The sequence below is a fragment of the Mesorhizobium sp. genome, assembly GCF_017306585.1.
In the GTDB taxonomy this organism is placed as follows: Bacteria; Pseudomonadota; Alphaproteobacteria; order Rhizobiales; family Rhizobiaceae; genus Mesorhizobium.
This window is the reverse complement of record NZ_JAFKIC010000141.1, coordinates 1-41,898: the sequence shown is the minus strand read 5'-3', so window position 1 is coordinate 41,898 and position 41,898 is coordinate 1. Positions and strand designations below refer to the sequence as shown.

General features: G+C 62.3%; 38 protein-coding genes and 3 pseudogenes. 16 read left to right on the top strand and 25 right to left on the bottom strand.

Annotated features, from left to right (window positions below):
• The coding region (locus J0I79_RS15065; RefSeq protein ID WP_292859915.1) for a DUF1330 domain-containing protein at positions 1-179 on the top strand (179 nt) is incomplete at its 5' end.
• 21 nt (positions 180-200) lie between these two features.
• On the opposite strand, the gene J0I79_RS15060 is transcribed toward J0I79_RS15065, so the two are convergent.
• The 8 genes from J0I79_RS15060 to J0I79_RS15025 all read right to left on the bottom strand — a co-directional run bounded on the left by J0I79_RS15060 (position 201) and on the right by J0I79_RS15025 (position 9,535).
• Positions 201-1,463 (bottom strand): low temperature requirement protein A, encoded by a 1,263-nt coding sequence (locus J0I79_RS15060; RefSeq protein ID WP_292859912.1) that lies wholly within the window; start codon positions 1,461-1,463, stop codon positions 201-203.
• A 150-nt stretch (positions 1,464-1,613) separates the two neighbouring features.
• The gene (locus J0I79_RS15055; protein WP_292859909.1) at positions 1,614-2,666 is read right to left on the bottom strand and encodes a D-alanine:D-lactate ligase-like protein; all 1,053 of its coding nucleotides are present in this window, start codon (positions 2,664-2,666) and stop codon (positions 1,614-1,616) included.
• Positions 2,667-2,790: 124 nt separating this feature from the next.
• Complete coding sequence (locus J0I79_RS15050; RefSeq protein WP_292859906.1) at positions 2,791-3,672, bottom strand: SMP-30/gluconolactonase/LRE family protein; 882 nt, start codon at positions 3,670-3,672, stop codon at positions 2,791-2,793.
• A complete protein-coding gene (locus J0I79_RS15045; RefSeq protein ID WP_292859903.1) occupies positions 3,672-4,310 on the bottom strand; it encodes a 2-dehydro-3-deoxy-6-phosphogalactonate aldolase in 639 nt (212 codons plus the stop codon). The genes J0I79_RS15050 and J0I79_RS15045 overlap by 1 nt, the downstream gene beginning before the upstream one ends.
• Positions 4,307-5,266 (bottom strand): 2-dehydro-3-deoxygalactonokinase, encoded by a 960-nt coding sequence (locus J0I79_RS15040; protein WP_292859900.1) that lies wholly within the window; start codon positions 5,264-5,266, stop codon positions 4,307-4,309. Before J0I79_RS15040 ends, J0I79_RS15045 begins: the two co-directional genes overlap by 4 nt.
• Positions 5,263-6,030, bottom strand: a complete 768-nt coding sequence (locus J0I79_RS15035; RefSeq protein WP_292859897.1) for an SDR family oxidoreductase — start codon at positions 6,028-6,030, stop codon at positions 5,263-5,265. The genes J0I79_RS15040 and J0I79_RS15035 overlap by 4 nt, the downstream gene beginning before the upstream one ends.
• Before the next feature lie 155 nt (positions 6,031-6,185).
• The gene (locus J0I79_RS15030; RefSeq protein ID WP_292859894.1) at positions 6,186-7,535 is read right to left on the bottom strand and encodes an EAL domain-containing protein; all 1,350 of its coding nucleotides are present in this window, start codon (positions 7,533-7,535) and stop codon (positions 6,186-6,188) included.
• 206 nt (positions 7,536-7,741) lie between these two features.
• Positions 7,742-9,535 carry a GtrA family protein gene (locus tag J0I79_RS15025; RefSeq protein WP_292859891.1) on the bottom strand — a complete coding sequence of 598 codons (1,794 nt, stop codon included), beginning with the start codon at positions 9,533-9,535 and terminating at the stop codon, positions 7,742-7,744.
• A 170-nt stretch (positions 9,536-9,705) separates the two neighbouring features.
• Between J0I79_RS15025 and J0I79_RS15020 the strand changes: the two genes are divergently transcribed.
• The 3 genes from J0I79_RS15020 (at position 9,706) to gshB (ending at position 12,236) form a co-directional block, all read left to right on the top strand.
• On the top strand, positions 9,706-10,707 hold the full coding sequence (locus tag J0I79_RS15020; RefSeq protein WP_292859888.1) for a glycosyltransferase: 1,002 nt from the start codon (positions 9,706-9,708) through the stop codon (positions 10,705-10,707).
• Positions 10,708-10,710: 3 nt separating this feature from the next.
• Entirely contained in the window at positions 10,711-11,085 is a 375-nt protein-coding gene (locus J0I79_RS15015) for a GtrA family protein (RefSeq protein ID WP_292859885.1), read from the top strand.
• Positions 11,086-11,294: 209 nt separating this feature from the next.
• Positions 11,295-12,236 (top strand): glutathione synthase, encoded by a 942-nt coding sequence (gene gshB / locus J0I79_RS15010; protein WP_292859882.1) that lies wholly within the window; start codon positions 11,295-11,297, stop codon positions 12,234-12,236.
• Between the two features lie 45 nt (positions 12,237-12,281).
• Here gshB and J0I79_RS15005 read toward each other — a convergent pair whose 3' ends face one another.
• Together J0I79_RS15005 and J0I79_RS35125 are read right to left on the bottom strand one after the other, a co-directional pair.
• Entirely contained in the window at positions 12,282-15,827 is a 3,546-nt protein-coding gene (locus J0I79_RS15005) for a putative Ig domain-containing protein (protein ID WP_292859879.1), read from the bottom strand.
• Between the two features lie 12 nt (positions 15,828-15,839).
• Positions 15,840-16,571, bottom strand: a pseudogene (locus J0I79_RS35125) (Ig domain-containing protein); the annotation flags it as partial.
• 245 nt (positions 16,572-16,816) lie between these two features.
• On the opposite strand from J0I79_RS35125, the gene J0I79_RS15000 reads away from it, so the two are divergent.
• The 4 genes and pseudogenes from J0I79_RS15000 to J0I79_RS14985 form a co-directional block, all read left to right on the top strand.
• The gene (locus J0I79_RS15000; RefSeq protein ID WP_292859876.1) at positions 16,817-17,890 is read left to right on the top strand and encodes a helix-turn-helix domain-containing protein; all 1,074 of its coding nucleotides are present in this window, start codon (positions 16,817-16,819) and stop codon (positions 17,888-17,890) included.
• A 456-nt stretch (positions 17,891-18,346) separates the two neighbouring features.
• A complete protein-coding gene (locus J0I79_RS14995) occupies positions 18,347-19,699 on the top strand; it encodes a glycosyltransferase family 39 protein (protein ID WP_292859873.1) in 1,353 nt (450 codons plus the stop codon).
• A 54-nt stretch (positions 19,700-19,753) separates the two neighbouring features.
• Positions 19,754-20,923 carry a glycosyltransferase family 2 protein gene (locus J0I79_RS14990; RefSeq protein WP_292859870.1) on the top strand — a complete coding sequence of 390 codons (1,170 nt, stop codon included), beginning with the start codon at positions 19,754-19,756 and terminating at the stop codon, positions 20,921-20,923.
• A gap of 183 nt (positions 20,924-21,106) precedes the next feature.
• Positions 21,107-21,340, top strand: a pseudogene (locus J0I79_RS14985) (magnesium chelatase domain-containing protein); the annotation flags it as partial.
• A 1,304-nt stretch (positions 21,341-22,644) separates the two neighbouring features.
• On the opposite strand, the gene J0I79_RS14975 reads toward J0I79_RS14985, so the two are convergent.
• The 4 genes from J0I79_RS14975 to J0I79_RS14960 form a co-directional block, all read right to left on the bottom strand.
• Positions 22,645-22,965: a YMGG-like glycine zipper-containing protein gene (locus J0I79_RS14975; protein ID WP_292859867.1), complete on the bottom strand. Its 321-nt coding sequence runs from the start codon at positions 22,963-22,965 to the stop codon at positions 22,645-22,647.
• Positions 22,966-23,121: 156 nt separating this feature from the next.
• A complete protein-coding gene (locus J0I79_RS14970) occupies positions 23,122-24,012 on the bottom strand; it encodes a plasmid partitioning protein RepB C-terminal domain-containing protein (protein WP_292859864.1) in 891 nt (296 codons plus the stop codon).
• Positions 24,009-24,902, bottom strand: coding sequence for a plasmid partitioning protein RepB C-terminal domain-containing protein (locus J0I79_RS14965; protein ID WP_292859861.1), 894 nt, complete (start codon positions 24,900-24,902; stop codon positions 24,009-24,011). Before J0I79_RS14965 ends, J0I79_RS14970 begins: the two co-directional genes overlap by 4 nt.
• Entirely contained in the window at positions 24,902-26,479 is a 1,578-nt protein-coding gene (locus J0I79_RS14960; RefSeq protein WP_292859858.1) for a recombinase family protein, read from the bottom strand. Before J0I79_RS14960 ends, J0I79_RS14965 begins: the two co-directional genes overlap by 1 nt.
• Before the next feature lie 63 nt (positions 26,480-26,542).
• Here J0I79_RS14960 and J0I79_RS14955 point away from each other — a divergent pair, with 63 nt between their 5' ends.
• The 3 genes from J0I79_RS14955 to J0I79_RS14945 all read left to right on the top strand — a co-directional run bounded on the left by J0I79_RS14955 (position 26,543) and on the right by J0I79_RS14945 (position 27,774).
• Positions 26,543-26,911, top strand: a complete 369-nt coding sequence (locus J0I79_RS14955; protein ID WP_292859855.1) for a hypothetical protein — start codon at positions 26,543-26,545, stop codon at positions 26,909-26,911.
• 131 nt (positions 26,912-27,042) lie between these two features.
• On the top strand, positions 27,043-27,339 hold the full coding sequence (locus J0I79_RS14950; RefSeq protein WP_292859852.1) for a hypothetical protein: 297 nt from the start codon (positions 27,043-27,045) through the stop codon (positions 27,337-27,339).
• A 285-nt stretch (positions 27,340-27,624) separates the two neighbouring features.
• Positions 27,625-27,774, top strand: coding sequence for a hypothetical protein (locus tag J0I79_RS14945; RefSeq protein ID WP_292859849.1), 150 nt, complete (start codon positions 27,625-27,627; stop codon positions 27,772-27,774).
• A gap of 136 nt (positions 27,775-27,910) precedes the next feature.
• On the opposite strand, the gene J0I79_RS14940 is transcribed toward J0I79_RS14945, so the two are convergent.
• On the bottom strand, positions 27,911-28,132 hold the full coding sequence (locus J0I79_RS14940; RefSeq protein WP_292859846.1) for a hypothetical protein: 222 nt from the start codon (positions 28,130-28,132) through the stop codon (positions 27,911-27,913).
• Between the two features lie 159 nt (positions 28,133-28,291).
• On the opposite strand from J0I79_RS14940, the gene J0I79_RS14935 reads away from it, so the two are divergent.
• Entirely contained in the window at positions 28,292-29,140 is an 849-nt protein-coding gene (locus tag J0I79_RS14935; protein WP_292859843.1) for a hypothetical protein, read from the top strand.
• A 215-nt stretch (positions 29,141-29,355) separates the two neighbouring features.
• Here J0I79_RS14935 and J0I79_RS14930 read toward each other — a convergent pair whose 3' ends face one another.
• From J0I79_RS14930 to J0I79_RS14905, 7 genes are all read right to left on the bottom strand, one after another.
• Positions 29,356-30,756, bottom strand: coding sequence for a helicase HerA-like domain-containing protein (locus J0I79_RS14930; protein WP_292859840.1), 1,401 nt, complete (start codon positions 30,754-30,756; stop codon positions 29,356-29,358).
• A 74-nt stretch (positions 30,757-30,830) separates the two neighbouring features.
• The gene (locus J0I79_RS14925) at positions 30,831-31,346 is read right to left on the bottom strand and encodes a hypothetical protein (RefSeq protein ID WP_292859837.1); all 516 of its coding nucleotides are present in this window, start codon (positions 31,344-31,346) and stop codon (positions 30,831-30,833) included.
• Positions 31,347-31,669: 323 nt separating this feature from the next.
• Entirely contained in the window at positions 31,670-32,032 is a 363-nt protein-coding gene (locus J0I79_RS35120; protein WP_366014476.1) for a DUF6074 family protein, read from the bottom strand.
• A gap of 1 nt (position 32,033) precedes the next feature.
• The gene (locus tag J0I79_RS14920; RefSeq protein ID WP_292859834.1) at positions 32,034-33,254 is read right to left on the bottom strand and encodes an AAA family ATPase; all 1,221 of its coding nucleotides are present in this window, start codon (positions 33,252-33,254) and stop codon (positions 32,034-32,036) included.
• Positions 33,251-33,529: a hypothetical protein gene (locus tag J0I79_RS14915; RefSeq protein WP_292859831.1), complete on the bottom strand. Its 279-nt coding sequence runs from the start codon at positions 33,527-33,529 to the stop codon at positions 33,251-33,253. The genes J0I79_RS14920 and J0I79_RS14915 overlap by 4 nt, the downstream gene beginning before the upstream one ends.
• On the bottom strand, positions 33,526-33,912 hold the full coding sequence (locus J0I79_RS14910) for a hypothetical protein (protein WP_292859828.1): 387 nt from the start codon (positions 33,910-33,912) through the stop codon (positions 33,526-33,528). Before J0I79_RS14910 ends, J0I79_RS14915 begins: the two co-directional genes overlap by 4 nt.
• The gene (locus J0I79_RS14905) at positions 33,909-34,094 is read right to left on the bottom strand and encodes a hypothetical protein (RefSeq protein WP_292859825.1); all 186 of its coding nucleotides are present in this window, start codon (positions 34,092-34,094) and stop codon (positions 33,909-33,911) included. The genes J0I79_RS14910 and J0I79_RS14905 overlap by 4 nt, the downstream gene beginning before the upstream one ends.
• 354 nt (positions 34,095-34,448) lie before the next feature.
• On the opposite strand from J0I79_RS14905, the gene J0I79_RS14900 reads away from it, so the two are divergent.
• Positions 34,449-34,850, top strand: coding sequence for an Arc family DNA-binding protein (locus tag J0I79_RS14900; RefSeq protein WP_292859821.1), 402 nt, complete (start codon positions 34,449-34,451; stop codon positions 34,848-34,850).
• Here the strand turns inward: J0I79_RS14900 and J0I79_RS14895 are convergent.
• The gene (locus J0I79_RS14895; protein WP_292859818.1) at positions 34,847-36,121 is read right to left on the bottom strand and encodes a site-specific integrase; all 1,275 of its coding nucleotides are present in this window, start codon (positions 36,119-36,121) and stop codon (positions 34,847-34,849) included. The genes J0I79_RS14900 and J0I79_RS14895 overlap by 4 nt on opposite strands.
• Before the next feature lie 172 nt (positions 36,122-36,293).
• Here J0I79_RS14895 and J0I79_RS14890 point away from each other — a divergent pair.
• Together J0I79_RS14890 and J0I79_RS14885 are read left to right on the top strand one after the other, a co-directional pair.
• Positions 36,294-37,607 (top strand): annotated as a pseudogene (locus J0I79_RS14890) (YifB family Mg chelatase-like AAA ATPase); the annotation flags it as partial.
• A gap of 390 nt (positions 37,608-37,997) precedes the next feature.
• Positions 37,998-39,413 (top strand): aldehyde dehydrogenase family protein, encoded by a 1,416-nt coding sequence (locus J0I79_RS14885; protein ID WP_292859815.1) that lies wholly within the window; start codon positions 37,998-38,000, stop codon positions 39,411-39,413.
• Positions 39,414-39,437: 24 nt separating this feature from the next.
• On the opposite strand, the gene J0I79_RS14880 is transcribed toward J0I79_RS14885, so the two are convergent.
• Both J0I79_RS14880 and J0I79_RS14875 read right to left on the bottom strand, forming a co-directional pair.
• A complete protein-coding gene (locus J0I79_RS14880; protein WP_292859812.1) occupies positions 39,438-40,025 on the bottom strand; it encodes a TetR/AcrR family transcriptional regulator in 588 nt (195 codons plus the stop codon).
• A gap of 131 nt (positions 40,026-40,156) precedes the next feature.
• The gene (locus tag J0I79_RS14875) at positions 40,157-40,768 is read right to left on the bottom strand and encodes a DUF308 domain-containing protein (protein ID WP_292859809.1); all 612 of its coding nucleotides are present in this window, start codon (positions 40,766-40,768) and stop codon (positions 40,157-40,159) included.
• 466 nt (positions 40,769-41,234) lie between these two features.
• Between J0I79_RS14875 and J0I79_RS14870 the strand changes: the two genes are divergently transcribed.
• Positions 41,235-41,898 (top strand): NmrA family NAD(P)-binding protein (locus J0I79_RS14870; RefSeq protein WP_292859806.1); only part of this gene is annotated, 664 nt, incomplete at its 3' end.

The following is a 41,898-nucleotide window of genomic DNA, read 5'->3' as shown; positions in this document are numbered from 1 at the left end:
TGGCCCGCGGCGGCGAGCATGAAAAGGCCGAGGGACCCGGCCGCGCCCGCAACGTCATCATCGAGTTTCCCTCGCTGGCCGCCGCGCATGACTGCTACCATTCGCCGGAATATCAGCGCGCGGTGGCGATCCGCCAGAAGGTCGCCGATGGCGAGATCGTGCTGGTGGAGGGCATTTAGGCCTGGCGGGGGAAGGCGAGGTCACGCCGGATGTTCGTCACTGGCCAGCGCTTGCGCCTGGTGGCGGTGCCCGAGCGTTTCGTAACCGACGACGGTAACGGCCGGCGCCAGCATCAGGATGACGAGGCAGACAGCCATGTCGACACCGGCAAGCGCGGCCAGTATGGCGAGCGCGACCACCGCCGCCGTCGCGACCAGCAGCCAGATGTGGAACGGGTCGAAACGCCGGACGAGATAGGTGTAGAGCGCATAGACCCCCGCCAGGAAAACGGCGGCGGGAATAGCGGTGGCCAGCAGCGTCGCGAGCGGGCCGATATGGGCCTTGTGTTCGATGAAATATGCCGCGACATGCAGGCCGGCGCCGGTCGCCACGATTGAAGCGACAATCAGCATCTGGCCGTAGCCCCAGACGAAGGCCCGGTTGCGGTGCGCGTGCAGCACCGGCGCCGAGGGCAGCATGTAATAGACCCACCACATGCCGAAGGTGAGGCCGGTGCCGGCGATGCAGACCAGCGCGGCATCGAGCGACCAACCCTGTTCCTCGACCACCGCCGACAGGCTCGCCAGCGTGCCGACGACGCCTTCGCCGAGCGCAATGATGGCGAACAGGCTGTAGCGCTCGGCCATGTGGTGGGCATGCCAGGGCGTGCCGCCATGCCTGCGCTCGGCGATCACCGGGCCTGCAAGCTCCACCAGAAGCAGGATGACGGCGAGCACGATGCTGGTGGCGACCGAAAAATCGACCAGGATCTGCACCACCCAGCCGATCTGGGCGATGGCAATGGCGATGACATAAGTGAGGCAGATGCCGCGCCGTGCGGGATCCTGCCGTGCCGCGCGCAGCCACTGGAAGATCATGGCGACGCGCATGATGACGTAGCCGAACACCATCACCGAATTGTCGAGGTGTTCGCCGTGCTCGATGGACGCGAACATGCGCGGCAGGCCGATGGCCAGCACCAGCACGCCGATCATCTGCACCATGGTGATGAGGCGGAACATCCAGTCGTCGGTGTCATAGGCGGAGGAGAACCAGGAAAAATTGATCCAGGCCCAGCAGATGGCGAAACTGGCGAAGGCAAAGCCCAGCAATGCGGCTGTGTGGTGCCCCTCGGCCAGCGCGTGGGCCAGTTGCGAGGAGGCGAAGCTGAACGCGGTGACGAAGGTCAGGTCGAACAGCAGTTCGAGCGGTGTGGCGACGCGATGCACCTCATGCGGATCACGCCCGGCCATGCGCCTGATGTGGTGGTGAAGGGTTTCGGGAATGACAGAGGTTGTGGTCATCAAGCGGCCTTCGCTGGGGTCTTTGGCCGACAGTAAAGCAATCGTAGCGAAGGTGTGAAACGGTTTTCCCGGGGAAGCGCGTGAAAACAAGCAGTTAGGGCCGCGCGCATCGCTGCGGGCAACGGGTGCGCGGCCGACAACGCGAAGGCTTCAGTTGCCGAAGCGACTCGCCGCCGTTTCGGCCATCGCTTCGGCAAGGCTCAGATTCCATTGCGACCGGCAATAGGCGCGGAAATCGAAGCAGGGCAGGCCGGGGCAGACTTCGAATTCGATCAGATGAACCGTGTCGTCGGCCTCGACGCGCAGGTCGACCGAAAAGACGTCGCGCAGGCCAAGCCCGTTCATCAGCCGCGAGGCGATGGCGCGGATCCTGGCGTCGGCTCCTGGCTGGACGTCGGCGACGGCGACGAGTTCCGGCTCGACATATTGGCCGGCCGCCTTCGCCGCCTCGCCGGTTTCGCCGTAAAGCGCCATGCTGTCCGCCATGGTCTGGAAATCGGCGCCTGAATCGACAAAGGCGACGCCGAGCGCCTCGACACCGACTTGCGGCGTCAGCCCGAGGAAGCTGGCGCGCACGTTGCGGCCGGCGACATAGGGTTGCACGACCACGTCGTCGCGGTAGGCTTCGAAAACGCGTCGGCTGAGCTCCAGTGCGTGGCCGAGATCATCGCAGCGCGAATCCGGCCAGATGCCGATCTTGGCGCCGAGCCGGTTGGGTTTCACGAACCAGCCCTTGGCCGAGGCCGGCGGCTCGACCAGCCACTTCCCGTCGCGGGCAAGACCGGCTTGCGGCACCGGCAGGCCGAGCGCGCCAAGCACGGCGCCGGAGCGGAACTTGTCCTGGCAGAGCGCGAACAGGGAATCGTCGGCGCCGATCGTCCTGAACCCGCCAAGGCGTGCCAAGGCGGGCGCGGCGCCGCCCCGGAAATAGGCGATACCGTCGGAGAGCGTCCACACCAGCGTATTCCTGGGATCCGCCCCGCCAAGCGCCCTGGCCGCATCGTCGAGTTCCACGGGAGCAAAGGAGAGGCCCCGCGCCTCACAGGCCGCGGCAAGCACGCCGAACTCGGGAGCCAGATCGGTCGACTGCGCCAGGTAGGAGGAAATCTCGGTGGCGCGCTGCGGGCCGTAACCATCTGCGATCAGACGGTCGAAGCAAGCCTTTTCCGGCTCATAGACAAGGACAAGGCTGGGCTTCTGCATGATAGATCCGGATTGCTGGCGATGCGATGGGCCACCATCGCACGGCCTGCGCAAACAGCTTGCGCGAAACCGACCCGTCGTGGACGCCTGCGTAACAGCGAGGCATGCGGGTCGACTGGCGGATTCAGGCGATCAGCACGCGCGGCTCGAGGCGGCCGTTGACGGGAATGTCGAGCAGGAACGTCATGCCGCCCTGCAGGTCGAGCAGTCGCTGTTTCTCGTTCTTGCCCGACCAGGCCGAGGTGACCGCCAGCCGGTCAGCGTTTTTGCCGACAAAGGCCGGGCAGGAGGGCTGCGTCACCGGCATGGCGACGGTGCGCACGAGTTTGCCATCGGGGCCATAGGCCTCGATGACGCTACCGCCCCAGACGGCGTTCCACAGGATGCCGTCGCGGTCGAGCACCGAGCCGTCGACATAGCCCTTGGCCGCGCGATGATCGACGAAGACTTTCGGCTCGCCAAAGGGCAGGCCGGTCGCCGGGTCGCAGGCGACGCGCATCAGGAGCCCGGTCGAGGTGTCGGTGTAGTAGGCGATCGCGCCATCTGATGAAAAGCAGATCGAGTTGGTGACGGTGATGTCGGAAAACAGGCGGCGCAGCTCGCCCTTGAAAAACCAGTAGATCGAACCGGCGCCCTTTTCCTCGCCCTTGCCCATCGTGCCGACCCAGAAGGCGCCGCAGGGATGGACGCGCGCATCATTGGAACGGGTGACCGGATTGTCGGCTTCGATCGGCGTATTCAGCGTCAGCTTGCCGGTGGCGACATCGCGCACATGCAGGCCGGTCTCCGTTGCGATCAACTGGCGCTTGTCGTCGATGATGGCGATGGCGCTGGCCATCTGGCCGAGATCGTGGACCTTGGTGGCGCCACCTGAGAGCTGCTTTTCAAGGAGCTGGCCGTTGACTATGTCGAACCAGAACAAAGCGTCGGTGGCGGGGTCGTAGCTCGGCCCTTCGCCGAGCTGGCAGACGTGGTCGGAAAAAACCGAAACGATGGCTTCGCTCATCATGCTTCTCCGAATGCCGCGTCCCAGGCGGCAACGGCTGCGTGCGCGCGTGCTGCAACGTCATCCACGCTCATGCCAGGCTTGAACAGGCTGGAGCCAAGTCCGAAGACCGTCACGCCAACCGCCTTGTAGCCGGCGAAATCCTTTTCCGAGACGCCGCCGACCGCGCCGACCAGCGTCTGCGCCGGCAGCACCGCGCGGATGGCCGATATGCCCGAGGCGCCGAGCACGTTGGCGGGGAAGAATTTCAGCGCCGAGGCGCCGAGCCGGATCGCCTGGAAGGCTTCGGTGGGCGTGAACACGCCGGGCATCGTCACCATGCCATGGTGCATGGCGCGCGCCATCACCTCGGCATCGATGTTGGGGCTGACCAGCAGCCGGCCGCCGGCTTGGTGAAGACTATCGACGTCAGCTGCGGTCAGCACCGTTCCGGCGCCAACCAGGGCCGTCTTCGGCAGCGCGTCGACGATGCTGGCGATCGACGAAAACGGTTCGGGCGAATTGAGCGGAACCTCGATCGCCTCGATGCCGGCATCGAAGACTGCCTGGCCCATGGCGATCGCCTCCGACGGCTTCAGCCCGCGCAGGATGGCGACCAGGCCGCGCTTGAGCTCGGGGAAAGGGGCCGTCTGGCTCATGGAGCTGCTCCGGTTCTGGCGATCATGCCGTTTTCGCGCGCGGCCTCGAAAAGGCCGGCCTGCACCGCTTCATCCGCGCCGACGGTGCGCAAGGAAAGCCCCGCAAGGCCGAGCGCGGCCGCATAGAGCGAGGCGAGCGCGCCCGACGCGATCAGCACGACCGGCGCATTCCCGGCGCCATAACGGCGCCTGGCCGAAGCGATCTCGCCGCCGATCAGAAGCCCGGACAGGCAGGCCGCCGCATCCTCCGATTTCAGATCGTGCAGGAGCCCGGCGGCGCGGATGGCAAACAGCTTCGAGGTGACGTCGCCGCCCTCGCCCAGCGCCCGTTCGCACCATTGCCGGAAGAACGGACTGTCCGCCGTCACCGGCGCGGGATGCTCGCCCAGCGAATGCTTGAGGATCGAGTGCGCTGCCAGCACGGAAAACAGTTCGCCGGTCGGCCATGTGCCGAAGCCCGCGACCGCGCCATCCTCGACCACGACCCATTTCGAGTGCGTGCCCGGCATGCAGGCGAGATGCCGCCCCTTTGCCGGCAACCCGGAACCCGCGAGCTGTGTTTCCTCGCCGCGCATCACGTCAGGCGCGTCGGCCAGACGCTGGGCGAGGCCCGGCACGATGCGAATGTCACGGCGCTCGCCTTCGATGCGGGCAGCGCCGCGCAGGATGGCGCCGATCGGCGACGGCACGGTCACGTAGGGCGCCTCGATCCAGCCCTGCCGCGAGCCGGCCATGCCGCAGATGATGACGGGCAGCGCGTCAGGCGCGCCCATGGCCGCCAAGTGGCCTTCCAGCACGTTCGAAAAGCCTTTTTCGCGCGCGGTGATCAGGCCGTCGTCGCCGCGACGCTCGGCCAGCACCTTGCCGGCGGCGTCGATCAGCCAGGCCCGCAGACGGGTCGTGCCCCAGTCGAGCGCCGCGACCGCGGGTACGCTGCCGGCCAATCCCGGGCTCACAGGAAGCCTCCATCGACGATAAGCATCTGCGCCGTCAGCATGCGCGAGGCGCCCGAGGCCAGGAACAGCACTGTGCCGACCATGTCGTCTGCGCGCATGACCTCCTTGATGCACTGCTTGGCGACATGGGCGGCAAGCGCACCTTCGGTCACCCAGCGTTCCTGCTGCCGTTCTGTGATGACCCAGCCCGGCGCCACGGCATTGACGCGGATGCGGTCGGCGCCAAGCTTGCCGGCCAGCCCCTTGGTGAGGCCGAGGATGCCCGCCTTGGCGGCGGTGTAGGCCGGCATGTCGGGATGGTTGATCAGGTAGGAGGTCGAGGTGAAATTGATGATCGAGCCGCCGCCGGCCCGCTTCATGCCCGGCGCCACCGCCTGCGCGGTGAAGAAATGCGGCCGCAGGTTGATGGCAAGGTTGTTTTCCCAGAAATCGACGGTGACGTCGGCGACCTCGTGGCGCTCGTCCCAGGCGGCGTTGTTGATGAGCACGGTGACGTCCCCATGCGCCTCGGCCGCCTTCGCGGCGGACGCCCGCAGCGCCTCGATGTCGCGCAGGTCGGTCTTGAGATAGAGCGGCCGGCGGCCGAGTTCCTTCTCGAGGCGGTCGGCAAGCTCGATGCTGGGCTTTTCTGCGATGTCGATGAAGGCGACCTTGGCGCCCTGGCGAAGGAAGCCCTCGGTCAGCGCCGCGCCGATGCCGGAGCCACCGCCGGTGATCAGCACCGAGGCGCCTTCGAGGTCGGCAAAACGCGCCGATGGCATCATGATTTTCGTCTCCCGGGATGACCGGCGCGCATCCTAGCCAGAGACGCTTCGCGGGCAAGGGCGAAAAGACGGATTTCCGGGCTTATGTCAGACAAAAGCCCGGATTTTCCGCCAAAGGCGGGGGCGGGCTCCGGCTGGAGCGTGGAATCGCCGGCTCAGATCGCCTTGGCGCGCAGGGCGCCACGGAAGGAATCGCGGAGATAGCCGAGCGTGGCGTCGGCGTCGGCCGGCTTGCCGAACAGGTAGCCCTGCCCGCCGGCGCAGCCGAACTGGACAAGGCGATCGGCCTGCGCTTCCTCTTCGATGCCCTCGGCGACCACGTCCATGCCGAGCCCCTCGCACATTGCGAGGATGGCGCGGATGATGTGCTCGGAAGGCCGGTCGTCGAGAATGGAGGAGACGAAGGCGCGGTCGATCTTGAGCTTGTCGAAATGAAATTCGCGCAGGCGGCCAAGCGAGGACTGGCCGGTGCCGAAATCGTCGAGCGAGACGCGGATGCCGACGCGGCGCAAATCCTCAACGATCTGCGCGGCCGAGGCCGGGTCGTTCATCAGGCCGGTCTCGGTGATCTCGATCTCCAGCCGGCGCGGATCGAAGCCGGTGCGGTCGAGGATCGCCAATATATGCAGGCCGGTGTTCTGGTCGACGAGCTGCGAGGGCGACAGGTTGAAGGACAGGAACAGATCCGCCGGCCAGCTCTTGGCCGCCTCGGTCGCCTTGCGCAACACCAGTTGCGACAGCGGGCCGATGATGCCGCGTTCCTCGGCGATCGGAATGAAGACGGTTGGCGGGACGGCGCCGAGATCGCGGTCGGTCCAGCGCGCCAGCGTCTCGAAGCCGATGGTGCGGCGCGTGTTGAGGTCGACGATCGGCTGGAAATGCGGCTCCACCTCGCCGGCGGAGACGGCGCGGCGCAGCGCCTGCTCGATGCGGGTGACGCGTTTGGCCGCTTCTTCCATCTCCCTGGTATAGACGACGACCCGGCCGCGGCCGGAGCGCTTGGCGTGGTAAAGCGCCGTCTCGGCCTTATTGATGAGGATCTCGGTGGTCTCGTCGCCGGAATAGAACAGCGAGCAGCCGACCGAGGCCGAAAGCCTGGCGGTGCGTTCGCCGACATCGTAGGGCGCCGACAGGATCTCGATCAGCATGCGCGATTTCTCGGCCGCCGCTTCCTCCGAAAACACCAGCGGGTAGAGGAAAGCGAATTCGTCGGCGCCGATGCGGCAGACGGTCGAATGGCCGTCCATCGAGGCGCGCAGCCGCATGGCGACCTGGATAAGGATATCGTCGCCGGCCTTGTGGCCGAACAGGTCGTTGATCGGCTTGAAGCCATCGAGATCGAGAATGCCGACGGTGAAGGGCGCGGGATCGTCGGCACGGTCGCTGATCAGGCGATCGACCTTGTCGAAAAAGCGGCGATGGTTGCCAAGCCCGGTCAACGGATCGGTGAAGGCCAGATCCGTGCTTTCCCTATTTGCCTGACCGGTGCCAAACGGAGTTTGCATCGGTGTCCCTGTTTCCTGACGTCGGAATTTATTTTCGAGACTGGCAGCAAACCCTTTAGGAAACGTATCTCGGAAATCGATTTTCCGAAGCCGGATACAATTGCGCAAATGCAACCCGGCTTGGCTCGGGAACTATGCTCCAGCAAAGGGCCTGATATCTGCGAGAAGCCCGCAAAACCTGCATCAAGCCTGTATTCCCGCGTCGATCAGCCGCCGGTTGAGCGGACGCGATAGAGTTCGAGTGGCGCGCCACGGGTCGCGGCGACCGGCTCCAGCCAGTCCGGCACGTGGCCCTGCATCAGGCCGGCCAGGAAACCGTCCGGCGCGCTGGCCGCGAGCAGCCGGCTTTCCGGATTGCCGGCGCAGAGCGCGACCAGCCCGACATGGTGGCTTTCGACGACGGCCTTGGCGTCGGCGGCCGAACCCAGCAAGGCATCGAACACCAGCAGGTTTCCCGCGACGTTGCGGTGATAGGGCCCGGCAAGCACGCGATGGCCGGTGAAGGCGAGGATCGGCGACCCCAGATTGGAGATGGCAAGGACCGTGGTGGGGGCCATCGCGCCAAGCGCGGAAAACGACGCCTTGCTGTTGCAGGGCGCATCGATGCCGGCATTCCCGACGGGTACGCCGGCGTCGAAGGCATTCGACGCGGCCTCGGCGGCGCCCGACCAGATGGCGTTCACCGAAATCAGCCAGGCCGCCGCCATCCTGAGCATGGTGGCGCCGGACGGGCTGCTCTCCGCCCGTTGCCGCCATTTGGCGATCCATGCCGAAAGCGGGATCACCGCGAAGACGATGGAGAAGGTCGAGCCGCGCACTTCCCAGGCGCTGACCAGAAACGCCACCACCAGCAGAGCGCCGACCAGGCTGTCCTGCCGCCGCCAGCCGCCGGCGCGCAGGCGAAGCGCCATCAGGATGATCGCCAGCAACGGCGTGGCAAACCGTGCCACCGCCCTGGCGGGGTCGTCCAGGATCAGGCGGAAGATCGATTGCGCTTCCTCGATATGACCGAGCCACATGCGCTGGAGGCGCGGGTCGAGATTGGCGTAGGGCGCCGCCAGGCATTGTGGGAACAGGACGGTCAAGACCGCGACCAGAGCGACGGCAAGCAGGCCGAGCGAGACCAGGCGGCGGACCATCGTTGCGTTGGCCGTCTTCAGCGAGGCGATACCCGCAAGCCCGATGCCGGCAAACATGGCGAGCACGAATTGCGCGATCGAGAAGGTGTCGCACTGGGCCTGCATCCATGCAGAGGCCGGAACCGTGGCGACAAAGACGGCAGCGGAGGCGCCGGCGACGCCGAGGCCGAAATCCCTGGCAACAGGCCTTTCGCTCCCGCCGCCGCCGAGAAACAAGAGGGCGACGACCGCGCCCAGCGTTGCGGCATAGGGAGCGCTTTCCATGCCGATGGCCAATGTCAGCACGGCACAGATGCCCGCGACGAAGGCGGCACGACGTCGCGCGGGCGCTTCGAGCAGCAGAGCGAGGCTCGCCAGCGTCAGCATAAGCTGGATGTTGTGATGATCGAGCGCGCCGGGCGAGAAAATGCCGATGTAATACATGGCCGCGCCGCCGACGACGGCGGCCGGCAGCACCGCGCGCTCGCCGGCAAAGGCGCGCGCGGCGCGCAGGATGAAAAACAGCGCAAGCCAGAACTGCAGGGTGGGCCAGACGATCTGGACGATTCTTTCGGCCATTGCCGTGCTGCGCGTCAGCGCGGACGCGCCGAGCATGCCCAGCGCCAGCGGCGCGTCGAGCAGGCGCGACCAATGCATGACGAAGCCGCCTTCCGGCCCCATCCTGTACTGGTGCAGGTCGAACCAGCCCTGACCGGCCAGCAGGTCGCGCGCTTCGACCAGTTGCAGCAGGCTGTCATTGTCACCCGCCGGATTGGCCAGTTGCGGGAAACCCGCATGGGCATTGAGCGCCAGCAGCAGCAAGGCGGCCAGCAGCGCGAACGCGATATCGGACCTCCAGGTGGAAGCTCCGTCCCTTGCCATGCCCATCCTGATCGCCCTGGCGGAAGCGCCGCGCCCTTTTCAGGGCCGGTCGACACTCATGAAGTCGGCCTTAAACCTAGCCTTAACGGCTTCAATAAATAGTAAAACCGCCTGAAAGGAGCCGGTTTTCGGCACGCGGCCGCGTGGCTGGCAGGCAGTCGGAGACGAAAATGCCGCAAGACATCAGCCGTGAGCCCGCCATCGCCGTGCTCCTGCCCTGCTACAATGAGGAACTGACCATTGCCGAAGTGGTGCGCCGGTTCCGCGAAACGCTGCCGGCCGCGACCATCTATGTCTACGACAACAATTCGCGCGACCTGACGGCGCTACGGGCCCGCGCGGCGGGTGCGATCGTGGTTCGCGAGCCGCGCCAGGGCAAGGGCAATGTGGTGCGGCGCATGTTCGCCGACATCGACGCCGACATCTACCTGATGGCCGACGGCGACGGCACCTATGCGCCGGAAGATGCGCCGCAGCTGATCAACACGCTCCTGACCGAGCGCTGCGACATGGTGGTCGGCACCAGGCGCGGCGTCACCGACGATGCCGGCAGGGCCGGCCATGCCTTCGGCAACCGGATCTTCAACGGCCTCTACAAGTCCCTGTTCGGCAGCGACTTCACCGACATCTTCTCGGGCTACCGCGCCTTCACCAGGCGCTTCGTGAAGAGTTTCCCCGCCGTGTCCGGTGGATTCGAGATCGAGACCGAAATGTCGGTGCATGCCTCGCAGCTCAAACTGCCGGTCAGCGAAATCGCGCTCGACTATGGCCGCCGGCCCGAAGGCTCGTCGTCGAAACTGTCGACCTTTCGCGACGGAGCCAGGATCCTGTGGATGTTCGCCATGCTGATGAAGGAGACGCAGCCGCTGCGCTTCTTCGGCGCGTTCTCGCTGTTCTTCCTGGGCGCGAGCCTGTTCCTCATGGCGCCGGTGCTGCTCGAATTCGCCGAGACGGGCCTCGTGCCGCGCATGCCGACCTGGGTGCTGTCGGTCGGGCTGCTGCTGCTCTCCATGCTGGCCGCGGTGACGGGACTGATTCTTGATTCCGTTTCACGCGGCCGCGCCGAGCAGAAGCGTATCTTCTATCTGTCCATGCCTTCCGGGCGCGCCGAGCGGCAGGCCAGCGAGCTGGTGCGCAAGGCCGAGCCGGGCAAGGCCCCGCGCGCGGCCTGAGCGATGCAGCGCCTCCTCCGGTTCGTGTTCGCCGGCGGCATCGGTTTCGTCGCCGACGCGGCAGCGCTCTGGCTGCTGCTGGCCGTCACCCCGCTCGGACCGTTCGTTGCCCGTATCCTGTCGATCGGCTTCGCGCTCTGCGTCACCTGGCAGCTCAACCGGCATTTGACATTCGCGCCGTCGGCGCGCGGCATGGCGCGGGAAGGCGCCCGCTATGGCGGCATAGGCATTGCCACCAGCATCGTCAACTATTTCGTCTATTCGGCCCTGCTGGTGGCGCTGCCGGCGATCCCGCCACTGGCCGCGCTCGCCGCCGCCTCGCTGGTCGCCATGGCGCTGTCCTTCCTCGGCTATTCCAGGCTGGTCTTCGACCGTTAATGCATGCCGCCCAAAAGTGGGCCCGGTTTTGGGACGACGGCATGCATGAAGCCAAAGACCTAAAGCGTGTCGCAGGACACGCTTTAGAACACCGGGCCGATTGGCAGAAGCCGCCGCGACCCTTATATCGCTGTTCGACTTAAAGTGTTGGAGCGTACTTTGTGCATTCAAGGGGATGCACGTCGCTCCAATCGCGCCGGGGACCCGCCATGAAGTTGAAAATCGCCGTCCAGATGGACCATGTCTCCACCGTGTCGATCGCCGGCGACACCTCGTTCGCATTGTCGCTGGAAGCGCAGCGGCGCGGCCACAAGCTCTATCACTACACACCCGACCGGCTGTCGCTGCGCGACGGCAAGGTTTTCGCCCGCATCGAGGAGATGCAGGTGCGCGACGAAAAGGGCAACCACTACTCGCTCGGAGAGAAGGTGCGCACCGACCTGTCGGAAATGGACGTCATCCTGCTGCGCCAGGATCCGCCCTTCGACATGAACTACATCACCACCACGCACATCCTGGAACGCATCCACCCCAAGACGCTGGTGGTCAACGACCCTGCCTGGGTGCGCAACAGCCCGGAAAAGATCTTCGTCACCGAGTTTCCGGACCTGATGCCGGAAACGCTGATCACCAAGGACCCATCGGAAGTGGCCGCCTTCCGCAAGGAGTTCGGCGACATCATCGTCAAGCCGCTCTACGGCAATGGCGGCGCCGGCATCTTCCACCTCAAGGAGGACGACCGCAACCTCGCCTCGCTGCTCGAAATGTTCGGCCAGCTGTCGCGCGAGCCCTATATCGTGCAGCGCTACCTGAAGGACGTGCGCAAGGGCGACAAGCGCATCATCCTCATCGACGGCGAGCCGGTGGGCGCCATCAACCGGGTGCCGGCGGACCACGATTCCCGTTCCAACATGCATGTCGGCGGCCGCGCCGAGAAAACCGAGCTGACCGACCGCGAGCGCGAGATCTGCGCCCGCATCGGACCTTCCCTGAAGGAGCGCGGCTTCATCCTGGTCGGCATCGACGTCATCGGCGACTACATGACCGAGATCAACGTGACCTCGCCGACCGGCGTGCGCGAGGTCAAGCGCTTCGGCGGCGCCGACATCGCCGCCCTGTTCTGGGACGCGGTGGAGGGGAAGCGGAAGTAGTTCGAGCTACAAATCCGCTTTTTCAACCGCGCATCGTCCGCCTCTTCAGTTCAGCGGCACGTTGATCCGCGCCTGGCCCGCTATGGCGGAATAGCCGGACGATCCGATGCCGTCATAGGAACCGGTGGCCGAGAAGGACACGCCCCGCGCGGTGCGGAAATTGAGGCCGGCCTTGATGCGACCGCGCAAGCCTGTCGGGCCGGTCGCGGTGTCGGACAGGGCATCGAAGCCATCCGCATTGGTGGAGGCGAAGTTCCAGATCAGTTCCGGCGCGAAGGACGGCTCGACCCACAGTCCGCCGTCGGTCGCAAAGCCATAGGACAGTTCGGGAGAGAATTTAAGCTGGCCCAGCTCGGTCTTCACGCCCGGAATGGTGACTTCGAAAGTGTCCTTGTAGGCGTCGGTCTTATCCTGGAAATAGGTGAAGCCCAGATTCGGGGTGAAGGTTACCCCCTGCCCCAAATTCCATTTGCCCGAGATTTCCGTGGAGGCCAGCCAGCGCGTGGACGTGAAGTCGCCGGAGTCCGAAAGGCTGTTGCTGGAGCGGCCCCACCCGGCCCGCGATGTCCAGAACAGCCGGTCGGTCAGACGCACCGTGGCATAAGGCCCGGCCATCCATCCGGTGCCGGAGACGGCCGTACCGGATGTCTGCTTCATCGTGTCGACCTGGCTGAACGCACCAACCAGCAAACCGGGATTGATCACATAATCCGCACCCGCGGTGAACAGGCCGAACCGGCCGCTGCGTTCGCCATTGTAACCGGCATAGGTACCTTCCACCCACAGGTCGAAGGGCGAGTAGGAATGTGAGCCGCCCTGCGAGCCGTTGAGGCCAAGTGCGGCTTCCTGCCACTTCGTGAACTGCGAGAGCGAGCCATGGAAGAAAGCGGCGAAGCCGTCATGGGCATTCACGGTGGCATCGAAGGCGCCGGAATAGCTCAGCCGGTCCATGGATCCGGACTGACCGGCATTCTGCACGGCGCCCAGCAGCATCGCCTGCAGGCCATAGGGATCCTGGCGGCCGGCGGTATCTTGATAAGCCAGTGCGGCGGTTGGGAGGAGTGGACTGACTGCTCCCGCACGCGATCCGAAAGCCGCTGGCGGCAGGCCGGATTTCAGCCCCGCTGCCTGTTGGTTCGTGGGATCGGAAGAACCAGCGCCGCCGCCCTGGCCCGCGGCCTCGTTCAGACGGCCCATGCCATGGCTGCTGTAGTCAGGCTGGTTGCTGACGATCTGGTTGGCACGGTCGGAGATGAAGCCACCTATGGCCTCGGTCACCGCGCCGATATCCGTGGTGGCGACCGCGATCGTCTGCTGGGCCTGCGGGGCCGCCGCGTAGTGAACATCGCCGGCCTGATTGGCGTTCACGATGCAGGTGCCGGCCTGCGAGAGGAACGATACCGTGTTGCCCGAGATGCTGCAGACGCCCGCGCCGCTCGATGCGTCGATCGAGAACAGGACGGGCTCGCCGGACCCGCCACCGGTGGCCGAGACCAGATAGTCGGGCGAATGGACATGGACGGGGCTGGGCGGTGTCGAGGTGAAGGTGATGGTCTGCCCGATGCTGTCGATCTTGAGGCTGAAGCTGCCGGTCGCCGTCGCGCCATTGGCGTCCGTCACCGTCACCACATAACTGGCCGTCGCGCTGACGGTCGTCGGCGTGCCGCTTACCTTCCCGTCGGCCGTGCCGAAGTCGAGGCCCGCCGGCAAGGCCGGCGAGACGGCATAGGACAAGGGCGCGGTTCCACCGCCGCCGGTGACGGGCGTAAACGGGGTCACCGGCGAGGTGACGATGAGCGCCTTGGAAGCCACCGCCTGTGTCGCCGTGACGGCGCTGCCGACGGCAAGCGAGAAGGTATTGGATGCCGAGGCGTTGTTGGCGTCGGTCACTGTCACCGTGTAGGTCGTGGCGCCCGATGCGACGGTTGGCGTGCCGGTGACGGCTCCGGTCGCGGTGTCGAAGCTCAATCCCGCCGGCAGCGCGGGTGACAAGGCATAGGACAGCGGGCTGGTTCCGCCAGCGCCGGTCACGGGGGTGAACGACGCGCCCGCGTGGCTCTGGGTGAGGATCGTCGTCGCTATCGCCTGCGTGGCGGTGACGGCGCCGTTGACGGCAAGCGAGAACGTATTGGATGCCGTGGCGCCATTGGCGTCGGTTACCGTCACCGTGTAGGTCGTGGCGGCCACTGCGCCGCCTGGCGTGCCGGTGACCTGCCCGTTCGCGATGTCGAAGCTCAATCCTGCCGGCAACGCCGGCGATACGGCATAGGATAGCGCGCCGGCTCCACCACTGCCGGTCACGGGGATGAACGACGCGGCCGGGTGATTCTGCGTGAGGTTCGTCGTGGCGACCGCCTGCGTGGCGGTCACCGCGCCGTTGACGGCGAGCGAGAACGTATTGGATGCCGAGGCGCCGTTGGCGTCGCTCACCGTCACCGTATAGGTCGTGGCGGCCGCTGAGCCGCTTGGCGTACCGGTGACCTGCCCGTTCGCGGTGTCGAAGCTCAATCCTGCCGGGAGCGCCGGCGATACGGAATAGGATAGCGGGCTGGTGCCACCGCCGCCGGTAACGGGAGTGAACGACGTGGCCGCGTGATTCTGGGTGAGTATCGCCGTCGCTATAGCCTGCGTGGCCGTGACCGCGCTGTTGATGGTGAGCGAGAATGTGTTGGATGCCGTGGCGCCGCCGGCGTCGGTTACCAAGACAGTATAGGTCGTGGCGGCGGATGCGACGCTTGGCGTACCAGTGATGGCGCCGGTCGATGGATCGAGAGACAGGCCGGCGGGCAGGGACGGGTTTACGCTGTAAGCCAGCGCGGCGATACCGCCGCTGCCTGTCACCGGTGTGACAGACGTGGCCGCCCGCCCGCTGGTCAGGGTCAGCGTCGGCACGGTTTGCGTGGCCACCACCGGGCTTGTGACCGTCAGATCGAATGTCCTGGAGGACGTCTGCGGCGGATTGGCCTCATCGGTTGCCGTGACGGTGTAGGTTGTTGTCGGCGACGTTGCGGAGGCGGTGCCGGTGATCGCGCCTGTCGAGGTGTTGAATTGCAGGCCTGCAGGCAAAGTCGGCGATATGCCGAGGGTGATTGCCGGTGCGCCACCGGACGCCATGACAGGTGTGACGGAACTGACCGTCACGCCTTGATAGACGTTCAAAGAGTTGACGGCCCGAGTGGTCGTCAGCAGATTATAAAACGTGAGGACCGAGTAGCCCTTGCTTCCAAAGGCGCTGCCAGATTCGGTGGCCGTGGCGGCATCGAGCGTGGTGTCGATGGAAGTATTGCCCGCGGACGATGGAAGCAGAATGTCGACTGTAAGGGTGCAGCTGCCAAGGCCAGGCAGGGTTGCGCCTGAGAGAACAAGGCCATTGGGTCCATTGCCGACATCTACACTGCCGCCGCAGCCGTTGACCAGATTTGCCGGTGAGGGATACCTGGCGCCGTTGCTGTTATGAACACGGACGGTAATGCCCGTCAGCCCCACCGGATTGGGATTTGTCAGTACCAGTTGCCCCTTCACCACCTGGCCGGCGATCGGCGTTCCCGCATAGACATATGACAGTGCGGAATTGGGCGGAGAAACGGCCAACACCTGCAATTGGAAGGTTTTTGACGACGTTTGCGCCGGACTGGACTGATCGGTGGCGGTGACAGTGTATGTCTTCGCGGTCGAGGTAACAGTCGGCGTTCCGGTGATTTCGCCGTTTGCGGCATTGAACGAAAGACCTGTCGGAAGGCTTGGCGATATCGCAAAAGAGGGCCCGTTGCCGCCGCTCGCGGTGACAGGCGTCAGGCCCGTACCGATAGACGTGGATTGGTAAGCGGTGATCGAAGGAATAGCCTGGCTGGTCGTCAGCACTGCGTAGCTGGTCAGGCCGATATAGAAGGTGCCGTCTCGGGTGCTTCCGGATTCGTTTGAGGAAACTCCCCCGTCTTGATTGCGTACAGAAAAGAATCCCGGGCTATTTGGCAATTGAACAATCAGTTTTATGCTGCAGTTCGCAAGACCGGCCAATGACCCACCGGAAATCTCAGCCCTTGAATTCAAAGCAAGAGACGTGGTGGCGCCGCAAGTATTGCTGTCCACCGAACTGAAGTAGGCGCCGTTGGTCAACCAGGCTGAGGTGCTGACATTCGTCAGGGGTGTGGCGTTGGGATTTGTAAACCCGATTGTCAGAACAACCGTTTGACCCGCTATTCCAGTAGCCGGAGTGAATTGCGCCGATGAAACAGGTGGCGATGGTGCCGTGTAAGCTGGCGCCGCCCACCCGACCGCACCGCAAACAAAGATACCCGCAACAACCAGAATGCGGGCCAGAACGGCCCAACGCATAAACTGATTTCCCATGGTCCCGGCAGCCCCCGCCCATATATGAGCGGTGGCGGAAAACCATGTCCGCATGCACCCCTCGCCCACGCCGGGGACTGTTCCGACGGGCGCGAGGCGCGTTCAAGCCTGATGTGGCCGGTTGGGACGCCGGGTTAAAAAAATGGGACGATCGGTAAAGCGCGGCTTTGCTGGCGGTACGGATCGTATGACATTGTCTCCGTCACGCGACGATTTGCCAGAGACCATTGATGAATTCGCAGAACGACACACAGCCGGCCTTCATAGATTGCTATCGCGGGGTGTTTCCCGAAGATGACCCCCAAAGTGTCCTGTCCTATTCGAGGATCGTTTCGCCGGCCTTCGATTTCGACGTGCCGTCTCTCATGGACGGTGTTCCGTTCTTCGCGACATCCGAAATCTATCCCCTGCCCCAGGTAACAGTTTCGCGGGTGAAGAGCGGCGCGGGCCGGTTCACCCGCACGATCAGGACCATGGCGCGTCACGGCATGGATCAGATCCTGGTCGTCTGCTACACGCGCGGCCATTTCGACCTGACGATCGCCGGCAAGACCAGGCGCATCGAGGCCGGGGATTTCGCGTTTCTCGACCTTTCGCAGGAAATGGCGATCGAAGCGCCGGTCGTCGAGAATGTAAGCCTGGCGGTGTCACGCCGCAGGCTCGAGCCCATGGTACCGTTCCTCGACGACGCTCACGGTTTCGTGCGCCGGCAAGGACCCCTGACAACCATTCTGCGCGGCGTGATGGAAAACGTCATCGCGGTTGGGCCGGACCTTCCGGTTTCCGAGGCCGGGGCTGTTGCCGACACCATCATCCAACTCGCGACGGCGTGTCTCGAACCCTTGTCGAGCCAGCAGAATGAGGCCAGACCCGGCCGCAGGACGATTTCCCTGGCCGCGATCAGGGCCGCCATCGAACAGCGGCTTTCCGGTTCCGAGCTGACGCTTCACACGCTGATCGACGAGTTCGGCATTACCCGCTCGACGCTCTACCGGATGTTCGAGCCGCTCGGGGGAGTCAGCGCCTATATCAACGAACGGCGGCTCAGATTTGCCTTTCGCCGCATGGCGGACACGACGGAGCCTGAAGTGCGTATTTCGCAACTCGCCTTCGATCTCGGGTTCAGCCACCCGTCGGCCTTCACGCGCGCCTTCAAGAAACTTTTCGGCCTGTCGCCGAAAGATGTCAGGAGTCTCGCCTCGCAATCAAAGATGGAAGACATGGAATTGCTGGCGTCCCGCGATCTCCTGCAATATCTCAAACCGATCGAACGGCGATCGAGCGCGATATCCGCGCCGGCATAGAGCTGTCCCCGGAGAAACGCGGCTTCCGAGGCCAAGCACAGGCAGGTCGTTTTCATTTTGTATTAACCATGTTCCGCTTTTTCAATCGAGTACAACCTCCCTGCAACCGGCACGCTTTTCTGTTCTTTCATTGTTCTTGATTTGACCAAGAGCTGCGAGCGCCTTCACGAAAAGGCCGCCCGGCCGATCGCAAGGCTTGATGCGGCGGGCCAACATGGCGCCGATCGGCCCGCCCAATGAAAGCAGCTACGACCTGCCGGAAAGAAATAGATGCATCGCCAAGTAATAGCATTGCGGAAAAGCGATTTTTGAAGTTAGAGAGATGAAAGTGGGGGTTCGATTATCCCGTGGCTCCGCTGTCCAACACAGGCGACCCTGTCTCCAAAAAAGGCGGCGGCGGGACCGCCCGCTCCATCCGCAAATCCGATCCGGACCTGGCACCAGATGAATGCAACGATGAGCCAGGTCGGCGAGACTTCCTCGACCCGCCGCGTGTCGGTCATGATCGGCTGCCTCGCCCTGCTGACCGCGCTCGCGGCCTTGTGGCCGATCTATCGGGCTTTTCTAAACATCGAGATCGATACCAACGAGGGGTGGAACGCCTACTATGCCGACGCGGCGATGGGTCGGATGCCGCTCTATCCCGCCGCCGGTCAGCTGATCGCCAATAATTATCCGCCGCTTTCCTTTTATATCGTCGGCGGTCTGGGGCGATTGATCGGTGACGCCGTTCTGGCCGGGCGGTTGCTGTCGCTCGCGGCGGTCCTGGTGATCGCCTGGGGCGTTTTCCGCGCGGTCCGCCTGCTCGGTGGCGACACCACCTCCGCCTGGATCGGCGCGCTGTTTTTTGGCGCCACCATGTGCCGTTTTTTTACCGGCTATGTCGGGATGGACGACCCGCATTTGCTGGCGCAAGCGGTCATGACGGTTGGCCTGGTTGCCTTCCTGCGGGCCAGGTCGCGGGATCGCGGCTATGCCTTGTCCATCCTGCTGATGGTGGGTGCGGGGTTCATCAAGCACAACATCGTCGTCATGCCGCTGACGGCGATGATCTGGCTGGGCATGAACCGGCCGCGGCAGATGGTAAAGTCGGCGCTTCTGGCGGCGCTCGCCATCGCGCTTGGATTTTTCGTTTGTTACCTTGCCTTCGGCCCCGACTTCTTCACCAATTTGAGGTCGCCGCGCGCCTATGCGTTAAAGCACGCCTTCGGCGCCATCGGGCATCTGCAATGGATCGCCGTCGGCCTGGTCGCGTGGGCTTACGTCGGCATCACGCGCAGTGCCGATCCCAATATCCGGTTCTGCAATCTCTTGAACATCCTTGGCCTCGTGATGTTCTTCGTCCAGAAAACCGGCGATGGCGTAGCCTACAACGCGCAATTCGAACTGGTCTTCGGGGTGTCCGTCGCCACCGGCCTTGCCTTCGCCAACGCGCCGGTTCTGCCGCTCGCCCGGCGCTGGTCGCCGCAGGCGCTGCGATTTGTCCTTCTGCTCGCCATTTGTCTGCGCCTGGTGGCGTCCGCGCGCGTTGAACCGGTGCGATTGCTGGTGGACCCGAGCTTCCACGCGGAGATCGCCGCGCGCGAAGCCGCCATGTCCGCGACGGTCGCCCGCCTCAAGAACACGCCCGGGGACGCGACCTGCTTCTGTACGCTCGCCAGCTACCGTTCGGGAAAGCCCTTCGTCATCGACCCCTTCTACGTCCAACAGCAGGTTCTGACCGGCCATCTTCCGCCTGACGCCGTCACCAAGCTGATCGACGATGGAAAATTGACGGTCGTGAAAGCGGACCCCCTTCTGCACTGGTGAGTTTTATTTCATGGTATCGTTGCGGTAGCAGACCCAGATGACCGGGGGAGCCTTTTGAATATCGACGTCAGAGACAGTCAAAATGCGACGTCGCATTTTGCCCCCCTGGTTTCCGTGATCATTCCGACGTTCAATGAAGTTGCGAATGTTTCCAGGATCGCGGCGGCAGTCGGGATCGCGCTCGAAGGCACAGACCACGAGATCGTTTTTGTCGATGACGATTCCCTTGACGGAACAAGAGCCGAAATAGCGAAATTGGCGGCAACCGTCCCGGGGATCCGGCTCATTCATCGCATCGGCCGGCGCGGGCTCTCTACCGCCGTCACGGAAGGCATGCTCAGCACGACCGCTCCCTTCATGGTCGTCATAGATGCCGATCTCCAACATGACGAGAGCATCATACCGGAAATGCTTTCCTTCCTCGAAGCCAATACCGCCGACCTGGTGGTTGGTTCAAGATACGTCGAAGGGGGCGGGCTGGGTTCCTGGGACAAACGCCGCGCACAAATCAGCGCCTTCGCGACGTGGCTGGCCAAGGTGGTGACCAAAAACGATCTCAGCGACCCGATGAGCGGCTTCTTCGCCATCACCAGGCCGGCTTTCGACAATTCGGTCAGGGATCTGTCCGGCCAAGGCTACAAGATCCTGCTGGATATCTGCGCTTCGGCGAAATCTCCGTTGAGAATCCGGGAAGTCGCCTACCAGTTCCGGACAAGGCAGGCCGGCGAGAGCAAACTGGATGCGTTGGTTACCTGGGAATACCTGATGCTGCTGGCCGACAAGCTGGTCGGTCACGTCATTCCGGCGCGCTTCATATCTTTTTCCCTGATAGGCGGTCTTGGCGTCCTCGTTCATATGGCCGTGTTGTCGGTGCTTCTCGCCACCGGCCTTGCCGATTTTTTCGCCGCTCAAGGCCTCGCGACATTCACCGCGATGGTGTTCAACTTCTTCGTAAACAACACGTTGACCTATCGCGACCGCCGCCTCCGGGGCGTCAGGGAGGTGATTTACGGCTTGTTCAGTTTCATGCTCGTGTGCTCCGTGGGCGCTTTCGCAAACGTGGGCATTGCGAACTACCTGTTCGCGAACAGCCACTATAGATGGTGGTCGGCAGGTCTGGCCGGCATTCTGCTTGGCGCCGTCTGGAACTACGCGGCCACATCGGTCTTCACCTGGCGGGTAAGAAAGCGTTCGAGCGATCCCGTGAACGCTTCCGGCGTGTAGACCGGCAATGACAGCTGCCGCCGCAACCGGACTTTCAACGCGAACGCCCGCCTTTCATCAATAACTCGGCTATCTGTTCCTGTAATGTTCTTGCTCTGATCAAGAAATTGTGATTGTCTTGCGGAAAGGGCCATCGCTGGCCTGATCGCACGGCCGGACAGGCCAATATCCCGGGGGCAAAACATGGTGGCGCGGGTCCGCACTGTCGCTTTCCAGGGCATCGAGGCCGTGCCGGTCGATGTGCAGGTGATGATCGCGCCCGGCAAGGTCAACATGCACATCGTCGGCCTGCCCGACAAGGCGGTGGCCGAAAGCCGCGAACGCGTGCAGGCCGCCCTTCATGCGTCGGGCCTGTCGATGCCGTCGAAGAAGGTGACGGTCAACCTGGCGCCGGCCGACCTGCCCAAGGAAGGCAGTTACTAACTGTCCATCCCGCTTTATTTTTCAAGGATCTCGGCTGCGCCTCAGATTTGTACTCACTGGATACTCACGTCCTCTGAGCACAGCTGACGGTCGATGTTCGAGGCTAAAAAGCGGGGGGACTTGCCTTGTCGTCGAAAATTGAATGTTATTGTGCGTAGAAATATTTTTCTACGGGGGAAAAAATGGCAGGCTTAGACACTATAGCGAGCTTAGCAGCGGTTGTAAGCGCGTTGACCGACCTGTACACTCTGGGGAAGGAGCCATTTGAGGACTATCTGAGGCGCCGAAGAGAGACGATAACACCAAATACACTTGACGGTGGAAGTATATCTTTCTTTTCTAGCTATTCTGACAAAGAGGTTAGGGCAATTGAAAAGCGTCTTTTAGAGTGCCGCAAGCGCTTTATTGCGGAGGGCAATGGTTTGCAGCGACGGAAATGCTTGTGTAGCGTTTTGGCTGACGTTCGCTCCGGGAATAATGGCTTACCACCCAGTACTTCCTGGCACCAACTTGCCGACCAACTATCTTGTTTCTAGTTGATCAATACCGACAATATGAAGCGACGCTTAAATTAACGGTGATGGCGCGACTGATATGCAATCAGTCTTATAATTCAAATGTGGCGGCTATTTGCGCCAAGTTATGTGGGATGGCAGAGTAGAGAGGTAGACTAGGCGCGATAACCAGCGCCAGGGTTGCCCGGGCGGCGCTGCTCGACTTCCAAATAGCTTGATGCTTGCTTCTTGGGAGGGGGCACTCATGTTTCGGTTCATCGCGGCGCTGGCTCTCGTCGGCATTTTCATGCCGACCAATCCGGCGTCGATCGTCGGGCGGCCGGCTCCAACTATCCCCTGGTCGACAATCCCGATCGAAGGCTGCTGCAAAACGTGCTCGGCCGGCAAGGCTTGTGGCGATAGTTGCATCTCGCGAGACAAACGATGCCACAAGGCGCCGGGGTGCGCATGTGATGGATAGGGGGAAACAAATGGTCCGACGAGTTGCAATTCTGGCTGGTGCCGCTGCCTTGGCGTGGTCGTCGGCGGCCAGCGCACAACAGACTTTCGGCGGCAACGAGTGCACGGAAGATTGCTCGGGGCACAAGGCTGGCTACGATTGGGCTCAACAGAACGAGATCACCGACGAAAGCGATTGCAGCTCGAACAGTCAGTCATTCAACGAGAGCTGCCAAACTTATATCGAGGATCCCAACCGTGGATCTGATGAGGATGACGACGGCAACGAGATCGACTGGCGAAGGGGGCCGCTGTCAACGCGGCCTCCATCAGCTAGATCTTCAATCAGTAATTGCCGTTGTAGTAGCGATCGTCGCACGGCGCGGTGTAGATCTGGCCGTAGCGGTCCTGGTAGCGGCAGAGCTGCCGGCCACGCGGTTCCTGTGGGGTGGTGGCGGAACCGACGACGGCGCCGAGCAGCGCGCCGCTCGCCGCGCCGATGACCGTGCTCTTAGTGTTGCCGCCGATCGCCTGGCCCACGAGGGCGCCCCCGGCGCCGCCGAGCAGGGCGCCCGTCGTGGCCCGCTGCTGGCCTTCGGTCTGCGACTGGCAGCCCGCAAGCGCGGCGGCCAGAACCACGGCCGCAACGGCTTTATGAATGATCATGCGAGGTCTCCCTTAAAGGTCTGAAATCCCTATCGATCGTCCCGTGCAGCCGCATTGCGGCGGAACAGGGGCGAGCCTTCTCACGATGTGAGTCAAGGTTTCCCGGCAGTTGAAGACCATGGTTGCCAAATTTGTAACGCTTAGCCAGTCGACAGCTTAAGCAGCCTTCTGAAGTTCGGCAATCTTCTGAAATTCCGAAAGAACGTCCGCGTAGTTGGCGGCAAGATACCGAACAATGCGGGCATTTCCAAGCAACCGCGTCACATAACCTATCGCCAACACCAAATCCAAATGGTCGGTACCATAGTCCTGTTCGATTGTCCGAAATTCTCGCTCGAGTTGGGCGGATTCGTTCTCCATCAATGCGATCTGCTCGTCACTCAGTCCCTTTACTGACTTCTTGCCGCGCACTAATTGGGACTCCGGCGTAGCGGCCACGAGCGAGCGCGCATAGGTGAAGGTGAACTTGTTCATTGCGATCATTAACTGGACCGCCTCGATCTGACGGACTGGCTTCAGCTGCTTAAGCAAGCCTATCGTGTTGATTGGAACATGCTTGTCTTTGATCAGCTCGGCTGATTCAGGGCATATGCCGTCCAGCAGCGCCTTCTTCTGGCGAATGTTGGAAATGTTCACGTTGAGTGCCTTTGCTAGGCGCTCTTCCGGGACACCCTTCTCAATGGCTTTCAGGATCATTTTATGCTCCTGAATGATTGCTATGCGACTGACCCGCTTGTTGTAGGTGTAAGCCTCGTCGTCGGTGGCAACCAGGCATACTACTTCTAAGTCCCCACGCTTTTGCAGGATGTCGATACGGACATGGCCATCGAGCAGATGGAACCGCTCGCTATCCTTCTTGTCGCGCACCACCACGGGTGGCTCGATGATACCAACTTCCTGTATCGAAGCGGCGATTTGGGCGTACTTAACCGATTTCAAGACTGCGGGCGTTAGGACCTTCAACGGCATGATGTCCGCAATCGGAATTCGCAGGCTGGCGTCTTCGAAAGCCCTCTCGACGCTTACGGTTCCGCGTAGTGTCCTCACGACAAAATCGCCTCCCTGCGTATCCGCAATGCAATTGGAGCAGGAAGGTCGCTCAAGCTCTCCTCGCCAAGCATACGGATAAAAGCGTCATCAGCGACGAGCCGACGCAAGGCCTCAGCAATGAAGACCAACCGGCCTTTCGCGGCCTCCGCTCGGCGTATCAGAACTTTCTTGCGATCAGCATCTTGCTGATAGGCACGGACCAACGCTTCCGAGGAGAGAGGCGCAGAGCGCTTTGCGCTTTGATGAACCTTGAGCCCCTTTCCGAGATGACGTCGTGCCTCAACAAGGCGCTTCGCCACAAGCAGCTTGCGGCCACGGAGAAGATTCGCCTCGTAAGCATTCTGAAGCGCGCCTTGAACCCCGTCACCATCGGCCTCCGCAATCTCCAATGCCACACTGAAGGGGATCTGGCCGGATTCCACAGCGCGGAGTAAGCGCTGCTCGCCTTTTTCGAGGAGCCGTATAACGGCGTAGACATATTCGCCGGTGAGTCCCGTCTTGCGGGCAATCTCAGGCACGGAATAACCGCGCTGCTTAAGCCCCCCGATATCTTGAAGAAGGTCGATTGCGCGAAGCTGACGCCTGGCGCAATTCTCTACCAAGCTCGCGACGAGGCAGTCCTCCTGATTGGCAGCTACAACAAGCGCCGGTACCTCTTTCTGCCCGAGCGCTTTGAACGCCTCTAATCGCCCCTGACCGCACACAAGATCGTATGATGGTCCCCCCGCTTCCGCCCTTCGAGTCACCGTGATGGGTCGCTTCAATCCGATTTCGGCAATATTGCCGATGATCTCCTTGAATACTTTTTTGTTGCGTATCCGCGGGTTAACCACAGTGATCCGATTGATCGGAATCATTTCAACGCGTTGGGCAGGAACAGCACTCATTACCCAGTCTCCAACATTTGCTTGCGCGCGGCCATATCATACAAATGGAACAGGCTGTCGAACCGATAGCAATCCAACGACAGACCATTGAACTCGCAGAGACGAAGTACCGCCTCGTGCATGTCCAGGCGAGGCAACAGATAGTAGTCGAGCGGCGCTTCATTGCCACGGCGCATCCTCACCGCAATGGTTAGGTCAGGATTGAGCGCAGTATCTAGCCTAATCTTCCATCGCAGCGCGCCGGCGCAGGTCTCTATGCATCGCGCGATTACAATCGAGGCCGTAAATTCACTGTTTATGCGCAGCAGGTCAGTGCCGGCATCTTGGACGGCCCGGCCACCCGCCTCATCTATGCCTCTGACAACGTCTTTTATTATATCGGGATGTAGCTGTCTTAGCTGACGATTAATCTCAAGGTAGCGATAGTCACGATCCGGCACGAACCCCACTAAAGCATACGCACGAAGCAAGCTCCCAAACCGGGAAGCGTAGGAACTGCTAGATGGCAGGTCATCGACCTCGTCAATAATGAGACCGGACAGCATGCCCTTTTGTCGCAGTACCTCTTCCAGCTTGGCTAGCATGGTCTCGTCAGACATTCGGAGTGCACGCGCTTCTATAATCTCTTGCGCTGCCGTGAAAGCTTCTACTGGCACCACAGGTTCGAACGCGCCATCACGGCGGACCCACATTCCCGGTGGGTTTCTCTTGTGAACCTGCTTCAGTTTAAATGATGTGCGGCCCCAGACATTGTTGCCAACGTATTTCTCGTTGATCAGCAGTTGGTGGACCGCCCCACGCGTCCAGGGTCTGTTAAGATCGGTAAGCACCCCTCGATCATTGAGCATACCAGCTATTTGACGCTCGCCCAGCCTATCTTCGACGAACCACCTGTAGATTTGCTGGACCAGCGTAACTTCGCCTGCGGGACCCGGCACCAACACAACCCGATCGGTCGCGATACTCTTATGCTCGCCCCGAGCGAGTTCGGCCTTTCGATTTCCGGTTTGGTCAACAAGCACACGGCGCAATCCAAATCCCGGGGCTCCTCCTTGCCGAAAGCCCAAGCGAATGAGGTTAGCCTGCCCGGCAAACACCTTAACCGACAGTTCGCGGCTGTATTCCCCAGCCATTGCGCGTTTCACGGTTTTGACGATCGACGACCCAATGCTGCCATCGTTTTCAAACTGCTCGGCGCAGTAGTGAACGACAATGCCCGCGTGCTTACAGCGAAGCTCAATCGCTGCGGCTTCATCGGGGTCTTGGAAACGGCCCCATCGGCTGACATCATACACGAGGATCGCCATGAAATCGGCGAGGCCACTCTCCACGTCCTGCAGCAAGGCTTGAAGAGCATCTCTACCCACGAGCCGTAGTCCGCTCTTCCCGGAATCTGTGTAGGTGCGGGCAATCTCATATTGGCGGCGGTCGGCGTAGCGCTGGATTACCGCCAACTGGTTGTCAGTAGAATACTTTTGGTGCTCAGTCGACATCCGGACGTAGGCTGCTGCACGAGTTCGCCCCCGTTCAACTTCCTTCGGCTTTCCTGTCCCGGTCTGGCTCCAATCGATTACCATCAGTGCGTGGACGCATTTATAATGGCCTCGGGACAGGGAGTTTAGCCGAAGGAGGGCCGAACTATGTTTCCGAAGAAAGGCACAATTGTTCCGAAATCACGTAAGGGAGAGGCTGGTCGCTATGCCTCAACAATCTCCACTGCCTTGCGCTCAGAGTTAGGTACAAGTGCGCGCGCAACGAAGACGGTGATGCATTGGACCGGAGCAAGCGATCGAGCTGCGAAATACTGGTTGTCGGGCGCCAGGGGCCCAGACGGCTGGCATTTGATACTACTGGCGAAAAACTCGAACGCCGTGCTCCATGGACTGCTGAAGATGGCGGGCCGCGACGAATACGAACTGACGATAGAACTAAGCGCTGCAAGGGCCGCCTTGGCGCGGGCAACGGCAATGATTGATGCGTTGATAGTTCCGATGAACGAACCACGTTAACTGCCGCACCTCGACGAGCCAACAAAGCGGTAATTAATCCACCTTATGATCCACATCGTCGGCCTGCCCGACAAGGCGGTGGCCGAGAGCCGTGAGCGCGTGCAAAAAAGGGGGGGGAAGGGACCCGGGAGATGGTCTCGGCCTGGCTACGGGGCAATATGCTGGCAAGTTCGGCCGACCCGAGCAAAGCCGCCAAGGCTATCGTTGACAGCTTGATGGACTACAAAGGCACGACTGAGCACGGACATCATTTTTTGATCGATAAATGCCGAGACATTGGACTGACCGTTTCCGCGATCGAGGACGACCAACCGCTTCAAGAGGACATCCTGAGCGTCCACTATTCTTTTGTTGCGACGTTTGCAAAGACGGCGACGATCAAGCTCATCCAGAATGGCGAAAATGCCACCTGGACGGTTGACGCCTGATACAGACATTGCCTCATTTGAATGTGTTCGCGGGCGAGCGAAGGAGCACGGCTAGGTTTGGCCACTCGACCGCAACCTTTTCAGATGCTTTAATCCCCTGACTTCTGAGGGAAGAACTCATGTTTCGGATCATCGCCGCGTTGGCGATTGTCGGCATTTTCATGCCGACCAATCCGGAGTCGATCGTCGGGCGCCCTGCTCCAACTATCCCCCGATCGAAGGCTGCTGCAAAACGTGTTCGGCCGGCAAGGCTTGTGGCGATAGTTGCATCTCGCGAGAGAAACGATGCCACAAGGCGCCGCAGAAGGTCGCCGAGAAATTCGTCTCCCGCACAAGGGCGATACGATGAAGGCGCTGAAGGAAATGATCGTCCTGAACGGCTACCTCCAGGACGAACTGGACGAGATCAAAGGCCGAAAGCCGCGCCGTTCATGAGTGACGAGCCGGTCACGCCGAGGGTCGAGTGCCAGCGCCGCGCGGCTGGGCCTATTCGACGTTCCGCATGCGGCGCGACAATGCGGCGAAAGCGATCGCCGCCAACCTCAACCAGATTGGTGTGCAGGTTTGGTGATCATTCGTATTTCTTCGAGCCCGTAAATTGGTTCTTCCACATGTCATATCTGCCATGTCCCGGCTGCGGGAACATAGAGAAGAAGGCGTCATGGTAGACGGATATTGCTTCCTCCATTGTCCAAGGTCGGCCAGATGCCGCAATTATCCCGCCGGCAAGAGATGCGGCGGCGGCGGCTTGAGTGGCCGCTGTCTGTTTGGCGGCGTTCTGTAAGTCATTCATCTTCAGTTCCTCGCTCCTTGAATGCGCGCTGCACGCGTTGGCTTGCACCCTATAATGAGCGCAATCCTACAAGTTGTGAATAATTGATTACCGGCTGGCAACTTCTGAACGATCAGCATATCTCTGGCGCGGGGAATATTGCCGTCGGCCAGTGGGCGCGTGTCAGAAGAAACCGACAAAAAGATAGAAACCTGGCTGTCAGATAGCCATGGCCGGGGCTATCGCATCAAGCGATACCTCAAAGGCTATTTTTACAACAAAGTTCCCCGCGACTTAAGATTCTTCGGGCTTTTCCACTGGCTGGTAAAAACGGCCATGGCGGCATCGTCCCCTGCCGTCGCCTACTTCTACGGCTCCATCCAAGCTTCGATTGCGACTATGGCATTTGCTGGGATTTTTATCGGCCATTCATTTGCTGGGGTGCTCGACAGGCTCTCCCGAGACAAGACGTCGGGCCAAAGCGAAATCCAAGCCGAGATGATGGTCCGATTGGGTGATTTGCTCTCTGGTGTAAAAGGCAACGCGGTAGCGCAGGCCGGCCGCGACGACGCGATAAGGGCATGCCTGGGAATAATTGAAAACTACGTCAGGCTCGTTACGCGGTCGAAAAAAGGCGAGGTTTCGGTATCGCTGGTTTTGTTTGACGGAAATAGCGCGACCAAGATGAAGATCAGGCACCGCAATCCTGGCAATGAACGGCCCACCAACCGAGACGTTCATGGGCCGAATCTGATAGGCTGGCACGCATGTCAGCGGGGAAGAGAGCCCAGGGTGTTGCATGATCTGCGTGAGATGCCGAAGCGAGTCAGAGCAAGCCCCACGCAATCTAAGGTAGGTTACAGATCATTGTTCTTTGTGCCCGTTATCCGAGCCCGAGACGGGTCGGAGGTCGTGCGTGGTTTCGTTTCAATTGACTGCCAGCGCCCATACGCATTTTACGGGAACCGCGCTGATGTGATAATGGTTACGTGTGAGCCCGTGTTTAGTCGCATTAACGACTTGGTCTAGCTGAATTGGGAAGGCACATGGCCCAACTCGCAGAGAAAGCTCTACCTTCAACCCGGTCGTCCCGGCACTCGATGCGTTTGCAAGAGCTTCGCGAAGCCGCAGCCGAAATACGCAAACGCCACGCAGACGGGAAGATTTCCGCTGAGCAGGCGGCTCACGAGCTCGACGCGCTCGCTAAGAGGCACGTTAGCTTCATCGATCTCCTTCTGTGGTGATCATATCAAGCCCGCAACTCTAGCGCCTATTGCTGCGACGGCGGCCCACCCCGCGATCCCAGCAAGCTGTCGCTTCACGGTCTTCCCCGGCTCGGCGCCGATGTCGATCGTCGGAATGTGCTTCCGGTAGAGGTTCGGCTCATAGGGCTTCACGCCGGCGTCCGGCCCGGGATCAATCCCCCTCTCCCGCATCATGCGGCGGTTGAACGCGTGCGCCGCCTCATGGTCAGCGCCGCCGGCGTGATACTTCTGGCGCAAAGGTGTCGCCTCGATCACCGCGCGCCGCTCGATATCTGAGATCGGTCCGAGCTGGCCGGCGGGCTTGATCACCTGCACCTTTTCGACCTCGGTCGGCACATTGTCCTCGCCGATAACCGACACCAGCGCCTCGCCGATCTTGAGCGCCGGCAATTCCTCGCGCGTCTTCAGGCCAGCGCGCGGCCGGATCGTGTCGGCGGCCGCCTTGATCTTCTTCAGAGACTCCGCCGTGTGCGCGCGCATGGCGTGCAGGATCCTGGTGCCGAGCTGTTCCAGCACCGAGGCGGGAACGTCCGTCGGCGACTGCGTGACGAAATAGACGCCGACGCCCTTCGAGCGCACCAGGCGCACCAGCCGCTCGATCTGCTGCAGCAGGGGCTTCGGCGCGCCGTGGAAAAGGAGGTGCGCCTCGTCGAAGAAGAATACCAGCTTGGGCTTGGCCAGGTCGCCGGCCTCCGGCAATTTGCGGAAGAGCTCGGTGAGCAGCCACAGCAGGAAGGTGGCGTAGAGCTTGGGCGCCTCGAGCAGCTTGTCCGCATGCAAGAGGTTGACGGTGCCCCTGCCCTGCGAATCGACCAGCATGAAATCCGCGATGTCGAAAGGCGGCTCGCCGAACAGTGACGCGCCACCCTGCGCCTCGAGGGCGAGCAGATTGCGTTGGATAGTCGATATCGATGCCGCCGTGACATTGCCGTAGCGCTTCGACACCTCCTCGCGCTCTTCCAGCATGTCGTTGAGCGACCATCGCAGATCGTCCAGGGTGAGCATGTACGCCCGGTCGTCCTCCGACTTGCGGAAGCAGATTTCCATTGCGCCATGCTGCGTCGGGTTGAGGCCGAGCATGCTCGAAAGCATCTGCGCGCCCATGTCCTGCACGCTGGTGCGGATCGGCAGGCCGTGCCCGCCGAAGATGTCCCAGAATGCCGTCGGCGAGGCCGTGGCAATGCCCGAGAGATCGCCTTTGACGTCGGCCGCGAACACGGGGACGCCGGCGGCGCTGAATTGCTGGGCGAGGCGCTGCAGGGTGACGGTCTTGCCCGTGCCGGTGGCGCCGGTGACGAGGCCATGACGGTTGGCCAGGCGCAGGGGAAGCGCGACCGCCGCGCCGGCGGAACTGAGGCCGATTTCAATGTCTGTTTGCATAGCAGCATCCCCGCCTGATCTCTGGCAGAGACTACCACAAAAAGTACAACGTGACGAACAATAACCATTAACAATCAGCTAGTTGATGCGATCTTCTCTGCAAGGATGCCCCACCCTTCTTGAAAGGGTTCAAGCCAATCTCTGCCGCAACCGATGCGGATACCCATCCGGTCATAGTCCGGCAAGAACCGTCGAAAATCGGTGTCCTTTCGCTGCTGTCCCTTTACGCCTGGAGTCGCCAACCAGGCTTGGTGCGACCGCGATATCACGTCCGCCACTGTCAAACTGGGAACGACATAGCAAATGGGTTGCGCAGCGATGCCGATCCCAAAGTCTACAAAGGCATAGAACAGCGTCGGGGTTTTTATTCCTTCGTGCTTGCGTCGCATATGCCAGCCGCCGTCGGACCCCTTCGCGTTGCGCGTCTTTACCTGGATAGCGCAGAGCCTATCACCAACGTCATCTGACACAACGATATCACAGTTGGGCACGCCGACCGGCGCCAGTGCGGCGATAAGACCACGACGTAGCAACTGGCACATCACGTAGTGCTCGCCAGCCGCTCCCAAGACGCTAGATGCTGAGACCATCTATCCCCCCGCTGTGCTTGACTGTCACATTGGACGTGCGCTGTGTCTTTGACAACTTTTGCGTCTAGGGACCGTACGAGGGGGAGAGCGCCAGCGGAGCGCAGCCCCGCGAATATTCGCCGACCTTATCGTCCATAGGGGCCTTCCGCTGCCTGATCGATCAAAGCCGCACAAAACACGCATCTTTTTGCAAGCCGTTGCAACAAACTGATGATTTATGGGTGCTATTGTGCGACTCTCGGTCATCCAAGGAGAACCCATGATGCGAGCCTATGACAGTGCAATGTCCGCGCCCTGGCCGAAGGGCGGCGTTTCCGTTTCTGTCATGCTGCACCTCCCGTTGGCCGGCCGCTTTGCGGACCGGCCGCCACCGCGTCGAGTTCGACCTGAACTGCTGCACGGAATGATTTGAGGTGTCGCAAAGCCACATCGACCGACTGGCCTGCCATTTCCTCCTGTAGGAGCAAAATCGTTCGGTCCCAAAATTGCTCTGCGTCTTCCGTTCCCATCCGATCCAATTCCAAAGCGACCGATCGAATTAGAGATGTCCTGCTCTCTGGTGGAAACGGGATGACGGCCCCTTCTGGCACTCTCCGCGTCCGCGCGCCCCTTGGGCGCGATCGGGGTCCAGGAAATCGAAGCACACCTGGCTTCGCGTCAAAATCGAAATCAAGTTGCCGTTCCATGTCAGCCACCCGTTCCTGTTCGAGCCGGACGCTGCGTCTTTCGCGGAACCTCCACTTTCTCTCCCATTGAGGACAACGGCTCGGTTGTCAGCGTTGGGCCGCCCCCTATAGGGGCGGGCCCTGACACTTTTGCTGACAAACCGCTCTGAGACGCATGTTTTGTCAGCGGTATTTCTGCTGATTTTTCGCTGACAATAACGCTGACAAAATCACGTTTTATGCTGATCTGACCGGCACTTATGAGGCGCTTCTTCGCATGACTAAACGCAGTCCTTTTCGCGGTGTCAGAGCGGTCCGACCATTCGTTGAAGCACGCGTTTTTCCATGTCAGCAAACTTACCGTCGCTGACACCGAAATTGCCTTCAAAATATCGAATGCGTGATCGTGGTCTTTGCGCCTGGTTGGCGTTGCGAAATCGGGCTCGGCGCCGGCTTCGGCCGGCGCGATCGACCGGAGATCCTTGACGACCTGAACCGAAATTGGACCGGCCGAGGTCTCGATCTCCTCGGCGGAAATATCGAAGGCGAAACGTGCACCTCCGGGGCCATTCTTGAGCTTTTCCACCTCGATGAATGTCGACGACCCATGACGCCACGCCTTCAGAACGGCGTCTGCGCGATCGAAAAACACTTGCGATCCCCGCATGCCTGAGCTCGTCGATTTTCCTGTGTGATGAAGGGCGAGGACCGGACATCCAAGGCGGCGGCTTATTCGGTCAATCTTGCCGGTCACATTCGATGCTGGCCGGGCATCGTCCTGGCTCTCGTCGCCGAAGCATGCGCCAAGCGTGTCGATAACCAGCAGGCTGACTCTCTGCCCGGTGGTTGCAGCCAGGGCATCGGCCTCGTTGAGTGTCGTCGCTTCAAATGCCGGGGCGACGAGTCCACCGGCTGAAGGCTCGACCAGGCCCAAAGGAACGTCCGATGCGGCGAGGCCAAGGGCCTTCATTGCGGCCACTAGACGCTCTTGCACCCCGTCAAAGTCCTCGCCCGCGATGTAGAGGACCGAGCCCTTGGCGGTCGACCTACCTGCCCATTGGATGCCGGCTGCAACCGCCATCGCGGTTCGCACGGCGACACCTGTTTTCCCGGTGCCGCTCGCCCCGTATAGGAAGCACACACCTGCAGGCAGGACGCCCGGCACGACAAATCGGCGGCGGGCCGGGCCCGCCAGGACATGATGCTCGATCTGAAGAAGCGTTCGAAAGCTGTGGGCGTTCACGGCGTCAGCTCCTTGCAGCGCTGGCACCGGAACTTGGCCCGGCCAAGCTTGGCGATGGGGACGCGCACGGTGCCGCGGTGACCGCAACAGCAGACCAGAAGCTTAGCCACGGTGACGCCAGGCGTGGTGGAGGCCTCAATCTCGGCACGAAGCTTTTCCTTTGGCTTTCGGGCCGCCGGCGGGCCATGACGCACGCCGGCGCCGTCGATCGTCTCCGCGCCACGGCGTGCGACGCGCGAGCGATCGCGCTCACGATCCCAATTTCGGCCGGTCATCGCGGCGCCCCCAGCATCCTAGTGGAGCGTTCAAGGGCGTCTATGGTTTGGCGCTCAGACAGGTTGAACCGAGCCTGAACAGCCCGGCCATCGCCCTCTGGTGTAAATGCAAGCCACACGCCGGCGACCGCTGCTTGCAGGTCGCTGAGCTGTTCGTCGAAGACGGGGCTCTCGTTTCCGCGGGGGCGGAACGCTGTGACCATGGCCCGGATTTGCTCGATCCGGAGCTCAAGCACTTCGATGCCCGCGCGTACGATGTCGAGATTGGTGGCTTCGGGCTCTCTCCTGCGTACCTCGTCGAAGAAATCACACGATGACGTCCAGGCGTAGGCAGGGTCGATCAGTATGTTGACGATTCGGTTGTGCAAGGCGGCGTTAGTCATGGCGCCCTCGCGAGCCGGAGCGCATTGGCGCGGATCGCCTCAACCGCTTGGGTCGTCGTCAAATCAAAGCGCTTCATAAGAGCCGACACCGCCGCACCACCGCGCTTTGCGCGCGTGGTCGACGCCATCGAGGCCGCCGCCTCGGCGACAGGATGATCTATCGGTTTGGTCGCGGCCGACATCAGGCCGCCCTCCCGGCGGTGGACTGGACCGGCTTGGAAAGGCGGCGCTCCGCCCATGCGTCGAGGGCCTCTCGTGTGTAGAGCGGAATTCTGCCGGCGTACTGCATCTCCGGACCCCCACCAATCGAGGCGAGCTTGTTCAAGGTAGCCAACGCGACGGGAATGCCGTGATTGTTCAACAGGTAAGCGGGCACCTCCGTCCTACGGAGACGAGGGCGGTCATTGTTCGCCATAACCACAACTCCTTTAGCGATCATCGCACATGTGCGATCACTGGATTAGAAGGGCGAACGATGGTTAAGTCAAGAAACGTATCGCACATGTGATATCGATCCTGACAAGATGTGGGTTTAGATGGCCAAGCGAGTCCGCGTGAGGGACCAAGATCAATTTATCGTTCGGTTACCCGACGGTATGCGAACTAAGATTGCGGAGGCGGCGCAGAGCAACGATCAATCGATGAACGCGGAGATTGTCTCTCGTCTGGAAGCCAGTTTCGATCCGGCTGCTGCCCTCTCCGAGAGCGAAGCAGTCCGAGAGGTACTCGGTAAATATATCCAGGCAACAGAGGCGCAGAATGATGCCCTGCGAAAGGCAGGAGTGATTTCTGAGCAACTTATTGAGCAATTCGCCCGAGCTATCAGCAAGGCCGCGAGCGGTGACGAGGGGGATTTGAAGGGTATGGTGGAACGTGAAAAAACTGACCCCATTTGGGGTCGCATTGTTACCGTCTGGTCGATCGTCGGTGGAGACTAAGCCCGCAACGGCAGCTCCAACAACTCTGCTGTCTTTCCAGTCATCTGCCGATAAACTTCGCCGGCGATCTTGTTCGCAGCCGCGACCAGCACTGTATCGAGGCGGTGGACGTAACGACTGGTGACGGTGCCGCCGGCATGGCCGAGCATGGCAGCGATTGTACTGTCTGCAAATCCGAGATCCCCGCCGACAGATGCATAGGAGTGCCGCATGGTGTGCGGCGTGACGCCTTCCAGTTCAGCTCGCTCCATGAAGCGCGCCCATGCTCCGGCCAATCCGTTGTAATGGCCCGTTTTGCGGAGGGCGGGGAGCACGTAGGGATTGCCGGGCACGCGGATGGCCTTGCGCAGCACGTCGAACGCTTCTCGCCCCACAGGGCGCACGGATGGCCCACTCTTGCTGTCCATCAGCCGGAAGCAACCGGCGGCCTCATCGACTTCGTCCCACTGCAGCGTTGAGACCTCGCCAAGCCGGCATCCAGTGAGCGCAAGCAGCCAGGCGCCGGTGATTGCCTGCGGCGTGTCAATTTCGGATTGCTCCCCGGTCAACGCTTTTCCAATTGCGCGGTATTCGCCAGCGGTCAGCCGGCGATCTCGCACGTTGTCTGCCGGCAAGGGAACGCCCTGCACGGGGTTGGCGGTGATGATACCCTCGCCGATGGCATAGGTAAGGATGCCGCCGAGAAAGCCCGTCGTGCGCGCCGCGGTGCCGGCGCCTCCCGTGACCAAGACGCGATTGCCGTTCTTGCCCGAGCGATCGCGCCTAGCCGTTTTGCCGGCCGTCACGTCCCGAACGAACTTCACGATGTCGGCGCGCGTGAGGTCAATCACAAGCTTCGTGCCGAGCAGCGGTTTGATGTGCCGTGCTATCCGACCTCGGTCGATTTCAATGGTAGATGCCTTCTTCGGCCGCCGGCTCCTGCCGAGGATCGCTCCCTTTTCCGCCGCCTTCAGGTATTGGTCGCAGAGCTGCGCCACCGTCATGGATTTCCGGCGTGTCTTGCGCTCGAGCAACGGATCAGCCTTCTGCAGAACCACACCGCCCATTGTCTCAATCGCGAGCTTGCGCGCCTGCTCAGTGGTGATGACGCCGTGTCGACCGATTGTCATCCGCCGGCGTGCGCCATCGCCGGAGCGATAGTCGACGAAATAGGTTCGCCGACCGGTAGGGTGGACATAGACGCCGAAGCCCTTCAGATCCGAGCACCAAATGGTGTATTGTTTCGGGCGTAGATCGGCACCGTCGACGACGGCCTTGGTGAGTTTTGGCATTTTCAAGCGGCCCCTTCCGGTGTCTGCTCACCATAGGCTCACCATCATAATGGAAACAAGGGCTAGCCGGGGCCCTCTCCGGTAAACTCGCGAAACGCCGAGTCCGTTGCCTTTCATGGCCTGCGGCAACTGCAGTACACATCCGCTAATCCAGACGCACGCCGCACTGCGACCCAAGGAAGGCAGCCACTACGATCTGCCCATCGCGCTTGGCCTGATGGCGGCGCTCGGCGCCATCCCCGGCGACATGCTGGCCGGCTATGTGGTGCTGGGCGAATTGTCGCTCGACGGCACGATAACGGCGGTCGCCGGCGCGCTGCCGGCGGCGATCGGCGCCAATGCGGAAGGCAAGGGCCTGATCTGCCCGTTCGCCTGCGGCCCCGAAGCCGCCTGGGCCGGCAAGGACTTCGACATACTGGCGCCGCGCAGCCTGATCGCCATCGCCAACCATTTCCGAGGCACGCAGGTGCTGTCGCGACCGGAGGCCGGCATCCACGCCACGGCGCGCGACCTGCCCGACCTCGCAGACATCAAGGGGCAGGAGACCGCCAAGCGCGCACTGGAGGTGGCGGCAGCCGGCGGGCACAATCTCTTGATGGTCGGGCCGCCCGGTTCGGGCAAGTCGATGCTGGCGCAGCGGCTGCCGTCGATCCTGCCGCCGCTGGCGCCGAAGGAACTGCTGGAAGTCTCGATGATCGCCTCCGTCGCCGGCGAACTCGGCGAGGGTAAACTGACCGACCGGCGGCCGTTCCGCGCGCCGCATCATTCGGCCTCGATGGCGGCGATGGTGGGCGGCGGCCTGCGCGCCCGGCCCGGCGAAGTGTCGCTCGCCCATCACGGCGTGCTGTTCCTCGACGAATTTCCCGAGTTCACGCCGCAGACGCTGGATGCGCTGCGCCAGCCGCTGGAGACGGGCGACTGCATGATTGCGCGCGCCAACCATCGGGTCACTTATCCGGCGCGCATCCAGCTGGTGGCGGCGATGAATCCGTGCCGATGCGGCATGGCCGGTGAGCCGGGCTATCGCTGCGTGCGCGGCGAGCGCTGCCGCACCGACTATCAGGCGCGCATCTCCGGCCCGCTGCTCGACCGCATCGACCTCAGGATCGAAGTGCCGGCGGTTTCGGCCAGCGACCTGATCAAGCCGGACCAGGCGGAGAAGAGCGCCGTCGTCGCCATACGCGTGGCGCGCGCCCGCGCCATCCAGCGCGAGCGCTTCGAGCGGCTCGGCGTCACCAGCGCCACCACCAATGCGCATTGCGCGCCCTCGGTCATCGAGGCTATCGCCGCGCCCGATGCCGCCGGCCTGTCGCTGCTCAGGGATGCCAGCGAAAAGCTGGCCTTCTCCGCCCGCGCCTACCACCGCGTGCTGAAGGTGGCGCGCACGCTGGCCGATCTGGATGCCAGCGAGACCGTCGGCCGCATCCATCTGGCCGAGGCGATTTCCTACCGCATGAGTTCGGAACGCGTGGCGCAGGCGGCCTAGACTCTTTGTCCTTGCGCAATTCCCGAGGGAAGGCGCTGCGCGCTTTTCCCGGGAAAACCGGTTCACATTTTTCCTGGGGTCACTCAGCGCTCGACCCGCCGATCCATCGGTGCCCGCCAGCAACTTATGACGGCCCAACAGGCGTGCGGCTGTCGGCCTGATCTCCACAGCGGCGCTTGGGAGCGTCGGGTTCGTCCTGTGATTGCGGGCAGTCGCGCGAAACAATCCAGAAACAACGTTCAATAGAGCGGAAAAACTAGCGAAACGAAGGGGTCGCATAGTCGTTCCTGGCGGTGAGGGTCGCCACGGATGCTCGGGGTCCGGGCATCGGAAGTCATGCCGAAGGGGGATCCATCGGCGGTTGGCATGTCGATCGTGGCCGGAGGGACAATGAAAACCTATGCCTATGCGAACAGCTTGCTGCACATCAACGGCCGCTGGCGCGGAGGGCAATTGCCTGATGTTCCTGTCCTCGACCCAGCCACGGAGGCCAGCATCGGCACCGTCGCCACGGCCGGCGTGCAGGACCTGGACGAGGCCACGGCGTGCGCTGAGCGCACATTCTGGACATGGCGGCGGATGCGTGCGGCCGAGCGAGGCCGGATCCTGATGCGGGCGGCCGATCTGTTGCGCAAGCGGGTCGAGCCCATCGCGCATCTGTTGACGATGGAGCAGGGAAAGCCACTTGCCGAAGCGCGCGCGGAGGCGGCGGCAGCCGCCGCCTTGCTCGACTGGTTCGCCAATGAGGGCGCCAGTCATGGCGGTGGGACCGTGAGCGCAGAGGCCAGGCAAGCCGCGCCGGATGAGCCGATCGGCCCCGTAGCAGCATTCGCGGCGTGGAGCTTTCCGCTCGGGCAGGCCGCGCGAAAGGTGGCGGCGGCACTGGCCGACGGCTCGTCGATCGTGCTTGCCGGACCACCATCGGCGCCGGCCAGTTGCGCCGCGCTGGTCGTTGCGCTCGCCGACGCCGGCCTGCCTGCCGGAGTGCTGAACCTGGTGTATGGCCCGCAGGCCGACATCGCGCCCTATCTGATCGCGCATCCCGCCATTGCGCGGGGTTCCTACAGCGGCCCGGCCCTGCTCGGCGCGCGGCTGGCGGCCCTGGCCAAGACCCGCGGCAAGCGGCTGGCGATCGAACTCAGCGGGCCAGCGCCGGCGATCGTCTTCAGCGACGCCGATCTCGAACTCGCGGTGGCCGCGCTCTGCAGGGCCAAGTTCAGGAATGCCGGACAGGCGCGTTTCGCGCCGACATGCATTTTTACCGAAAGCTCCATCCATGCACGGTTCCTCGACGATTTCATCGAGGCGACGCGACGGATCACGATCGGAAACGGGCTCCAGCAAGGCGTCGAGATGGGACCGCTGGCGAACGGGTGCCGCACAGCGAAGATGGAGGCCCTGGTCGCCGACGCCGTGGCCGGTTCCGCCACTTTGGCAGCCGGCGGCCATCGCATGGGCAATCTGGGCTGCTTCTTCTGGCCCACCGTCCTGACGGACGTGGCGGCGGATGCGCTTTTGATGAACACCGAACCGTTCGGCCCGATCACGGTGGTCAACCGTTTCGACCGCTACGAGGATGGGATTGCCGGGCTGAACGGTCTTCGCCCCGTCCTGGCGCTGCATGCCTTCACCACCTCTCGGAAAAGGATGGATAGGCTGAACCGCGACTTCGCCAGCGACATGCTGTTCCTCAACCAGCGCGACGGCCGGGTTCTCACCCAGCCCTATGGCGACATAGGCGGCGGCCATGGCGACGACAGTCTGGAAGGCTATGTCCAGGCCAGGCTGATAGGCCAGTCGGCCTGATTGCGCCGGCGGTTGTTGCCCAGATCAGTCGGCCGCAGGGTTCAACTTACGGAGCGTCGGCGTCAGGATCATGCCGAAGGTCAAGACATCGCCATAAGCGCGCGCGGACAGCATCGCGCCATGCACGGTCGCCATGAAAGCCTCGGCCTCGACGCGCGGCGAGGCGGAAATCACCAGCGTGCCTGTCTCCGCGCCACGCGCGATGACGTCGGCCAGCCATTTCGAGAGAAACCGAAAATACGCCCGCACTTCCAGGCCAACCTCCGGCGGAAGGGCCGGCAGTTCGCTGGCAAGCAGCGCGCAGACGCAGAACGGCATGCTGGAATCCTCGATGCATCGAGCCCAGATACCGGCATAGGCTCGAAGCAACTCGGGCGGTTCGGGGACATTGCGCTCGAGCCCTCCCAGGCCCGTCACGGCATCGTCGAGGTAGCGCTTGAGCAAGGTCTGCACGAGATCGGCCTTGCTGGGGAAATGGTGATGTATGCTGGCTTTTCGGATGCCGATCACTTCGGCGATATCGGCATAGCTGAAGCCATTGTATCCGCCGGAGACGATGAAGGTTCGCGCGGCGGCGAGGATTTCGTCGGCAGTGTTCGAAAGCTTGCTCATGTTTTGCTCCGGCGGAGGGCTCGTTCGTCCTTAGCGGGTTGCCGGTTTCGCGCAAACGGCAACCCGCGCCAGGTCCCTGTTTTGATGCAATTGCGAGCGCAGATTTCGCTGAACTCGCCGAGCCCGGCCGTTCACATTTTTCCGGAATTGGCCTGGCTCGCGGCCGGCCGCGATTTGCGAAAGGCGTCGCCGATCGACAGCCACAAGGCGGAGACGAGGAAGTAGAAGGCGCCGAACGCGGCGTAGGGGGCGACATCGACGATGCCGACGACCTGCGTGCCGCCGGCCATCCTGACGAAGAAAAGACCTGCCAGCGCCGATTGGGCGCCGCTCAGGATCATCGCCCACTGAGCGCCGCTGGTCTTCCAGCGCCGCACCGCTGTCAGGAGCTGGAACACGCCCGCGACAACAGCCCAGACGCCAAAAACCGAGAGCACCGCGTTCATGCCGTGACCGAGCGCGATGGCGACCGCGATCGCGGCTAGGATGCTGATGGCGAAGTTGAGCAGTTGCGACCTGTTGCGGCCGAGGCCGCCGGTACGCCGGGCGTCCACGTAGTTGGCGAGCGCGTCCCATGCGGGATAGGCAATCAGCATGGCGGCGGCGACTGGTACACTGCTTTTCGCGACAGTGAAAGCTGCCACGACCCAGGCTGCCGATACGGCAAACCGCAGATAATAATAGTTTCTTAGCCACTCGTTCGATGAGGCGACGCGACTCTGGTCGTTGATGTGTTCAGGCATGATGGAAGCTCTCGTTTCAATTACCTACCAACTAGTAGGTAGACGATTGACTGTCAATATGCCTTGAGCCGATCGCTGTCTTCTCGACATTCCAACCACGTGATCGACGTTCGCCTGTGCCCACATCGGCCGAGAACGAAGGCCCCGGACATGTCCTCGGCTTTTGCTAAGCAGCCGCCCTCGGCGGCACGCACGCGTTGGTCCCCTTGTCCAATCCCGGGACAGATCGTCTCCGCTGGCTGCCGGGTGGCGATGATGGACATTTCCACCCGGCCCCAGTAATTTCCTTTCGTCGAAAATGGCTGGCTTGGTCTGGGTAGGCCCAAGCCCTTCGCCCTCTCAGGGTGAAGTTCTGTTCTCGTGCCTTCACGGGAACCCCCGACAGTCCCGGCGCCAGCGCGCCTCGGGTCTGTTGGGCGTTGTCATGGTGATGCCGCTCCAGGACCCGTTCCAAAAGGAGCAGAGCATGTCCAAATCCGAACGTATCCTTGTCTACTTGGCCAATGGCGTCCAGGGCGGCGCCGTGGCCCGAGAGGCAGCCCGGCGTGGATTTTCCGTCACGGCGCTGGTGCGCGATCCGGCAAGGAGTCCCGCGCTGGCGCGCTTGGGCATTGACCTTGCGCAAGGCGATCTGGCGGATCCCGCCTCGCTCCGGGCGGCTCATGCCGGCGTTAGCGCGGTGGTGCTGCAGGTGCCGATCGGACCGCCCGAGATTGTTCGCGGCCTTGCCGCCAACGCCGTGGCGGCGGCGAGGGCGGCGCGGGTCGATTGTCTGGTCCTGAAACTTGCCAGCGCAAGCCGCAGCGCGCCCTGTGAGGAGCAAAGCTTCGTCGCCAATGCCGAGATCGAAACCATGGTCAGATCGACCGGCCTGTCAGTCGCGATTGTCCGTCCGACCATGTATCTCGACAATCTCCTCAAACCGAGCGTCCGCCACGACCTGGCAGGAGGCATGTTCCAAATGCCGATCGACGCCTCGCAGCGGATCGCATGGACCTCCGTCGACGATTGCGCCGCCGCCGCGCTCACGCTGATCGAGAACAGGGCCCATGGCGGCAGCCACCTGATATCGGGGCCTAACAGCGTCAACGGTTCGGAACTGGCCGCGGCCCTGTCCATCGGCCTGGGGC

Bases quoted from the DNA above. Each gene is read 5' to 3' on its own strand.
- J0I79_RS35120 (WP_366014476.1), bottom strand. From the start codon at position 32,032: ATGGAACGGCAACTTGATTTCGATTTTGACGCGAAGCCAGGTGTGCTT.
- J0I79_RS15055 (WP_292859909.1), bottom strand. From the start codon at position 2,666: ATGCAGAAGCCCAGCCTTGTCCTTGTCTATGAGCCGGAAAAGGCTTGC.
- J0I79_RS15050 (WP_292859906.1), bottom strand. From the start codon at position 3,672: ATGAGCGAAGCCATCGTTTCGGTTTTTTCCGACCACGTCTGCCAGCTC.
- J0I79_RS15060 (WP_292859912.1), bottom strand. From the start codon at position 1,463: ATGACCACAACCTCTGTCATTCCCGAAACCCTTCACCACCACATCAGG.
- J0I79_RS14880 (WP_292859812.1), bottom strand. From the start codon at position 40,025: ATGAGCAAGCTTTCGAACACTGCCGACGAAATCCTCGCCGCCGCGCGA.
- J0I79_RS14995 (WP_292859873.1), top strand. From the start codon at position 18,347: ATGAGCCAGGTCGGCGAGACTTCCTCGACCCGCCGCGTGTCGGTCATG.
- J0I79_RS14965 (WP_292859861.1), bottom strand. From the start codon at position 24,902: ATGAGTGCTGTTCCTGCCCAACGCGTTGAAATGATTCCGATCAATCGG.
- J0I79_RS14895 (WP_292859818.1), bottom strand. From the start codon at position 36,121: ATGCCAAAACTCACCAAGGCCGTCGTCGACGGTGCCGATCTACGCCCG.
- J0I79_RS14915 (WP_292859831.1), bottom strand. From the start codon at position 33,529: ATGACCGGCCGAAATTGGGATCGTGAGCGCGATCGCTCGCGCGTCGCA.
- J0I79_RS14960 (WP_292859858.1), bottom strand. From the start codon at position 26,479: ATGGTAATCGATTGGAGCCAGACCGGGACAGGAAAGCCGAAGGAAGTT.
- J0I79_RS15025 (WP_292859891.1), bottom strand. From the start codon at position 9,535: ATGGCAAGGGACGGAGCTTCCACCTGGAGGTCCGATATCGCGTTCGCG.
- J0I79_RS15035 (WP_292859897.1), bottom strand. From the start codon at position 6,030: ATGATGCCATCGGCGCGTTTTGCCGACCTCGAAGGCGCCTCGGTGCTG.
- J0I79_RS15045 (WP_292859903.1), bottom strand. From the start codon at position 4,310: ATGAGCCAGACGGCCCCTTTCCCCGAGCTCAAGCGCGGCCTGGTCGCC.
- J0I79_RS14905 (WP_292859825.1), bottom strand. From the start codon at position 34,094: ATGTCGGCCGCGACCAAACCGATAGATCATCCTGTCGCCGAGGCGGCG.
- J0I79_RS14930 (WP_292859840.1), bottom strand. From the start codon at position 30,756: ATGCAAACAGACATTGAAATCGGCCTCAGTTCCGCCGGCGCGGCGGTC.
- J0I79_RS14955 (WP_292859855.1), top strand. From the start codon at position 26,543: ATGTTTCCGAAGAAAGGCACAATTGTTCCGAAATCACGTAAGGGAGAG.
- J0I79_RS14975 (WP_292859867.1), bottom strand. From the start codon at position 22,965: ATGATCATTCATAAAGCCGTTGCGGCCGTGGTTCTGGCCGCCGCGCTT.
- J0I79_RS15030 (WP_292859894.1), bottom strand. From the start codon at position 7,535: ATGCAAACTCCGTTTGGCACCGGTCAGGCAAATAGGGAAAGCACGGAT.
- J0I79_RS14910 (WP_292859828.1), bottom strand. From the start codon at position 33,912: ATGACTAACGCCGCCTTGCACAACCGAATCGTCAACATACTGATCGAC.
- J0I79_RS14900 (WP_292859821.1), top strand. From the start codon at position 34,449: ATGGCCAAGCGAGTCCGCGTGAGGGACCAAGATCAATTTATCGTTCGG.
- J0I79_RS15020 (WP_292859888.1), top strand. From the start codon at position 9,706: ATGCCGCAAGACATCAGCCGTGAGCCCGCCATCGCCGTGCTCCTGCCC.
- J0I79_RS14875 (WP_292859809.1), bottom strand. From the start codon at position 40,768: ATGCCTGAACACATCAACGACCAGAGTCGCGTCGCCTCATCGAACGAG.
- J0I79_RS14950 (WP_292859852.1), top strand. From the start codon at position 27,043: ATGGTCTCGGCCTGGCTACGGGGCAATATGCTGGCAAGTTCGGCCGAC.
- gshB (WP_292859882.1), top strand. From the start codon at position 11,295: ATGAAGTTGAAAATCGCCGTCCAGATGGACCATGTCTCCACCGTGTCG.
- J0I79_RS14885 (WP_292859815.1), top strand. From the start codon at position 37,998: ATGAAAACCTATGCCTATGCGAACAGCTTGCTGCACATCAACGGCCGC.
- J0I79_RS15000 (WP_292859876.1), top strand. From the start codon at position 16,817: ATGAATTCGCAGAACGACACACAGCCGGCCTTCATAGATTGCTATCGC.
- J0I79_RS15015 (WP_292859885.1), top strand. From the start codon at position 10,711: ATGCAGCGCCTCCTCCGGTTCGTGTTCGCCGGCGGCATCGGTTTCGTC.
- J0I79_RS14945 (WP_292859849.1), top strand. From the start codon at position 27,625: ATGCCACAAGGCGCCGCAGAAGGTCGCCGAGAAATTCGTCTCCCGCAC.
- J0I79_RS14925 (WP_292859837.1), bottom strand. From the start codon at position 31,346: ATGGTCTCAGCATCTAGCGTCTTGGGAGCGGCTGGCGAGCACTACGTG.
- J0I79_RS14940 (WP_292859846.1), bottom strand. From the start codon at position 28,132: ATGAATGACTTACAGAACGCCGCCAAACAGACAGCGGCCACTCAAGCC.